This is a genomic window from Pseudoalteromonas sp. APAL1 (assembly GCF_021532475.1).
GTDB lineage: Bacteria > Pseudomonadota > Gammaproteobacteria > Enterobacterales > Alteromonadaceae > Pseudoalteromonas > Pseudoalteromonas lipolytica_C.
On sequence record NZ_JAKGAW010000022.1, the window covers coordinates 1 to 57671 of the forward strand.

The 57671-nt window shown below is 41.6% G+C and carries 50 protein-coding genes and 1 tRNA gene; 27 read left to right on the forward strand and 24 right to left on the reverse strand.

The genetic code is table 11. From position 1 onward, the window contains the following. Window positions 1-263 precede the first annotated feature (263 nt). Both L1264_RS11980 and L1264_RS11985 read right to left on the reverse strand, forming a co-directional pair. Window positions 264-348: transfer RNA gene (locus L1264_RS11980), tRNA-Leu, on the reverse strand. A gap of 176 nt (window positions 349-524) precedes the next feature. Then, window positions 525-2177: an acyl-CoA dehydrogenase family protein gene (locus tag L1264_RS11985; RefSeq protein ID WP_199526117.1), complete on the reverse strand. Its 1653-nt coding sequence runs from the start codon at window positions 2175-2177 to the stop codon at window positions 525-527. A 140-nt stretch (window positions 2178-2317) separates the two neighbouring features. Here L1264_RS11985 and L1264_RS11990 point away from each other — a divergent pair, with 140 nt between their 5' ends. Beyond that, window positions 2318-2818 (forward strand): RDD family protein, encoded by a 501-nt coding sequence (locus tag L1264_RS11990; RefSeq protein ID WP_199526116.1) that lies wholly within the window; start codon window positions 2318-2320, stop codon window positions 2816-2818. A gap of 66 nt (window positions 2819-2884) precedes the next feature. Here the strand turns inward: L1264_RS11990 and lptG are convergent, their stop codons facing one another. Together lptG and lptF are read right to left on the reverse strand one after the other, a co-directional pair. Continuing rightward, window positions 2885-3952: an LPS export ABC transporter permease LptG gene (gene lptG / locus L1264_RS11995; RefSeq protein WP_135923636.1), complete on the reverse strand. Its 1068-nt coding sequence runs from the start codon at window positions 3950-3952 to the stop codon at window positions 2885-2887. Then, window positions 3949-5061: an LPS export ABC transporter permease LptF gene (lptF, locus tag L1264_RS12000; RefSeq protein ID WP_199526113.1), complete on the reverse strand. Its 1113-nt coding sequence runs from the start codon at window positions 5059-5061 to the stop codon at window positions 3949-3951. The genes lptG and lptF overlap by 4 nt, the downstream gene beginning before the upstream one ends. A gap of 322 nt (window positions 5062-5383) precedes the next feature. Here lptF and pepA point away from each other — a divergent pair, with 322 nt between their 5' ends. The 3 genes from pepA to L1264_RS12015 all read left to right on the forward strand — a co-directional run bounded on the left by pepA (window position 5384) and on the right by L1264_RS12015 (window position 10338). After that, on the forward strand, window positions 5384-6898 hold the full coding sequence (gene pepA, locus L1264_RS12005; RefSeq protein ID WP_135923634.1) for a leucyl aminopeptidase: 1515 nt from the start codon (window positions 5384-5386) through the stop codon (window positions 6896-6898). 114 nt (window positions 6899-7012) lie between these two features. Then, window positions 7013-7459, forward strand: coding sequence for a DNA polymerase III subunit chi (locus L1264_RS12010; protein ID WP_199526111.1), 447 nt, complete (start codon window positions 7013-7015; stop codon window positions 7457-7459). 23 nt (window positions 7460-7482) lie between these two features. Continuing rightward, on the forward strand, window positions 7483-10338 hold the full coding sequence (locus L1264_RS12015; RefSeq protein ID WP_235404043.1) for a valine--tRNA ligase: 2856 nt from the start codon (window positions 7483-7485) through the stop codon (window positions 10336-10338). 109 nt (window positions 10339-10447) lie between these two features. On the opposite strand, the gene L1264_RS12020 is transcribed toward L1264_RS12015, so the two are convergent. Further along, entirely contained in the window at window positions 10448-11725 is a 1278-nt protein-coding gene (locus L1264_RS12020) for an outer membrane protein transport protein (RefSeq protein WP_199526107.1), read from the reverse strand. 336 nt (window positions 11726-12061) lie between these two features. On the opposite strand from L1264_RS12020, the gene L1264_RS12025 reads away from it, so the two are divergent. After that, window positions 12062-12385, forward strand: a complete 324-nt coding sequence (locus L1264_RS12025; protein WP_135923630.1) for a hypothetical protein — start codon at window positions 12062-12064, stop codon at window positions 12383-12385. Here the strand turns inward: L1264_RS12025 and L1264_RS12030 are convergent. The 3 genes from L1264_RS12030 to L1264_RS12040 all read right to left on the reverse strand — a co-directional run bounded on the left by L1264_RS12030 (window position 12345) and on the right by L1264_RS12040 (window position 14857). Beyond that, window positions 12345-13562, reverse strand: coding sequence for an HD-GYP domain-containing protein (locus L1264_RS12030; protein WP_199526105.1), 1218 nt, complete (start codon window positions 13560-13562; stop codon window positions 12345-12347). The genes L1264_RS12025 and L1264_RS12030 overlap by 41 nt on opposite strands. Before the next feature lie 246 nt (window positions 13563-13808). Next, complete coding sequence (gene rraB / locus L1264_RS12035) at window positions 13809-14144, reverse strand: ribonuclease E inhibitor RraB (RefSeq protein WP_054552644.1); 336 nt, start codon at window positions 14142-14144, stop codon at window positions 13809-13811. Then, window positions 14144-14857 (reverse strand): 1-acylglycerol-3-phosphate O-acyltransferase, encoded by a 714-nt coding sequence (locus L1264_RS12040; protein WP_171040399.1) that lies wholly within the window; start codon window positions 14855-14857, stop codon window positions 14144-14146. The genes rraB and L1264_RS12040 overlap by 1 nt, the downstream gene beginning before the upstream one ends. Window positions 14858-15121: 264 nt before the next feature. On the opposite strand from L1264_RS12040, the gene L1264_RS12045 reads away from it, so the two are divergent. Beyond that, on the forward strand, window positions 15122-17431 hold the full coding sequence (locus L1264_RS12045; protein ID WP_199526101.1) for a M66 family metalloprotease: 2310 nt from the start codon (window positions 15122-15124) through the stop codon (window positions 17429-17431). Window positions 17432-17467: 36 nt separating this feature from the next. On the opposite strand, the gene parC is transcribed toward L1264_RS12045, so the two are convergent. From parC to L1264_RS12080, 7 genes are read right to left on the reverse strand one after another with little or no spacing between them, the layout of a single operon-like run. Further along, window positions 17468-19765: a DNA topoisomerase IV subunit A gene (parC, locus tag L1264_RS12050; protein WP_135923627.1), complete on the reverse strand. Its 2298-nt coding sequence runs from the start codon at window positions 19763-19765 to the stop codon at window positions 17468-17470. Between the two features lie 10 nt (window positions 19766-19775). Further along, the gene (locus L1264_RS12055) at window positions 19776-20876 is read right to left on the reverse strand and encodes a PQQ-dependent sugar dehydrogenase (RefSeq protein WP_199526099.1); all 1101 of its coding nucleotides are present in this window, start codon (window positions 20874-20876) and stop codon (window positions 19776-19778) included. 34 nt (window positions 20877-20910) lie between these two features. Further along, the gene (gene parE / locus L1264_RS12060) at window positions 20911-22800 is read right to left on the reverse strand and encodes a DNA topoisomerase IV subunit B (protein WP_135923625.1); all 1890 of its coding nucleotides are present in this window, start codon (window positions 22798-22800) and stop codon (window positions 20911-20913) included. 33 nt (window positions 22801-22833) lie between these two features. Further along, window positions 22834-23394 carry a YqiA/YcfP family alpha/beta fold hydrolase gene (locus L1264_RS12065; protein ID WP_138557186.1) on the reverse strand — a complete coding sequence of 187 codons (561 nt, stop codon included), beginning with the start codon at window positions 23392-23394 and terminating at the stop codon, window positions 22834-22836. Continuing rightward, a complete protein-coding gene (locus L1264_RS12070) occupies window positions 23379-24161 on the reverse strand; it encodes a metallophosphoesterase (RefSeq protein WP_199526097.1) in 783 nt (260 codons plus the stop codon). Before L1264_RS12070 ends, L1264_RS12065 begins: the two co-directional genes overlap by 16 nt. Then, window positions 24148-24606 (reverse strand): DUF1249 domain-containing protein, encoded by a 459-nt coding sequence (locus tag L1264_RS12075; RefSeq protein WP_135923622.1) that lies wholly within the window; start codon window positions 24604-24606, stop codon window positions 24148-24150. Before L1264_RS12075 ends, L1264_RS12070 begins: the two co-directional genes overlap by 14 nt. A gap of 9 nt (window positions 24607-24615) precedes the next feature. Continuing rightward, on the reverse strand, window positions 24616-25248 hold the full coding sequence (locus L1264_RS12080; protein ID WP_135923621.1) for an NUDIX domain-containing protein: 633 nt from the start codon (window positions 25246-25248) through the stop codon (window positions 24616-24618). Between the two features lie 150 nt (window positions 25249-25398). Here L1264_RS12080 and tolC point away from each other — a divergent pair, with 150 nt between their 5' ends. The 3 genes from tolC to L1264_RS12095 all read left to right on the forward strand — a co-directional run bounded on the left by tolC (window position 25399) and on the right by L1264_RS12095 (window position 28408). Continuing rightward, complete coding sequence (gene tolC / locus L1264_RS12085; RefSeq protein ID WP_135923620.1) at window positions 25399-26739, forward strand: outer membrane channel protein TolC; 1341 nt, start codon at window positions 25399-25401, stop codon at window positions 26737-26739. A gap of 107 nt (window positions 26740-26846) precedes the next feature. Beyond that, window positions 26847-27773, forward strand: a complete 927-nt coding sequence (gene lpxL / locus L1264_RS12090; RefSeq protein ID WP_235404045.1) for an LpxL/LpxP family Kdo(2)-lipid IV(A) lauroyl/palmitoleoyl acyltransferase — start codon at window positions 26847-26849, stop codon at window positions 27771-27773. A gap of 59 nt (window positions 27774-27832) precedes the next feature. Beyond that, window positions 27833-28408 (forward strand): TcpQ domain-containing protein, encoded by a 576-nt coding sequence (locus L1264_RS12095; protein ID WP_199526094.1) that lies wholly within the window; start codon window positions 27833-27835, stop codon window positions 28406-28408. Window positions 28409-28415: 7 nt separating this feature from the next. Here the strand turns inward: L1264_RS12095 and glnE are convergent, their stop codons facing one another. Beyond that, entirely contained in the window at window positions 28416-31202 is a 2787-nt protein-coding gene (gene glnE, locus L1264_RS12100; RefSeq protein ID WP_199526093.1) for a bifunctional [glutamate--ammonia ligase]-adenylyl-L-tyrosine phosphorylase/[glutamate--ammonia-ligase] adenylyltransferase, read from the reverse strand. Between the two features lie 72 nt (window positions 31203-31274). Between glnE and L1264_RS12105 the strand changes: the two genes are divergently transcribed. The 6 genes from L1264_RS12105 to ruvX all read left to right on the forward strand — a co-directional run bounded on the left by L1264_RS12105 (window position 31275) and on the right by ruvX (window position 35537). After that, window positions 31275-32168, forward strand: a complete 894-nt coding sequence (locus L1264_RS12105; protein WP_199526092.1) for a DUF350 domain-containing protein — start codon at window positions 31275-31277, stop codon at window positions 32166-32168. Window positions 32169-32195: 27 nt separating this feature from the next. After that, the gene (locus L1264_RS12110; RefSeq protein WP_199526091.1) at window positions 32196-32657 is read left to right on the forward strand and encodes a hypothetical protein; all 462 of its coding nucleotides are present in this window, start codon (window positions 32196-32198) and stop codon (window positions 32655-32657) included. Between the two features lie 69 nt (window positions 32658-32726). Continuing rightward, window positions 32727-33461 (forward strand): 16S rRNA (uracil(1498)-N(3))-methyltransferase, encoded by a 735-nt coding sequence (rsmE, locus tag L1264_RS12115; RefSeq protein ID WP_199526090.1) that lies wholly within the window; start codon window positions 32727-32729, stop codon window positions 33459-33461. A gap of 69 nt (window positions 33462-33530) precedes the next feature. Further along, entirely contained in the window at window positions 33531-34484 is a 954-nt protein-coding gene (gene gshB, locus L1264_RS12120; protein ID WP_135923613.1) for a glutathione synthase, read from the forward strand. A gap of 24 nt (window positions 34485-34508) precedes the next feature. Further along, window positions 34509-35066: a YqgE/AlgH family protein gene (locus tag L1264_RS12125; RefSeq protein ID WP_135923612.1), complete on the forward strand. Its 558-nt coding sequence runs from the start codon at window positions 34509-34511 to the stop codon at window positions 35064-35066. 21 nt (window positions 35067-35087) lie between these two features. Further along, window positions 35088-35537, forward strand: coding sequence for a Holliday junction resolvase RuvX (gene ruvX, locus L1264_RS12130; protein ID WP_135923611.1), 450 nt, complete (start codon window positions 35088-35090; stop codon window positions 35535-35537). Here ruvX and L1264_RS12135 read toward each other — a convergent pair. The 3 genes from L1264_RS12135 to L1264_RS12145 are packed head-to-tail and all read right to left on the reverse strand — an operon-like array spanning window position 35534 to window position 38591. After that, window positions 35534-36403: a hypothetical protein gene (locus L1264_RS12135; RefSeq protein ID WP_235404047.1), complete on the reverse strand. Its 870-nt coding sequence runs from the start codon at window positions 36401-36403 to the stop codon at window positions 35534-35536. The genes ruvX and L1264_RS12135 overlap by 4 nt on opposite strands. Next, window positions 36403-37536, reverse strand: a complete 1134-nt coding sequence (locus L1264_RS12140) for a PilT/PilU family type 4a pilus ATPase (protein WP_135923610.1) — start codon at window positions 37534-37536, stop codon at window positions 36403-36405. The genes L1264_RS12135 and L1264_RS12140 overlap by 1 nt, the downstream gene beginning before the upstream one ends. A gap of 14 nt (window positions 37537-37550) precedes the next feature. Next, on the reverse strand, window positions 37551-38591 hold the full coding sequence (locus L1264_RS12145; RefSeq protein ID WP_135923609.1) for a type IV pilus twitching motility protein PilT: 1041 nt from the start codon (window positions 38589-38591) through the stop codon (window positions 37551-37553). Between the two features lie 2 nt (window positions 38592-38593). Here L1264_RS12145 and L1264_RS12150 point away from each other — a divergent pair, with 2 nt between their 5' ends. From L1264_RS12150 to L1264_RS12190, 9 genes are all read left to right on the forward strand, one after another. Then, a complete protein-coding gene (locus tag L1264_RS12150; protein ID WP_135923608.1) occupies window positions 38594-39307 on the forward strand; it encodes a YggS family pyridoxal phosphate-dependent enzyme in 714 nt (237 codons plus the stop codon). 17 nt (window positions 39308-39324) lie between these two features. Beyond that, window positions 39325-40146 carry a pyrroline-5-carboxylate reductase gene (gene proC / locus L1264_RS12155; RefSeq protein ID WP_199526089.1) on the forward strand — a complete coding sequence of 274 codons (822 nt, stop codon included), beginning with the start codon at window positions 39325-39327 and terminating at the stop codon, window positions 40144-40146. A gap of 23 nt (window positions 40147-40169) precedes the next feature. After that, a complete protein-coding gene (locus L1264_RS12160) occupies window positions 40170-40703 on the forward strand; it encodes a YggT family protein (protein WP_135923606.1) in 534 nt (177 codons plus the stop codon). Between the two features lie 57 nt (window positions 40704-40760). Then, a complete protein-coding gene (locus L1264_RS12165) occupies window positions 40761-41201 on the forward strand; it encodes a DUF4426 domain-containing protein (protein WP_135923605.1) in 441 nt (146 codons plus the stop codon). Window positions 41202-41209: 8 nt separating this feature from the next. After that, window positions 41210-41809 (forward strand): XTP/dITP diphosphatase, encoded by a 600-nt coding sequence (locus tag L1264_RS12170; protein ID WP_058586594.1) that lies wholly within the window; start codon window positions 41210-41212, stop codon window positions 41807-41809. After that, window positions 41806-42939, forward strand: coding sequence for a radical SAM family heme chaperone HemW (gene hemW / locus L1264_RS12175; protein ID WP_199526088.1), 1134 nt, complete (start codon window positions 41806-41808; stop codon window positions 42937-42939). Before L1264_RS12170 ends, hemW begins: the two co-directional genes overlap by 4 nt. Before the next feature lie 40 nt (window positions 42940-42979). Then, window positions 42980-44815 (forward strand): DUF885 domain-containing protein, encoded by a 1836-nt coding sequence (locus L1264_RS12180; RefSeq protein WP_199526087.1) that lies wholly within the window; start codon window positions 42980-42982, stop codon window positions 44813-44815. A gap of 99 nt (window positions 44816-44914) precedes the next feature. Next, the gene (locus L1264_RS12185; RefSeq protein WP_199526085.1) at window positions 44915-45592 is read left to right on the forward strand and encodes a hypothetical protein; all 678 of its coding nucleotides are present in this window, start codon (window positions 44915-44917) and stop codon (window positions 45590-45592) included. 4 nt (window positions 45593-45596) lie between these two features. Beyond that, window positions 45597-46853, forward strand: a complete 1257-nt coding sequence (locus L1264_RS12190; protein ID WP_199526083.1) for a lipopolysaccharide biosynthesis protein — start codon at window positions 45597-45599, stop codon at window positions 46851-46853. Here L1264_RS12190 and L1264_RS12195 read toward each other — a convergent pair. Next, window positions 46842-47558, reverse strand: coding sequence for an SIMPL domain-containing protein (locus tag L1264_RS12195; RefSeq protein WP_135923600.1), 717 nt, complete (start codon window positions 47556-47558; stop codon window positions 46842-46844). The genes L1264_RS12190 and L1264_RS12195 overlap by 12 nt on opposite strands. Before the next feature lie 169 nt (window positions 47559-47727). On the opposite strand from L1264_RS12195, the gene L1264_RS12200 reads away from it, so the two are divergent. Both L1264_RS12200 and L1264_RS12205 read left to right on the forward strand, forming a co-directional pair. After that, window positions 47728-50397, forward strand: coding sequence for a bifunctional acetate--CoA ligase family protein/GNAT family N-acetyltransferase (locus tag L1264_RS12200; RefSeq protein ID WP_199526082.1), 2670 nt, complete (start codon window positions 47728-47730; stop codon window positions 50395-50397). A 15-nt stretch (window positions 50398-50412) separates the two neighbouring features. After that, window positions 50413-51360, forward strand: coding sequence for an ion transporter (locus tag L1264_RS12205; RefSeq protein ID WP_235404049.1), 948 nt, complete (start codon window positions 50413-50415; stop codon window positions 51358-51360). A 26-nt stretch (window positions 51361-51386) separates the two neighbouring features. Here the strand turns inward: L1264_RS12205 and L1264_RS12210 are convergent, their stop codons facing one another. Genes L1264_RS12210 through L1264_RS12220 form a run of 3 tightly spaced genes read right to left on the reverse strand, consistent with a single transcriptional unit; the run spans window position 51387 to window position 56535 of the window. Further along, window positions 51387-55892 (reverse strand): EAL domain-containing protein, encoded by a 4506-nt coding sequence (locus L1264_RS12210; protein WP_135923597.1) that lies wholly within the window; start codon window positions 55890-55892, stop codon window positions 51387-51389. A 15-nt stretch (window positions 55893-55907) separates the two neighbouring features. Continuing rightward, window positions 55908-56333, reverse strand: coding sequence for a GNAT family N-acetyltransferase (locus L1264_RS12215; RefSeq protein ID WP_135923596.1), 426 nt, complete (start codon window positions 56331-56333; stop codon window positions 55908-55910). 1 nt (window position 56334) lies between these two features. Then, window positions 56335-56535 (reverse strand): DUF3283 family protein, encoded by a 201-nt coding sequence (locus L1264_RS12220; RefSeq protein WP_135923595.1) that lies wholly within the window; start codon window positions 56533-56535, stop codon window positions 56335-56337. 145 nt (window positions 56536-56680) lie between these two features. On the opposite strand from L1264_RS12220, the gene L1264_RS12225 reads away from it, so the two are divergent. Then, window positions 56681-57382, forward strand: coding sequence for a transporter substrate-binding domain-containing protein (locus tag L1264_RS12225; protein WP_235381770.1), 702 nt, complete (start codon window positions 56681-56683; stop codon window positions 57380-57382). Here the strand turns inward: L1264_RS12225 and L1264_RS12230 are convergent. Next, window positions 57379-57624, reverse strand: a complete 246-nt coding sequence (locus L1264_RS12230) for a DUF1289 domain-containing protein (RefSeq protein WP_135926240.1) — start codon at window positions 57622-57624, stop codon at window positions 57379-57381. The two genes, L1264_RS12225 and L1264_RS12230, sit on opposite strands and share 4 nt — an antisense overlap. Between the last annotated feature and the right edge of the window lie 47 nt (window positions 57625-57671).

Consider the following 57671-nt stretch of genomic DNA (forward strand, 5'->3'; position numbering starts at 1 on the left):
TTTGCCAAGTCGATGCTAATTAGGTTAAATTTTGACATGTATGGATTCCTTATTGGTAAAAGTAATTGTCCAATTTCTTTATACCGTACTCACCCTATTTGGGGGAGGAGTCCATACATCTCCTACAATACCTTTACGAATTGAATTGCTGAGGGTGGTTTCAAAAACCAATAACCGCACCGATCGGCTAAAAACTGATAGCTGATGGCTGATAGCTTTTTCAGGCATAAAAAAACCCTAACCAATTGGCTAGGGTTAAAAAGTGGTACCAGTAGGCGGACTTGAACCGCCACGCCCGAAGGCAACGGATTTTGAATCCGTCATGTCTACCAATTCCATCATACTGGCTTCATTTTTCTTTAACCTTCTAAACACGAGAAGATAAAGAAAAACCACTTTAGAGCAAAAACTTTTTAAACTGCTTTTGTCTCTATGCCAAGCATTATACAAAGAATGGGTAAGGCAGCAAGCCTTTTGTGCGCAGCGGCTACTCAACCGAACAATTATTAAACAAGTTGTTAACTTTAGAGTTTTGGCATCATTCTCGAAACAATCGCCTGACAATCAATATCACAACTAAGGCAACCATATTGACTAAACCCCACACCGGTTAAACGGCTTTTCACAAACGCATCTGCTATAAGCGGTTCGCCAAATTGCAATAGCGTTGCTGCTTGCCAAAGCTGTGCCAGCCTTTCAATTATGCGCCTAGCATGCATTTCGAAGTTTGCGGTATCTGTGAGCATTTCTTTAAGTTCATCGAGTTTTATCGCAAAATCAGGGTGCAAACTGCGCGCTTTTTCTAGCTCATTGATAAGCACCTCAAGTGATTCAGGTTCACGGCTAAACACGCGCAAAAGATCAAGGCACTGCACATTACCAGAGCCTTCCCAAATAGAGTTAACCGGTGCTTCTTTATAAAGTCGGCTGGTAATGTTGTCTTGAACATAACCCACACCACCAATACATTCCATAGCCTCATAAGTGTGCTGCACTGCCCGCTTACAAATCCAATATTTACCGATTGCCGTGGCACTGCGTATCAATGCCACTTCATTGCTATCATCTTGATTATCAAGGGCATGGGCAATACGCATTGAAATGGCAAGTGCAGCTTCTGCTTCAATAGCTAAATCAGCCAGCACATTGAGCATCAGTGGCTGTTGATGCAGATTTTTCCCAAATACACTGCGCCCAGATGTATGCCATATTGTTTCTTTTACTGCTTGTAACATCAACGAACATGAGCCTAGCATGCAGTCGTAACGAGTTAGAGCAACCATTTGAATAATTGTAGCAATACCTCTTCCTGGTTCCCCGAGTAACCAGCCATGCGCACCTCTAAATTCAATTTCAGAACTCGCATTTGATTGATTACCTATCTTATTTTTTAAGCGCTGAATATACATGGCATTTTTCTCGCCAGTTTCGAGCCAGCGAGGCACTAAAAAGCAAGATAATTGCTTGTCATCGGTATTAGCGAGCACTAAGAATGCATCACTCATGGGCGCTGAGCAAAACCATTTGTGGCCGGTTAAAGCATATAATTGCCCTGCACCACTCTCATTGATGGCGTCGGCTTTGGTGGTGTTAGCTCTAACATCAGAGCCACCTTGTTTTTCGGTCATCGCCATACCTATGGTGACACCCTTTTTTTCGTACCAAGGTTTATTATCTGAATCGTAATGATTTGCCAGTATTTTAGGTAGCCACATAGCTGCTACATTTTTTTGACTGGCTATTGCAGGCACACTGGCAAAGGTCATGGTTAATGGGCAGCCGGAGCCCGGATCAGCATGATTGTGGAGCACCGCCATCGCTGCTCTTACAACATGACTACCAGCCTTTTTTTGTTGCCAAGGCAATGCGCAGTGCCCTTGCTCTATGGCATGCTGCATCAGCTGATGATAACTTGGATGATAATCAACTTGGTCTATGCGCTCGCCAAAGCGGCTGTGTGTATTTAGTTCTGGCAAGTGTTTATTTGCTAAGAACCCAGCACGCAATAATGTGCCGCCCACTTGCTCTCCAAACGCCGTTAAATGCGCAGTTCCCCATTGCCCTGCAAAACGGTTTTGCCAATACTGAAGCACGCTGTCAGCCTCATAGGCGTTGTAATTTTCAAGCGGTTTAGGTTGATTAAATACCTGGTGTGTTTCACTTTGAGAAACAGCCATGGTTGTGTACTCATTTTTATTATTTTCTTTACTATAGCAGGTCAGACCTGCTTGTCGACGCGCTAAAGCTTCGCTAAGTATTTCTTGTTTGCTAAGTACTTTGCTAAACTACTGCGCAATTTAATTGGATGAGATAGTTTATGTCAGCTGAGTTTCCACGTGCCGGTTTCTGGCGCCGTTTTGCCTCTTTAATTTACGATACCTTAGTTGTAATTGCTTTTGCGATGCTGACAACTGTACTGTATTTATTAGCTGTTCAGGGGCTAATTTCATTAGACGTACTTAGCATTGGCAACGCCGAAGATGTATCGGCATTCATTCAAAATTCGCCATTACTGTATGGGATTCGTAGTGCGTTATTGGTAGTGGTGAGTATTAGTTTCTTTAGCTATTTTTGGGCTAAAAGTGGCCAAACTATTGGTATGCGTGCATGGCGTTTGAAGGTGCAAACCCTCGATGGTCGCTTAATTAGTTGGCATCAAGGTGCTATCAGAGCGATTACTGCGCTATTAGGTTTAGGGAATCTAGTGGTGTTGGTTGATTTTAAAAATAAGCGCGCTTTGCAAGATTACATCGCAAAAACAGAAGTTATCACCTTAACCAAAGAAGAAAATAAACGTATTTATCGCTCACTTGATTAAGCAACAAATCAAGCACAAAAAAAGCGTGGCTCAAAACCACGCTTTTTTTGTGTCTTAAAACGAGCATTACACCCGTTTATTCAATAAGTAAGTAGCAAAGCCAATAAATAAAACACTTGGCAATACAGCCCCTACCACGGCTGGAATTTGATACACCATAACCACAGGACCAAAAATCTCATTGGTTAGGTGAAAAGTGATACCTGTGATCACGCCCATAATGATGCGTGCGCCCATTGTCACGGTACGAAGTGGTCCAAATATGAATGATAATGCCACTAATAACATCACGGCTATCGATATAGGCTGCATAATCTTACGCCACAATGCTAATTCATAGGTGCTCGTATCTTGCTCATTCTGTTTCAAATAGCTTAAGTAAGACCATAATCCAGTGAACGATAAAGCCTCAGGTTTTACAGATACAACCCCTAGCTTTTCGGCGGTAAGTTGGGAGCTGTAAAACTCTTCACCTTGTTGCTCGGTAGTGATCTGTTCAGGTGTAATCATTACCTTATTAACATCGCGAAGTAACCAGCCATCCTTGCGATTAAGTGCTTCTTCAGCTTTCGTAATTTGTGTTAATTGCAGTGACTTATCAAAATGATACATGTGTACACCGCGAAGTATGCCTTGTTGATCAACATCTTCAATATTTATGAAGTTGTTACCATCTTTTGCCCACACCCCTTGTTTGGCATTAAAAACATCCCCGCCATAAATCGCTTGGTTACGGATATCTTTTGCCTTGAGCTGTGCTTCTGGTGCACCCCACTCACCTAGTGCCATCATACAAATAGCCATAAACATAGCGGTTTTCATTACTGAAACAATAATTTGCAGCCGTGACATCCCCGCCGCTTGCATGACTACCAGCTCACTGTTTGAGGCCAGCGCACCAAGTCCCGTTAAGCCACCAATTAGCGCAGCCATAGGAAAGAAAATAACTAAATCGCCTGGCATACTATACAGTGTGTAAATGAGGGCTGTTGCAATATCATAGCTACCACGACCAACCGATTTTAATTGCTCAATAAACTTTATTAGGGTGCTAATACCCACCAATACCATTAAGGCAAAACCGGTTGTTTGAATTATGCTGCGACCTAAATACCAGTCGAGTGTTTTCATCATGCGCTTAACTCCCGCTTAGTCACTACTGCTTTTAACCACGCACCGAGCGGACGACCTTTAATAATCAAGAACCCACCAATAAACAAGGCTGATAAATGGATCCACCACAAACCAATTGAAGGCGGAATTTTGCCATCTTCAACAGCAAACTTAGCGGCATTCAGTAATATGAAATACCCTAAATATAAGCTGATTGCAGGCACTAATTTAGCAAATTTACCTTGGCGCGGATTTACCACACTTAAAGGCACTGCTAATAAAGTTAATAATGGAATTGAAAGCGGAATAGCTAAACGCCATTGCCACTGCGCAATTGCTTCAGTGGTTTTCATTTTAAACAGATCAAATGTTGGTACAGCTTCTAATTTACGGCGCTGATGCTCAATTTCTTGATCTTGGATTTGCACACTATAGCCATCGAATTCGGTTAAGTTAAGGGCCGCTTTTTCGCCATCGGTTTCGTAACGTTTACCGTCGTTTAAAACAAGTTGTTGCTCACCATTTTCTTGTTCAATCACCACCCCACGCTCAGCATATACTAAACGGGCTAAGTCACCTTTCTCTCGGTCTGGCAACTGGGCAACAAATACTTTGTGAAGCTCTTTGCCGCCATTTTCAATATTATGAATAAACACAACCGCTTTTTCGTTCCCGGTTTGCTGAAAACGTCCGGCACGTAAAGCCGACAAGCCAGCGTCAGCTTTAGCTTGCTCTTTTAATTGATATTCTTGCTCACTGGCCCATGGCGCGATATAGAGTGTAAGCGCCCCTGCTAATACGGCCATCACAGTGCTTGAAATAAGCGTCACTCGAACCACGTACCACTCACTCACACCACACGCTCTGAAAACTGTCATTTCGCTGTCAGCATAAATGCGACTGTACGCCAAGATAATACCCAAGAAGATACTTAAAGGCAGAATAAGTGAAGCAAGTTGAGGTAGTTTTAGTGCAATCATCGAAAGCACAAGCTTAGCAGGAAGCCCCCCTTCAGAGGCGTCTCCTAAAATAACAACAAACTTTTGAGACACGAAAATAGTCATCAAAGTTAAAAATACGGCGACCTGCGACTTTAAGACTTCAGTGGTCAAATAACGAAAAATTAGCAATGCTCGCCCCTGTTAAACATCGAGTTTCACTGGAATAGTAAGGAATTTTGAGTAAACTAGTTATTTTACTCACTTTATTATATGCCATCAAAGTTAAATATCATACCTAGCAAGAACATATAATCTTGCTTAAATGGTACAGATGGCCTCTATTATGTGATATTGATATTCACATTAAGATAAAGTTCAAAAACACATAAATAGAGTCACAGTTTATGTACTAACATTAGTGCTTATAAACTAAAAAATGTAAGAAACAGCTCAAAATGAATTTCTTACCCTTATTTTACGAAGGTATTTAGACTCAACATCAGGAGTAACAATGGAATTTAGCGTAAAAAGTGGTAGTCCAGAAAAACAACGTAGCGCATGTATTGTAGTTGGCGTTTATGAGCCACGTCGTTTATCGCCCATTGGTGAACAGCTAGATAAAATAAGTGACGGTTATATCTCAAACTTACTTCGCCGCGGTGATCTTGAAGGAAAACCTGGTCAAGTATTGTTATTACACCACGTTCCCAATGTACTGAGCGAGCGCGTACTGTTAGTTGGTTGTGGTAAAGAGCGTGAGCTTGATGACAAACAATACAAACAAATCATCTCAAAAACGATTAACACGCTAAACGAAACTGGTTCGATGGAAGCTGTGTGCTTTTTAACTGAGCAACATGTTAAAAGTCGTGACACCTACTGGAAAGTCCGCCAAGCAGTCGAAACGACACAAGACTGTTTATACACATTTAATCAGCTTAAAAGCAAAAAGAGCGATCCACGTCGCCCGCTTCGTAAAATTGTTTTCAACGTACCAACACGTCGCGAGCTAACGATTGGCGAAAGTGCAATTGAGCATGGTTTAGCCATCGCTGCGGGTAGCAAGTTATGTAAAGATGTTGCCAATATGCCACCAAACATCTGTAACCCTGCTTACTTAGGTGAGCAAGCAAAGGAGCTTGCAGAAAACTTTGATAACGTAACTGTTGAAATTATTGGCGAAGAAAAAATGGCTGAGCTGGGCATGAATTCATACCTAGCGGTTGGCCGTGGTAGTGCTAATGAGTCAGTAATGTCTGTGATCAACTATCAAGGTGGCGACAAAGATCAAGCGCCAATCGTCTTGGTTGGTAAAGGTTTGACCTTTGACTCAGGTGGTATTTCAATCAAGCCAGGCGAAGCCATGGATGAAATGAAGTACGACATGGGTGGTGCTGCAGGTGTTATTGGTGCTATGCGCGCCTTGGTACAAATGCAGTTACCTATTAATGTGGTTGGTGTACTTGCCGGATGTGAAAATATGCCAGGCTCAAACGCTTATCGCCCGGGTGATATTTTAACAACCATGTCAGGTCAAACTGTTGAAGTGTTAAATACCGATGCAGAAGGCCGGTTAGTATTGTGTGATGCATTAACGTATGTTGAGCGTTTTGAACCAGATACTGTTGTCGACGTAGCGACACTAACTGGTGCGTGTATCATTGCGCTGGGCTCTCATGCTACGGGTTTACTCTCAAACCATAACCCACTTGCTCATGATTTACTTAAAGCCTCTGAGCAAAGTGGTGACCGCGCATGGCAATTGCCACTGTGGGATGACTACCAAGAGCAACTTGAAAGCCCATTTGCTGATTTCACCAACTTAGGTGGCCGTGCAGCAGGTACGATTACTGCAGCGTGCTTCTTGTCTAAATTTACCAAAAAATATAATTGGGCTCATTTAGATATTGCAGGCACAGCGTGGCGTAGTGGCGGTAAAAATAAAGGCGCTACAGGCCGTCCGGTCCCAATGCTGACACAATATTTACTTAACCGTGCAGGCGTAAACGAAGCCAATCACGACTAACAAGCTAAACATAGCTAAATAAGGCGCCAAATGGCGCCTTATTAATTGAAGCAATACGCGTTCTATGTCAAAATCCCTGCTTTGATCTGTGTATCTGTGGGGACTCCCGTCACAATGAGTATGAACGCACAATTTTACGTTCTAAAACAAGATGATAATGCCCAGCAATCAACTGACGCACGTTTCGATCTCGCGGCAAAAATTGCTGCTGATCAGTATCGTCTTGGTCATCGCGTATTTATTTACGCCGATAACACTGACATGGCCCACACAATCGACGACATCATTTGGTCATTTGAACCAGATAGTTTTGTACCACACAACCTACAAGGTGAAGGCCCTAAAGGTGGCGCACCGGTTGAAATTGGTATGACTCCGCCCGTCGGCAACAGAAAAATATTAATCAACTTAGCTGAACACCTGCCGGATTTTATTCGCCGTTTTCAGCAAGTTTTTGACTTTGTACCCATTGAGCCAAACGCTAAGCAAGCCGCCCGTGAGCGGTTTAAAAAGCTTCGCCAACTGGGCGCTCATATTGCAACGCAAGAAATTGACATTTAAGCATTTATTTAAGGTTCTGTGTAATGGATAAAACCTATAATCCGCAAGATATTGAACAGTCTTTATACCAAGACTGGGAAGAAAATGGCTACTTTAAACCGTCTGGCCAAGGTGACGCATACTCAATTATGATCCCGCCACCAAACGTCACGGGTAGCTTACACATGGGCCACGCGTTCCAAGACACCATCATGGATACGCTAACGCGTTTAAAGCGTATGCAAGGCAATAATACATTATGGCAAGTAGGTACTGACCACGCGGGTATCGCAACACAAATGCTTGTTGAGCGTAAGCTTGCTGCTGAAGAAGGTAAAACACGCCACGACCTAGGCCGTGATGCATTTATCGAAAAAATCTGGGAGTGGAAAAATCACTCTGGCGGCACTATCACTAAACAATTACGTCGTTTAGGTGCTTCTGTAGATTGGGACCGTGAGCGTTTCACTATGGACGAAGGACTTTCTGAGGCGGTTAAAGAAGTATTCGTACGTCTTCACAAAGAAGATCTAATCTACCGTGGTAAGCGCCTAGTAAACTGGGACCCTAAACTACACACAGCTATTTCTGATCTTGAAGTTGAGAACAAAGACAAACAAGGTCACATGTGGAACTTACGTTACCCACTTGCTGATGGCGTAACAACACAAGACGGTAAAGATTATATCGTTGTTGCCACAACGCGTCCTGAAACAATGCTAGGTGATTCAGGTGTTGCGGTTAACCCTGACGATGAGCGTTACCAAGATCTGATCGGTAAAGAAATTTTACTACCTATCGTAAACCGTCGTATTCCAATTGTTGCCGATGAGCATGCAGACATGGAAAAAGGCACTGGTTGTGTAAAAATTACCCCTGCCCACGACTTTAATGATAACGAAGTAGGTAAACGTCACCAACTACCAATGATCAACATCTTCAACAAAGATGCTGCGGTATTAAGCGAAGGCGAAAGCTACACATTCGACGGTAAAGAGCTTGAATTAGATGCGCCAATTCCTGAGCGCCTACACGGCCTTGACCGCTTTGATGCACGTAAAGCGATTGTGAGCGAATTTGAAGAGCTTGGCCTATTAGAAAAAATTGAAGATCACAGCTTAACAGTGCCTTACGGTGATCGTTCTGGCGTAGTGATTGAGCCACTTCTTACTGACCAGTGGTACGTGCGCGTAGCACCTCTAGCTGAACCAGCAAAAGAAGCGGTTAAAAATGGCGATATTAAATTTGTACCTCAGCAATACGAGAACATGTACTTCTCGTGGATGAACGACGTACAAGATTGGTGTATTTCACGTCAGCTTTGGTGGGGTCACCGCATCCCTGCTTGGTACGACAACGAAGGTAACGTATATGTTGGTCGTGACGAAGCTGAAGTACGCTGCGATAACAACCTTGCTGATGATGTTGCACTTAAGCAAGACGAAGACGTTTTAGATACTTGGTTCTCATCTGCGCTTTGGACTTTCTCAACGCAAGGCTGGCCTGCAAACACTGATGATTTAAAAACTTTCCACCCGTCTGACGTATTGGTAACAGGTTTCGACATCATCTTCTTCTGGGTTGCTCGTATGATCATGATGACCATGCACTTCATCAAAGATGAAGACGGCAAGCCACAAGTACCATTTAAAACCGTTTACGTAACAGGCCTTATCCGTGATGAAAACGGCGATAAGATGTCTAAATCGAAAGGTAACGTTCTTGATCCTATCGACATGATTGACGGTATCGACCTTGAAAGCCTAGTTGAAAAGCGCACTGGTAACATGATGCAACCACAACTAGCGAAAAAGATTGAGAAAAATACTCGCAAAACATTCGAAAACGGTATCGAAGCACACGGTACAGACGCGCTACGTTTCACCCTTGCAGCAATGGCTTCAACGGGCCGTGATATCAACTGGGATATGAACCGCCTAGAAGGTTACCGTAACTTCTGTAACAAACTATGGAATGCGAGCCGTTACGTATTAATGAATACAGAAGAGCAAGATTGTGGCTTCGCTACAGATGCTGAAAAACAGTACTCACTTGCTGATCGTTGGATTTTAGGCCAATTTGAAGCAACTGTTAAAACCTATACTGAGCATCTAGAAAACTACCGTTTTGACCTAGCAGCAAACACCATTTATGAGTTCACATGGAACCAATTCTGTGACTGGTACCTAGAACTGACTAAACCAGTATTGTTTAAAGGTAACGAAGCACAGCAACGTGGTACTCGTCATACTTTGATCACGGTATTAGAAAGCCTACTACGCTTAATGCACCCGTTAATGCCTTACATCACAGAAACGATTTGGCAACGTGTTGCACCACTTGCAGGCATTGAAACTGCGGGCACTAGCATCATGGTTCAAGGTTTCCCTGTTTACAATGAAGCAAATGTTGATAGCCAAGCAATGGCTGACCTTGAGTGGGTTAAGCAATTCATTCTTGCTATTCGTAACATCCGTGGTGAAATGGATATCAGCCCAAGCAAACCATTATCGGTATTGCTTGCTAATGCGTCTGACGAAGACAAGCGCCGCTTAACGGATAACGAAGCATTCTTAGCGTCTCTTGCTAAGCTTGAAGAGTTCACGCTTCTTGATAACAAAGACGATGCACCTGCATGTGCAACATCATATGTTGGCAACCTTGAGATCATGATCCCAATGGCTGGCCTAATCGATGTTGAAGCTGAATTAGCCCGTATCGCGAAGCAGCTTGAAAAAGCAGAAAAAGGCTTAGCACAGGTTCAAAACAAGTTAGCTAACGAGAAGTTCGTAAATAATGCACCTGAAGCTGTGCTTGCTAAAGAGCATGCTAAACTGGCTGAATTTACAGATGCGAAAGACAAACTATTAGCGCAAAAAGCGAAAATCGAAAGTCTATAACAGCATATATAAAGCGCGATTTATTCGCGCTTACAAAAAAGCCGCGCTATAACATTGTTATAGCGCGGCTTTTTAATGCTCTGTAGCGCAACTTTACGTCGCGCCAGTATTAAAACGTGTAGTTATACTGAGCACCAACTAGTACTGCGTGACCTTTTGATTCATATTCCCATGAAACATTTTGGCCTAAAGAAGCTGCTAGGCTGTCTTTTTCAGAGAAGTTTTGTGTTTTACCACGAAGGATACTTACACCTAAGTCAACATTTGAGTTTTCGCTGAATGCGTAGTTACCACCAAACGAGAACCAGAAACGATCTGTATCAGGGATAGAGATTGATAAGTGTGATTTATCAGCTGGTGATTCGTCGTATGCAATACCTGCACGAAGTAATAATGCATCGCTGTACTGGTAGTCAGTACCGATAGAGTAACGCATTGAATCAGAGAAGTTCTCTTCTTTAGAGAATACAGGCGTTTCAAGGCTTGGTGTATATGCTTCTAATTTTTGGAAGCTGTCCCAACCTGTCCATAAGATGCTGTAGTGTACGCCTAGCTTCTTATCAACTTGATGTGAACCAGAAAACTCAGCAATTGCTGGTAGTGTTAGTTTTAACTCACCAGGTACTACAGTGCCCGCTAAACCGCCAACAGCAGCTGGAAGTTGGTTTGAGTACTCACCTTCAAAATCGATATCTGTTTCGCTGCGGTAGTTAAAACCAAAACGGCTATTCTCATCTAGTTGATACATTACACCAACGTTCCAACCAAAGCCGTAGTCGTCGCCTTCAAGGTGAGCGATTTGCGTGCTAGCTGGTAAACCAAACGGGTTAGTACCTGCATTACGAATCACTTTCGCATCAGCATAAACATAGTTTAAACCAAGACCTAGGCTGAACTGTTCGTTGATTTTGTATGAAGCGCTTGCATTCATATTTACAGTAACGATTTCAGTTTCACCTGCAATAGAGCCCGCAGCGTAGTCATCATTAAATTCAGTAGAAAGACCAAAGTTTGAGAAAGCACCAAAGCCTAGTGATACTTTGTCGTTTAATGGCATTGTGAAGTAGCCAGCAGGAATAAATGCAGATGGTGCGATGCTGTCATCATCAATAACATTCTCATCTAAACCATATGCCGCACCTTCTCCATTTAGACTTACGTCAGGAATTACAGCAATGCCTGCAACTGAAATTTGCTTGTCTTTGAATAAAGACATAAGTGCAGGGTTGCGAGCAACAACAGAGGCATCATCAGCTACGGCTGCTTCACCAGCGTATGCACGACCTAAACCTGATACGTTTTGCTCTGCTAATTGAAAGGCTGCAGCAAAGCTGTCAGCAGAAACAACAGCAAGTGATGCTGCAATTAGTGTTTTAGTGAACTTCATAAATCTGTGTCCTCTTGCAAACTTGTGCGTTAGCTAATCCAACATCGAGGGCAACCCATTAGTTAAGCATAAAAGATTAGCACTGTATGTTGGTATTAGATGTTTTATTCTAATGATTACAAACTTTCGAACATTACCTTAATTAAGATCAAAAAACTGTAATTTTTCGTTAGAAATAGGTAAAAAACCCGCATTTTAACAACAAGATAACAACTTATTAAAACTCATCAGATCTCTGGTTACAAACCCCACAAACAACAATAGTTATCATTTGCATTGACATGTATTTGTTGTCCCTTTAGACTTAAATAAAGGTTTTTCAGTTAGGATCGGGCCATGGAAATCGCACTTATTGTTGTTGCGCTGATGTTATGCGGTGTGAGTGTTCATTATTTTTGTAAAGCTAACTACTGTGCGTGTACTAAAGCAGGTGATTGCGATAACCCTGTGAATCACTTTTGGTTAAAAGCGATGTTTAGTGCGGTATTGTCACTCATGTTATGTTGCATCGCCTTGCATGTCGAAAAAGGGACGTTGTTGTGGTTGGTTTTAATGACGAGTTGTTTTAGTGGTGCATTTATATCAGCAAAACGCAGCGCTAGAAAACGCTGCGTTAAGTCTAAACAAGCAGATGCTCTTTTAACAAACGAGCCAAATTAAGCTGATAATCTAGCGGTTTTATACTTGCAACAATCTTAAGATCTTGCTCTTCATTCAAATTAACATCTTTCGCAGTAATGTGGTGCTTGTGTTTCGCGTTATAAAATATTTTAACTTTAGGCTTGATTGGGTTTTGATGATTTCCTTCCATTACCAGCGCCAAACGCTCATTGTTTAACTTCACAATCGTGCCAACAGGATGTACACCTAAGCATTTAATAAAGCGTTGCACCAACTCTGAATCAAACATTTGTTTGTTAGCAAGTAAATAGCGCAGTGCCGAAATGGGTTCTTCACCCATTTGGTGAGGTCTGTCCGCCGTCATTGCATCATACACATCAACAATAGCCATAATGCGCGCTGGTCGACTTAACTTTTCTCCGGTGATGCCCCGAGGATAACCGCTGCCATCTAAACGTTCATGATGATTAACTATCATCTCTAACATTAAGGGCGTAATGCCTTTTTCACCTTTCACTAAACCTAAACTTTGTGCCACATGTTTTTTTACTACCTGCATTTCATTATTATTTAATGCGCTTGGCTTAGAAAGAACCCCCTGTGGCATCTTGGCTTGCCCGATATCATGCAGCAATGCACCCATTGCTAATTCTTTAATGGTTTTTTCTTTATAGCCTAAATACTTGGCAAACACACTAACCAAAATGGCGGTGTTGATCATATGTCGCCAATTATAAATATGTTTATCTCTGAGCCGAGTTAAGATAGTCAACGCATTGTGATTACGAAATACCGAGCTGACTATATCAACGGCGATATCATCAAGTACCGACACATTCATTTTTAAACCCGAGGTAATATCAGAGTAGAAGCCTTGCAGTTTTCGACTATGTTGTTCGTAATGCACACTGGCTTTTAGAAACTCTTGTTGAACAGTGATCCCTTGCGGTACTTCGTTAGCCGCAGGCTTTTGTTCTACTTTGGCTTGAGTAGTCTCAGGTTTTGGTTGATATTTTTTAGGAAGTGCAACATCACTTTGGGTGAAGTCGATAAGAAGCTCTTCAACACCTTCAGATATTAAGCGCTGAATAATGGTTTTATCGCGGACCAGGCCACGCGTCTTAATTTTTATGCTATTTACGTGCTCTTGCTGCTTACTGACACTGTCAACAAACATCCCTGGTACTAGTTCGGCAATGGGTAAAGTTATAAGCATAAACGCGCTTGGTGTATAAAAATATTGAGTTTTTAATTATCACCAATTAATCAAAAATGTCTATATATTATTCTTAGAATACGAAATAGGTATGGGTTATAGGATAGTAAGTTTCTAGAGTAAAGTTAGAAAGGGGAAAGTTAAAAAAGGGAAAGTTAGAAAGTAGCAACTCGCTAACTTTACTCTTTCCCCTAGAAGCTCACAAACTATTAAGTTTCAATCTGAGAGCTGACAGCTGATAGCTGTTTACTCCTGAAAGTAAGTGCCCCAGCCGTCGTATTCAACATCAGTTTGCTGAGCAAGCGCTTCTAGCTTGTCTACGTCTTCCATAATCGCTTCTACGTCAAGTTCACACTCAACAACCACATCAAAGCTCCACACTTTCTCGCCGTCTTCTAGCTCAAGTTCAGCAGGCTCTTCAACATCATAACCTAGTTTAAAAGCGGCTAAAGCTGCTTGCTCTAACTTTTCAAAATTTTCGCTAACAAAGTGGTGTTCCACTTCATAAAGTACTTCAGGATCTGAGCCATCTTCAAGTAATGAAGTTACGATGTCTTCAGTAATTTCGCGCCAATTTTCCATTATTTATTTCTCACTTGAGCATCTAATTCAGTTATTTTAGCAGCCATAACCTGATGAACATGGGATGCATGATCACGAGCAGATACGTCTTTATCAAGATAGATTGGCGCTAACATTTCGAGATAAATTGTACCATTATCCCAGCGATTTAGCTTAATAGTTTTATGCGTTGTACTCATACAAACAGGCACTACTGGCACATCGGCACTCATAGCAGTGTGAAAAGCACCAGTTTTAAAAGGCAATAAACCTCGGCCATAGCTACGCGTACCCTCAGGGAACATCCATACCGATAACCCTTTACGCTTAATTTTTTCGGCTGATTTAGAAATTGTACCAGCTGCTTTTGAGCGATTAGCTCGGTCAATTAATATATTGCCTGATAACCAATAAAGCTGGCCAAAAAATGGGATCCACTTAAGGCTTTTTTTACCAAGGCTTACACAGTTCTCAGGCACCATCGCTGGCAAAGTAAATAAATCATAATTATTTTGATGGTTGGCTACATACACTGCAGGACCAATATTTTTAGGATCTTCGTGGTACTTAAGCTCAAGCTTTACACCCAATACTTTAGCAACTTTGCAAAACCACCCAGAGATAATGTGAACGTTATTGGCATGAAACGGCTTCACAATACATAAAAGCAAACCAACAAGGCAGCTAAAAACTATAAATAAAGCCATGAAAATAATGCGAAAAACAGCTAACAAACGAATTCTCCTCGTACTAATCAGCGCGCATTATACCGTGATTAATTGCATTTCCATAGTATTAAGCGAACACATGTAAGCTAAAAATTATTACAAAATCGCTTACCGGCATTACCATTACGGCTATCTGAAATAGCCAATTGCTAACCGTGTTCAGAGTTTTCTCTTGTTCATTTATGAAGCATCTTAAAAGGTGCTAGGCCTATGAATGATAGTATTTTCGATAGCTTTATTCCTACTTATGACGCAATTGGTTGAACGTTTATGAAAAACACATCTTTATCTCTAGCTGTACTATGCGCATTAACGCTAAGTAACTACAGTGTGGCAAATAACACAGATACTCACTACTTTAACCAAAATGCCCTTAATAGTGATACCGAAGGAAACTTTCCTGCAACCGTACTTTTTGCTCAAAATTCAATAACGCCTTCTCTAAATAAGATCGAAGAGGATATTCAACCTCATTTAGTAGCGCAAAGAAAAACCATGTTGATGTTCAAGCCACATCAAGAATTAGCAAATGACTCTCAAATTATCTTAAGTGTGCTTGATAGCAACGATACCATCGTGTATCAAACGTTTATGCGCTCGCCTGATGCCTTTACTAAACCCTTTGGTTATGATGATAATTCTGTTAACTATTCTGATAACACTTTTTCGAGCATTCTGCCGGCATCAGTTATTCAGCCGAACATTCACTTTGCGTTTGAGCTAGGCGATAAGTCAAGTAAACTAAATAACGTCAACGTTGGTGCAAGCACAAGTCTTATAATTAATACTATTGATGTAGGCTTACTTACTCCTTATCGAGACAAGTTCACTTTTCAACACGATGCTGATTTACATCGCCAGTACTTTCAGCAAGTCCCTATTACTAAGCTATCTGTAAATAATTTTGAACCGCTGCATTTAACCGAAGTGATGATGCCTGACGGCCGCCTGTTGACTGATTCAGATCCAAGTAAAGGGGGAATTTACTCTGGCGATATGCGCCATTTAATCGCTAAAAACCTGCTGTCGCATGGTATCAATAATGCTAATTATGGTATCAATGCGTCTGGTATCGGAGGCCCAACAGCACACCCGTATAGTGCAGCACAAGTAACCGCCCATAATGCTATTGGTAAGTACGATAATGGTATCTTTGTTCACGGTTTATCAGGTGGTGCGGGCATGGTGACACTGTATAAATCTGTTGGTAATGAATTTAGTCACGAGTTAGGACATAACTTCGGTTTAGGCCATTACCCTGGCGGCGAAAATGGAGTATTAAATCGCCCCGCCGATGAACGTAATTCAACTTGGGGTTGGGATGGCGACTTAGATAAATTTATACCAAACTTTTCACCTAAGTTATCGTATAAAGACCGCTGTTATAAACAAACCTGTATTGCTGCATTTAATGGTCATCAATATGGTACAGGCTCTATGTCTGGTGGTGGGCCAATGTACAGCGAGTACAACAAATACACGCTACATACTCCATACGAGTTGCAACATATACAACGCTTTTTAGAAAACAAAGCACATTTTGATAGCAGCAGCAAAACTGGGTTTAGTAAATGGGATCCGCTGACTCAATCAATGCAACCTTGGAACAATACAGTCTTAGATACCAATACACTGCGCTTGGTTAATCGCACTCCTTATAAGCAAGATGTTCCAATCACAACAATCATCGGTTTTTACGATCCTGAACAACAGCTACAAAGCTTTATTTACCCTGCACTTCACGGTGCTTCAGGCGCCGTCTATAAAGATAGCTTTTCTTCATCAAGCTGTAAGTTAATCGTCAAAACCCAAAAAGCAGGGAATAAAACCTTCAACCTACCTGCAACACGATTAACAACAGGTAAAATGAATAAGATCCACATCAATCTAGAGGCAGCTTCAGTACCAACTAGCGCTTCTGTGTACTGCGACTCAAACCTACTGGTATGGCAAGAGCTAGAACCTGCAAAACAAAACTTACCAGCCTCAGTTATCACTACTCAAGAGAAGCCAAAAGCCTGTATTGTAAACATAGAAACAAACGAAGAGTTTTGTCTACAGGATGGACAAAAAGCAAGCTCTCTTCCCGCTTTTGTAAGTCGAAAGCCTGTTTATGTGAGAGCACCACAAGGTTTACAGGTTATGTTATCTGACTATGGAAACTTATCTTATAACCGCATTGCGACTTTTAATGGCACCGTTGAAAATAACAAACTGAAAAATGTTTTAGCAAAAAATGGACAATATTTAGATTTCTCTAAGCCACGCTCTATGCGCGTATTTAGCTCTGAGGAGCCTTTAGGTTGCATTGTAAGCTTGCTAGATCAAAGTGAATACTGCTTAAAAGCAAATGAACGCTCAAACTACAGGCTACCTGCTTATATCAATAAACATCCTGTATACGTTAAAGCAGCGCCAGGAGTAGCAGTGACTCTTTCTGATTGGCCGAATCTATCTTATCGCCATACAGCTACATTCACTGAAAATACCAGCCACCAAGATTTGCAAAATGTAAAAGCCGATAACGGTCAATACCTTAACTTTTCTAGGCCGGCTTCAATGAGAGTCGTTGCAAACTAAAGCAACAAAAAGGCCTGCAATTGCAGGCCTTATATTTTACTCTATTACTTCACTTGGCGACTCATCACTATCATCAGTTTGAGTCATCTCAACCACAGCTTCATCAACCCGCTGTAGACCGCGTGGTAATTTGTTACCTCGTCTACCCCGTTCACCATGATAATGCTCAAGATCAGACGGTTTAAGTGTCAGTTTTCGTTTACCTGCATGCAGGGTTACGCTACTGCCCTCTGGCACCACAGCAAGTACTTTTACAAACTCTTCACGAGCTTGTACTTTCGCACTTGGGATAGAAATAATCTTATTCCCTTTACCTTTACTTAACTTAGGTAAGTCACGCAGTGGGAATAACAACATTCGGCCTTCGTTAGAAATTGCCATACAGTAGTCTGTCGCTACATCAGTCACTCTAATTGGCGCGAGTAATTCACCGCCTTTAGGAACACTAACCAGCGCTTTACCGTTTTTGTTCTTACTCACTAAATCTTTAAAGTCGCTAATAAAGCCATAACCTGCATCAGAAGCCATTAACAACACTTGGTTGTCTTCTGCCATCACCACATGCTCAAAGTTGGCACCAGAACTTAGGTTAAAGCGCCCAGTCATTGGTTCACCTTGACTACGAGCTGAAGGTAAACTGTGCGCATCGGTAGCAAAAGCGCGACCACTTGAGTCTAAGAACACTGCCGGCTGATTACTCTTACCTCGCGCCGAGGCTTTATAGCTGTCGCCAGACTTATAACTTAGCCCTTCAACATCTAAATCATGGCCTTTACCAACACGTGCCCAGCCTTTTTCAGATAACACAACTGTAACTGACTCAGAAGGAATAAGATCTTTTTCGCTTAGTGCTTTTGCTTCTACACGTTCAACGACTGGTGAGCGGCGATCATCACCGTACATTTCAGCAGCTTCTTGGATTTCTTTTTTCATCAACGTCGACATACGACGCTCAGAACCCAAAATTTGCTCTAACTTGTCACGTTCAAGCGCAAGCTCATCTTGCTCACCTTTAATCTTAAATTCTTCAAGTTTTGCTAAATGACGTAGTTTTAATTCTAAAATTGCTTCGGCTTGAATATCGGTAATACCAAAGCGCTCCATTAATACGGGCTTTGGTTTATCTTCAGTACGAATAATTTCGATGACTTCGTCGATATTTAAAAAGGCAGTTAATAAACCTTCTAAAATATGCAAGCGTGCTAACACTTTATCTAGGCGGTATTGTAAACGGCGACGAACTGTTTCACGGCGGAACGTTAACCACTCAGTTAAGATACTACGTAAGTCTTTAACTTGCGGACGACCATCAAGGCCAAGCATGTTTAAGTTTACGCGGTAGTTCTTTTCTAAATCGGTGGTTGCAAACAGGTGCGCCATTAATGGCTCAGCCTTGATGCGGTTCGAACGCGGTACAATCACAATACGGGTTGGATTTTCGTGATCTGATTCGTCACGTAAATCGGCAACCATCGGTAACTTTTTAGCGTTCATTTGTGCAGCAATTTGCTCAAGTACTTTTGCACCTGAACACTGATGAGGTAGCGCTGTAATAACAATATCACCGTGCTCTTCAGTGTAAATTGCACGCATCTTGATAGAGCCACGTCCGGTTTGATAAATCTTACGAATATCATCTTTCGGAGTGATTATCTCAGCTTCTGTTGGATAGTCAGGGGCATGCACTAACTCAAGCAGCTCTTCGATTTCAGCTTTTGGTTTATCAAGCAGTAAACAACAGGCACTGGCAACTTCTCGCACGTTGTGTGGTGGAATATCCGTTGCCATACCTACCGCGATACCAGTCACACCATTGAGCAAAATGTGCGGTAAGCGCGCTGGCAATACCATTGGCTCATCCAGTGTGCCATCAAAGTTTGCGGTCCAATCAACAGTACCTTGGCCGAGCTCTTTTAATAAAACTTCAGAGAACTTAGATAAACGCGCTTCGGTATAACGCATCGCCGCAAATGACTTAGGATCGTCCGCGGCACCCCAGTTACCTTGGCCGTCCACCAGCGGGTAACGGTAAGAAAACGGCTGAGCCATCAACACCATGGCTTCATAACAAGCACTATCACCATGGGGATGGTATTTACCAAGTACATCACCAACAGTACGCGCAGATTTTTTATACTTAGCTTGCGCCGATAACCCAAGCTCGCTCATTGCATAAATGATACGACGCTGTACAGGCTTTAGACCATCACCCACATGCGGTAAGGCGCGGTCCATAATGACGTACATTGAGTAGTTTAAGTAGGCGTCTTCAGTAAAACGCCCCATTGTTTGTTGTTCTATGCCCTGCATCAGCAAGGTATCAGTATCACTCATTAACGCTTACCTATTTTTTCTTTGCGCTAACACGATAAATCACGTTAGCAAAGTCGTCTGAGATCAATAAGCTGCCATCTGCAAGTTCTGCAAAGGCAACTGGGCGACCAAATGTTTCTTCATTTTGCATAAACCCTGTAACGAACGGAGTGTATTGAGTAATACGACCTTGTTCAACGTTCGCTAACATCACTCTGTAACCCGATTTTTTACTGCGGTTCCAAGAGCCATGCTCAGCAACAAATAGTTGCTCTTTGTATTTCGCAGGGAACTGTTTGCCGTTATAAAAATGAATACCAAGAGGTGCCACGTGCGCACCAAGTGCAAGCGCAGGTGACTTGTAATCAGCAATGCTTTTACCTTGACCAAACTCAGGATCTAAAATGGCGCCTGCATGTACATAAGGGAAACCATAATGTGCCCCTTCTTCACCTTCACCTACACGGTTGATTTCGCAAGGAGGCATATCATCGCCCATCATGTCACGGCCATTATCACTAAACCAAAATGCATTGGTAGTTGGGTGATAATCAAAACCAACTGAGTTACGAACACCTTTGGCGATTGTTTTAATTTCTTTTGTATCTACATCTAACGAAAAGATACGACCATATTTGTCGTCTTCCGCACAAATGTTACATGGCACACCCACAGGCACAATTAGCTCACCGGTTGGCGCAAAGCTAATGAACTTCCAGCCATGATGACGATCGGTTGGGAATTTATCGTAAACGACTTCAAATTTAGGGTCTTTTAGGTTTTTATCGATATCTTTAAAACGGATGATTCGCGACACTTCTGCCACATATAAATCACCATCTTTAACAGCTAATCCCGAAGGCATTTCAAGGCCTGTGGCGATAACCATTTTTCTATCAGCAACGCCATCACTATTATGATCTATTAATGCATATACATTGCCCGCTTTTCGTGAACCAGCATACACAATGCCTCTTTTTGACACGGCAATCTGACGCGCATTTTCAACGTCATCAGCAAACAAGCTGATAGTAAATCCATCAGCTACAGTGAGTTTATCAAGAATATCTTTGGCCATTACCGGCGCTGACAACAAGCTCAGCGATAATAATGAGGTCAGTATTTTTTTCATTTTTCTTGCCCTTTCATTCGTTCAACTACCTTAACTAAACTTGTGCGCGGTTACCGTGATCTTCTAACCACTGGCGACGGTCTGATGAACGTTTCTTTGCAAGTAACATATCCATCATCTCCATCGTTTGCTCCTCTTCGTCCAACGTTAATTGCACTAGACGACGCGTATTTGGATCCATAGTGGTTTCACGTAATTGTAGTGGGTTCATTTCACCCAACCCTTTAAAGCGTTGAACATTGACCTTACCACGTTTCTTCTCGGCCTCAATGCGCGCTAAAATGCCGTTCTTTTCATCTTCATCAAGGGCATAGTACACCTCTTTACCAATGTCGATACGGAATAATGGCGGCATTGCTACATACACGTGACCTTCTTTAATAAGTGCAGGGAAATGACGTACGAACAAAGCACACAATAGAGTCGCAATGTGTAATCCATCCGAGTCAGCATCGGCCAAGATACAAATTTTGTTATAACGCAAACCAGATAAATCACTCGAATCTGGGTCTATACCTAGTGCCACAGAGATATCATGCACCTCTTGCGACGCTAAAATCTGACCCGACTCCACCTCCCAGGTATTTAAGATTTTACCGCGCAGCGGCATGATTGCTTGGAATTCACGGTCACGCGCTTGTTTTGCTGAACCACCCGCAGAGTCACCCTCTACTAAAAACAGTTCAGTGCGGTCATTATCTTGCGCGCTACAATCGGTTAATTTACCTGGTAATGCAGGGCCTGAAGTAATGCGCTTACGCACAACTTTTTTGGCGGCACGTAAACGGCGCTGTGCATTTGAGATGCATAGCTCAGCTAATAATTCTGCCGTTTCTGTGTGCTCGTTTAGCCATAAGCTAAATGAATCTTTTACTACACCAGAAACAAACGCTGCACATGAACGTGAAGATAGCTTTTCTTTGGTTTGACCAGCGAACTGTGGGTCTTGCATTTTTACCGACAACACATAGCTACAGCGCTCCCAGATATCATCTGGCGTTAGCTTTACGCCACGCGGTAATAGGTTTCTGAATTCACAGAATTCACGCATTGCTTCAAGTAAGCCTTGGCGTAAGCCATTGACGTGTGTACCGCCTTGGGCAGTAGGGATTAAGTTTACATAACTTTCAGCGATTGACTCACCGCCTTCAGGTAACCATACCACAGCCCAATCAGCGCCTTCTGTAGAGCTAGAAAATTCACCTATAAATGGGTCTTTTGGCAGTACTTCAAAACCTTTAACAGCTTCATTTAAGTAATCTTTTAAACCTGTTTCGTAATACCACTCTTGGCTTTCTTTGGTTTGCTTATTGGTAAACTTAATACGCAGGCCTGGGCATAATACTGCTTTGGCTTTTAGCAAATGATTAAGCTTAGTAATAGAGAAGTTAGCTGAGTCAAAATAGCTGGCATCAGGCCAAAAACGCACAGTTGTACCTGTATTACGCTTACCCACTGTACCAATGACGTTAAGGTCTTCAACCTTGTCACCGTTCTCAAAAGCCATACGAAATTGCTGTGCATCACGGCGCACGGTTACTTCAACACGAGTCGATAGCGCATTTACAACCGAAATACCTACCCCGTGTAAACCACCCGAAAACTGATAGTTTTTATTTGAGAACTTACCACCGGCATGTAGCTTGGTAAAAATAAGTTCCACACCCGGAATACCTTCTTCTGGGTGAATATCAATTGGCATACCACGGCCATCATCAATAACTTCAAGTGAGTTATCTTCATGAAGAATAACATCAATTTTTGTTGCATGACCTGCCATTGCTTCGTCGACACTGTTATCGATAACCTCTTGACCTAAGTGGTTAGGACGAACCGTGTCGGTATACATACCTGGGCGGCGTTTTACGGGCTCTAACCCGTTTAAGACTTCAATTGCTTCGGCGTTATAATTTTGCTGACTCATAGTTTTTATATCTTTTATGCGCTTAGCTATGTTTTACGTGATTTTAAGAAAATCTACAATACTTGCAAAGGTTTGTTCGAAGCCGATAAAACTATGATCGCCTCCAAATTCAACGTGTTGCTTACACTGAGAATAATAGTTAACCGCCTGCTGAAAAGGCAGTACTTCATCGCCCGTTTGCTGTAGCAAATAAAGCAATGAAGGAGTGTCTAATTGCGGCAAATATAAACTGCGCAATGCATCCATGTGACGAGTACCAAGTTCGTAATGACTATCTTGATACGGGTTATAATTTGGCCCTAAATAGTTATCGAGTAACTCAAATGGGCGAACCGCAGGGTTAATCACCACCGCAGGTATCGAATAACGTTGCGACAAATAGGTCGCATAAAAACCGCCTAATGAACTACCTAGTAATACAGTATCATCATTTAGCAATTGTTCTAATTGTATAATTGCATGTAATGGCTCATGGGTTAATCGCGGCACCTGATAATCAACATCGAATTGCGCCATATGTTCACCAAAGCGCACGGCTTTGTAAGATTGCTCAGAACTATTAAAGCCATGAATATAAATTACCCGTTTAGCCATAGTACATCCGTGCTTAACTGCAATTTTTGTTGTGCATCAACATTTAAGTTAATGACACGAAATGCGGGGCCTAAATCGTCTTGCTGCCATGCCATCGTGTGCTTGGTAAATTGTATCGAGCTGGCTGGTGTAGCAAACACGCTAAGATCTCGGTAGGTTTGCGTGTATTCATGATGCACATGACCATGAAACACACCAATACACTGCTCACTATTAACGCACATGTTTAAAAACTGTGGGCCATTTTCTAGCATATGTTTATCTAAATAAGCTTGAATTGGCAACGGATTATGATGACAAAACACCACGCTTGGAACTTGCCCTATTGCTTGGCTTAATTCATTCAAATGCGTGTGAGTTACCCAACCTGCTGGCGTCGGACCTTTTGAGTTTGCTAAAAGCAGTTGCCCACCTAAAAACGTAATGCGTTTACTGTTTAAAATTTGCGGGCTTGTAAGCTTTTCATATTCAGCGAGTTCATCATGATTGCCAGGCAACCAAAATACCGGGCAGCTGAGCGCTGAATCTGTAATTAATTTAGCAAAAAGTTGATAAGACTCGCTGCTGTGATCTTGTGTTAAGTCGCCACCAAACACCACACAATCAGCATCTAGCTCAGCAATGGCATGTAAACAGCGCGCAAAATACGCAGCCGTATTCACGTTAAAGTATTCACCCGTTGTATCTTTTGATAAGTGGCAATCAGTGATATGGGCAACTTTCAGTGCTTTTTTATCAAAATGATAGCGGTCACTAAACCAAGCCATTATTTACATCCCAATTTAAAACTGCTCGGCCATTTTCAACACAGGCAACCAACCAGTCATACAAAAAGGCATTAAGCTGATACTTTTCATCTTTTTGGTGCATACTCGGATTCGGGTACGCGTATGAGGGCTTGATACGTTGATGAAAATCATGATGAATGATTTCAGCCACTTTCGCATCATGATACATACGGACCGTTAGATATAGAGGCTGTAATGAGCTCAATTGCCCAGTTTCTTGATTAATAGAGATATCGGTGGTGTATTTAGCCGTATCGTCCACTTTTATCACAAAAGTGCTCTGACCTAACTGAACTTTTCGCTCCTGCCCTACCAAACGCTCACGTGGCAATAATTTTAGTGCACGCGCATAGTTGTGTTCACACAATGTTAAGTACTTGGGTAAACTTTGAATATAGCGCTGTTCGGCAGTGACGTAGGCCAAAATAATCCCCTATTTATTGTTCCAATCAGACAGTATACGTTGCTTATTAAGTGCTAACCACTGTAATGAGATCACAGTTGCAGCGTTATCAATTTCGCCTTGCTCTAAACGTAGCATGGCCTCTTGATATGACATTACATGGGTTTTGATATCTTCATCTTCATTATCTAGACCAAAAAGGCCACCTTGATACCCAGATAAGTCAGTGCGCGCCAAATATAAGTACAAACGCTCAGTCGTACCACCAGGGCTTGAAAGATACGACATCATAAATTCGAGCTCATTAAGTTCAATGCCCGCTTCTTCAAACGCTTCTCGCTTGGCAACTTCTTCGTAGTCAGTACTACCATCAGCCATGCCAGCGATACACTCAAGTAACCAAGGGGACTGCTTTGATGCCATTGCACCAATCCTGATTTGCTCAATAAGCAACACTTGATCAGTAACAGGGTCATAAGGAAGTACAGCTACAGCATGGCCACGCTCTAAAATTTCACGCTTAATCTCCACCGATTTACCACCAGCAAACAGCGCATGATGAAAGCGATACACATTAATTTTAAAAAAACCATCATAAACTCGCTCAATTGGCTTTAACTCTATGTCGTCATGGCTAAATTGTGAGATTGCTGATATTTTCATTCACTATTTCCTGTAAGTATTACGTAAAATTTATCGTCAATTATATTCTGTTACACTTGGACATGTAGATTTACGTAATTTTTTTTTGGTTATTCATTAAAAAAGAGTACCATGTTGGCAGTACGAAATTGTCTAAGGACTGAACAAAAAATGAAAAAAACATTACTCGCTGCGCTGATTGGTTTTTCTAGCGCATTGACTGCAACAGCAAGTAACGCTGAAGACCTACTTCAAGTTTACGAGATCGCAACCGCAAACGATCCTACCGTACTTAAAGCAAAAGCCCAAGCAGATGCGCAAGCCTATGAGAGCGATCGCGCGTTAAGTGCACTATTACCACAAATTGGCTTAAGCCTTGGCTATGAAAAAACCAAGTCGGACCTATACGATGGTAATGATGCTACAGGCTATGCTGGTTATGATTATGACCCTGACGTTTTCAGTCGTGGCCTTAGCTTAAGTCAAACATTGTTCGATTTAGGTGCATGGAACTCACTTGGTATTGCAGAAAAACAAGCATTACAAGCAACTGCACAGTATGACTTTGCACGCCAAGACCTAATCGTTCGTGTTGCTGAAGGTTATTTCAATGTTTTAAGCGCCATTGATAACCTTGAGTTCGTACAAGCAGAAAAACGTGCTATCGAACGTCAGTTACAACAAACTAAAGAGCGTTATGCGGTAGGTTTAACTGCGATCACTGACGTTCATGAAGCACAAGCTCAGTTCGATAACTCTGTAGCACAAGAAATTGTCGCTAAAAATAGTGTTGAAACAGCACGTGAGCAACTTCGTGAAATCACGGGTAAATACCACGCTAAGTTAGATGTATTAAATACAGAAACCTTTTCGACGGTTGCACCTAATAAACAATCAACTGACTTTATAAAAATTGCCGAAGACAACAACTTAAATCTGCAAGTATCGAAAGTAACGGTTGATATTGCAAAAGACCAAATCGATTTAGCAAAAGCAGGTCACTATCCTAAGCTAACTTTGAACGCGTCTTATGGTGACAGCCTGACAGATTTAAACAGTAATTCACATCAACCACGTGAAGACAGTGCAAAAGTGGGTGTTAACTTCAGCTTACCTATTTATTCAGGTGGAGCAACGACAGCAGCAACAGATCAAGCTCGCGCTTACTATGTTGCAGCAAGCGAAGACTTAGAAGCAAGCCTACGTGCAGTAACACGTTCAGTGATCACGTCATACAATCAAGTGGTCTCTGACATCGCAACTTACAAAGCACTTCAACAAGCTGTTGTTTCTGCAGAAAGTGCGCTTAAAGCAACTGAAGCAGGCTTTGAAGTTGGTACACGTACTATCGTTGACGTATTGATTAGCACACAAAACCTGTATAACGCAAAAAGTAACTTAGCGAATGTTCGTTACCGTTATGTTGTTTCTACACTACGCTTGAAGCAAGCTGCCGGTACCCTAACTAGCGAAGACCTTATTGCAATTAATCAGGGTTTAAAAGAAATCTAATCATTTCTTCTAATTGAGTCCTTAAATAAAAGCCAGCCTAGCGCTGGCTTTTTGTATTTTTAAAGACATACAGTTAAACTAGCTTTTTTATTTTTAGAGATTTTTTTGTGGTTAGTTCATCTCCGTTTAAAGCGTCTTTTTTAGGCCCACGTTACTGGTTAACTTGGATTGGCGTGTTCTTTTTATATCTTATCTCTTGGTTACCACACAAATTACAACTTGCACTAGGTAAACTACTTGGCCGTTTAGTGCATCGCTTTATGAAACGCCGTCGCCATATCGCTGAAGTCAACATTCGTTTGTGCTTTCCTGATATGCCAGAACATGAACAGCGCGAATTAGTTCGTAAAAATATGGAAAACACCGGTATTGCCATGATGGAAACTGGCATGGCTTGGTGGTGGCCCGAGTGGCGTGTAAAAAAAGTATATGGCTCCATTAAGGGCCTAGAATACTTTGAGCAAATCCAGCAATCAGGAAAAGGGGTATTGTTACTTGTACCGCATATTCTTCATTTAGAAATGGCAAGCCGTGTCATGGGTTTAAAACACCAAGGCATTGGTTTTTATCGCCCTCATAATAATCCTTTGATGGTATACTTTACGACTAATGGGCGCTTACGCTCAAACGAATACTTAATTGGCAAGCGAGATGTAAAGGGTTTACTAAAAGCACTTAAAAATAAAAAAGTGTGCTATTACCTTCCTGATCAAGATTATGGCCGTAATCGCTGTGAGTTTGCGCCTTTTTATGCAGTAAAAGAGACAGCAACAACAACAGGGACTTTGCTTTTCGCTAATAGCAAAAACTGCGAAACTGTCAGCCTAACCAGCCGACGTGATGAACAAGGTCGCTACCATTTAGAAGTACTGCCTATTTTGCACGATTTCCCAAGTGGCGATGATCTAAAAGATGTAACACGTGTCAATCAACGAATGGAACAAGCCATAGATAATGCCCCAGAGCAATACATGTGGTTACATCGACGTTTTAAAACGCGCCCTGATAAGAACGCACCTTCTTATTACAAGTAGAGTGACAATTTTTAATTAGTATGTTTTTATTAAGGTAATAAACAACAAGAGTATTAGAAATGTGGTTCTGGGTTAAGCATTTATCATTAGCTTTTATTTTAATTGCTGCTGCAATCTACTTTTTATTCGGTAGCGGTCCGGTATTTGATATGAAAGAAACAAAAAATGCCGCTGCTCAGGGGTTGTCTCGCTTTTATTCTGCGTTACGTAACCAAGTAAACAGCAAAGATAACGAACGTGATAAATACGTTCTCAAGTTACCAACACCTGAAACAAGTTTAGATGTTGCACTATTTGAGCGCGAAAAAGTGGTTGAACCATCGTCACCAAACTGGACCGGCGATATTCAACCGCGCCGCTTTGAAAATGGTAATACGTTAAAAGACGTGCTCTCTGATTATGCCCGTAATGAAGACATTGTACTTTATTGGTATTTAAGTAAAGACTATGTCGTTAAAGATCATTTTCGTGTTGATAGTAATTTTGTTTCAACACTGTATCAGGTTGGCCGTGCCATCAATGACGACTTCGAAAATGAGGTTTATACCTTCTTTTGTTTTAAGCAAAGAGCAGCGGTTATCACCGAGCTGCCCTCTGCTTATGTGCGCGAAAACTGCCGTCGCTTAAAAAGCTAGCTAATATCTAAAACACCTCTTGCCACGCCAGACTTACTAAGTCGATGTGCTGAGTTAACTCAGCACGTGGCGCACAACGACCTTGCTGATCTAGACTCATTACATGATAGCGTGAGCGATAGGTAATATATGCCTCGACTAATTCCTGCTGCATTTGCTCTGTGATACAACCTAAACGTGCAGCATCAGCTAAAATGCGCACGTTATCAGACCAAGTGGTTAGCTCTGGATGCTGCATCGCATTATTCAGCACCAGATATTGAGTGATAAACTCAATATCTGTGATACCACCTCTATCTTGTTTTAAATCAAATAGTTCATCATTCCCTTTCGCTAGGTGAGTGCGCATTTTTTCGCGCATCTCGATGACCTCTTTTTTCAGCTTTTCTGTATCACGTGCTTGGCACAACACATCTTTACGGATCGCAGTAAAGCGCTCGTGTAATGAAACTTGCCCATAAATCATGCGTGAACGGACTAAAGCTTGGTGTTCCCACGTCCATGCTTGAGTTTGCTGGTAGTGATAATAACTTTCTAAATTAATAGCCAGTAAGCCCGATGCCCCTTCGGGACGTAAACGGGTATCAAGTTCATACAAAATGCCAGACGCTGTTCGCGTGTTGAATAAGTGCATTAGTCGCTGCGCGAGCTTTAAATAAAACTGACGTGAATCAATTGATTTATCACCGTCGGTATAACTACTGCCATCGTGATTATGCACAAATACCAGATCAAGATCTGAATCGTAGCCAACTTCAAAGCCACCCGTTTTACCATATGCAATAACTGCAAAGCCCTTTTCTTGATCAGAAGTATTGGCTGGCCGACCAAAGCGCTCAACACAAGCATGCCAGGCAATATTGACAGCTTGCTCTACAATAGCCTCAGCAAGCGCAGTAAGGTGATCGCTAACCTTCATCACACTAAGCACACCGGTTGCATCGGCGGCAGCAATGCGTAACTGATGCGTTTGTTTAAACTGACGAAGTGCTTCCATTTGCAGCTCTAAATCGCCATGCTCTATACGCAAGAAATACTGCCTAATTTCATCTTTGTAAGCAGATAAAGGCGTCGGTTTATAGAGCACCTGAGGATCAATCAGCTCATCGAGTAAGATTGGGTAACGCGAAATATGTTCACCAATCCATTTACTATGACAGCAAAGTGCAACTAGTTGATTTAATGCGCCTGGATTTTCATATAACAGCTCAAGGTAAGCGGTTCGAGAAATAATTTTATTCAGCACTTGGCTTATCATGTTAAATGCTTCGCCACTTGCCTTGGCAACAGTAAGCTGTTTAAGCAACAGTGGCATTAATTTGTCGAGAATATCTCTGCCGCGCGTGCCTATTTTCGCCTTCGTTAAGCGCGCTTTAAAGTCTTCAAGCGCCGCTTGCCAGTCAAGGTTAGGCTCGCACATCAAACTAACATCTGTCATCTCCCACGCGCTAATATACTCACTTTCACAGGGATCTGCGCTCTCACTTTCAAAGCCAATGACTTGCTCAAACTCATTATGCACTTCAGCCATCACCTGCTCGATTGCAGCTAAGCAGTGGCTAAAATCAGCCTTATTAAGTAAATAACAAAGGCGCTGCTGATTAAGCTCATCATCAGGTAGTGTCTGAGTTTGTTTATCAGCAAAAATTTGCAAATACTGCTCTACACGGCGTAATTCTAGGTAGTTCTGTTTTAACAATTGCGCTTCCGTGGATGTCATAACTTGATTATTAACCAGCTCTTTTAAAGCCAACAGTAATGACTGCGTTTGCAAGTTTGCTTCTCGACCACCACGCACCATTTGCAGAGCTTGCACTACAAACTCCACTTCACGAATACCACCTGCACCGAGTTTTATGTTATTGGTTAAACGTTTACGACGTACTTCTTGAGCAATCATATGCTTCATTTTTCTAAGTGACTCAATCACTGAAAAATCAATATAACGCCTGTAAACGAACGGTCTTAACAGTTCGTAAAACTCACTCCAATAGCGATTCTCAGTACCAATTAAACGCCCTTTGAGCATGGCATAGCGTTCCCACTCTCGACCTTGTTCTTGATAATAATCTTCCATAGCATGGAAGCTCATCACCAATGGACCACTTTCGCCAAAAGGCCGCAAACGCATATCTACTCGAAAAACCTGGCCGTTCACTGTTGTCTGGTTAAGCGCCATAATTAACTTTTGCGCTACCTTGGTATAAAAAACTTGAGCTTCAACCGAACGACGACCACCTTGTGTGGCAACATCTCGAGGATAAGAAAAAATGAGATCGATATCCGATGAATAGTTAAGCTCTCTTCCTCCTAACTTTCCCATACCAAGAACCAACATAGGGATGGCATTTCCGTCAGCATCGACTGGGGTGCCGCTTACTTTAGCAACTTGCGCAAAAGCCCATTGATTTGCGCTGTCAATAAGCTGGTTTGCCAGCTCAGAGATATAAGCAATGCTGTCAGCAATTGGGTTTGCACAACACAAGTCTAGATACGCGACTTTCAACCAATATTTTTCACGATATAAACGCAATTTTGCCATTGCTGCTGAATCGTCAAGTTCACTTAGGTCACTGTTACTTAATGGCGACTCTACCACGCGGTTAGCACATTCTGTTTCATCAAGTAACCATGTTCTCAAAGCCGGCTGTGATTGTAAGCAGTGCCAAGCAAAATCACTTAATGATAATAACTTAGCGATATTTTCGTCGACATCTTGATCAGGGTATAAGCTAGTAAAGCGGATTTGGCCTAACTGTTGAACTGACGTTGGAAGCGGATACGAATTACTCATTAAATACTCTCTTTTAACTTGCCAATAACCGTACTAGAATGATTATCAAAGATTTATTTAGCAGGGATCTGCATGTCATATTTATCAATATCTAACACTAGTTTAGTCGCGATTGCTATTAGTTTTGCGGTTATTTGTATCACCATAGTACTGCTGCGTATCCTAACGCAAATAAAGGCAAAACAAGCCCTTAAAGAAGAGCTGGCGCAACATGATAATTTTGCTATGGGAATAAGCTTTGCCAGTGAGATCTTAGTTGTCATTGCTACCATTGCTTACATCTTTGATGAAATAAGTCTAAGCGCGGCTCAATCAAACCCTTTGAAAGTATTGATACTCATTTTTTTATTATTTTCTTTCATTAAGATTGGTCATTTAATACACCGAAAATGGATTTTATATCGCTTTAACGAAGAAGCGGCTATTTTAAAACAGAATGTCTGCGCAGCACTGGTTGATTCAGGTATGCTGATAGCTAACTGTATCATTTGTCTTGGTTTATACAATTGGTCGCATACACAAGGCTTTAGTAGTTTACTTATTGCTACCGTTAGCTTTTTTGTTATACAAGGCATGTTTGCTCTTGATACTAAGATCCGCGAGTACCGCTTTGCAAAAGCCAACCAAGGGGCATCGCTGCAAAGTAATTTCAATTTAGAAAACACATCTATCGGCATACGTTATGCCGGGAAATCGATCGGTCTAGCACTTTCTGGTTACGCTGGTCTTTCCAGTGCATCCTTTATTAGTGGTAAGATGGTAGAAAATTTATTCACTTTAGTATCACATTGTGGTGCTATGTGGGTGTTATTGTATGTTTTGAGCTACATTATTAAATATATTTCCTTACCCAATATTGATACATCTCTGGAAGTTGATCACCAAGATAATATTGGAATTGCGTGTATCGAATTTGCCGTTTTTGGTGCTATAGGCTATTTACTAATTAGTATGTTTTCAATTTGATCAGAAGTGTTTGAATCGTGGGGCTTTATGCCAAATAAAATTAATAATTTTTTATTAGTCGATATCGACAATGAGTTTAGTCGAGCATTCGCTGAGCATTATTTTGCTAAAGCTGAAAGCTCTACACTTGTTGTGGCTGGTGCTAATAGCCGACAAATGGTCAAGCTGATGTTCGATGAACTAATTAAAGATTATTGCTACTGCGATTTTAGCAATGAAATAAGCGTTTCTGAGCTAGCCAGCTATTTGCACGAGCATCACACAATACAGGGAGTACTCATTAATCTTACTGATTACCAACTGGCTGATGATGCACAAAAGTTTATTTATAATTCATTACACAAGATAAGGTACTTAGTTCAACAAGACGAGCAAGGTTTTAGCTTTATCCCCTGCCCTGATGCTGCTCATATTAATCACCTTTCTTGCCAATCTGAGATTGCCGAAACTACCGCTCACGTCTTAAGTGCAAAAGACGACCTTAAATAACAAATAAATAATTGCACCTAAACCGCTGTATACTTACCATATTGCTAAAATTATTGATAAGTGACAGCCATGCGAGTACCTCATATTTACCAACCTTCAGCGATTTCTTTAAACACTCCTGTAGCACTTGATGATGATGCAGCAGGTCATGTTGGCCGAGTGTTACGTATGCAAGTCGGAGATAAAGTATCTATTTTTAATGGCGAAGGCGGTGAATACCTCAGCGAAATCATCGAGGTTAGTAAAAAAACAGTCGTTGTTGAACCGCAAGAGTTTATCGATCACGACGTTGAATCACCACTTAAAATTCACTTGGGCCAAGGCATCTCTCGTGGCGATAAAATGGATTTCACCATTCAAAAATCGGTGGAATTAGGTATCACTGAAATCACCCCTATTTTTAGTCAACGCTGTGGTGTAAAACTAAGTGGCGACAGACTGCAGAAAAAACACCAACAATGGCAAAAAATTGCAATTGCTGCAGCTGAGCAATCTGGCCGTAACTTCGTGCCTGTTGTGCATCCACCTGTCGATATAAAAGAGTGGTTAGAACAAGCTAGCGACGCAATTAAACTTACCCTACACCCTCGCGCTGAGCATAGTATTAAAACCATTCAAGTGCCCAGCGAAGGTGTGCGCTTTTTAGTTGGCCCTGAAGGCGGTTTTACTGATGAAGAAATTAACATTGCAAAGCAACAAGCCTTCGTTGATATTCGCTTAGGCCCACGCGTACTTCGAACAGAAACAGCCGCACTGACTGTTTTAAGCGCATTGCAATTACAGTTTGGCGACTTAGCCAATTGAAAATGGTAAAAATACCCATATATCAAAGTTACTAAATACAGTATGGCACTTCGATTCTAAGGCAAAAATATGGCAATTAAGTTAGGCATAATCTCTGATCCAATTAGTGGCTTTAACATAAAAAAAGACACTGGCTTCGCAATGATGATGGAAGCACAAAAACGTGGCTACGAACTTTATTACATGGAAATGGACGACCTGTCACTGCGTCAAGGTCAAGGCTATGCAACAGCTGCCAAAGCCCGTGTATTTGACGATGTAAATCATTGGTACGAATTAGAAGAAAAAGCCACCGTTGCCCTTGCTGATTTAGACGTGATCTTAATGCGTAAAGATCCACCTTTTGATACTGAATATATTTACGCAACCTATATTTTAGAGCGCGCAGAACAAGCTGGCACATTAGTTATTAACAAACCGCAAAGTTTGCGTGATGCAAACGAAAAACTGTTCACCGCTTGGTTCAGTGAACATACACCAGATACATTAGTAACGCGAAGCCAAGCAGATATTCGCGCATTTTTAGCTGAGCATAAAGACATCATACTAAAACCACTTGATGGTATGGGCGGTGCCTCTATCTTTCGTGTTAAAGAAGATGATGCCAATATTGGTGTAATTTGCGAAACATTAACCGAGCATGGTAGCCGCTTTGCAATGGCACAAAACTATATTCCTGAAATCAAACAAGGCGATAAACGTGTCCTTGTCGTTGATGGTGAAGTCATGCCTTACTGCCTAGCACGAATTCCACAAAATGGCGAAACGCGCGGTAATCTAGCAGCAGGTGGCCGTGGTGAAGCTCGCCCTATTAGCGAATCAGATCGCAAAATCGCCGAAGCAGTCGCACCAACGTTAAAAGAAAAAGGCCTTATTTTTGTGGGCTTAGACATCATTGGTGACCGCTTAACTGAAATCAACGTCACTGCGCCGACTTGTGTAAAAGAAATTGAAGCCGCGTACGACATTTCTATCACTGGTAAGTTATTTGATGCCATTGAGAGCAAACTGAGCCATACTTAATCTAAACAACAAAAGGGGCGACCTATGCAGTCATTAGAGAATCATTTCTTAATCGCGATGCCAAGCATGCAAGACCCTTTTTTTAAACGTGCTGTCACTTATATTTGTGAGCACAATCAAGAGGGTGCTATGGGGCTGGTTATTAATCAGCCTATTAATATTACTGTGGGTGAATTACTCGATAAAATCGAGATTGATAACGACAAAAATAAGCAAGCCGCAGGCCTTGCTGTTTATGCTGGCGGCCCCGTAAAAACAGACCGCGGCTTTGTGTTACATTCTCCTAAGCATGGCTATTCATCAAGCCAAAAGCTTAGCAGTGATATTATGATCACCACTTCAAAAGATGTGCTGGCAAGCTTAACCACTAATGAAGCACCTGAACAATTTATTATTACTTTAGGTTATGCAGGTTGGGAGCAGGGTCAACTTGAGCAAGAGCTGCTAGAAAATTCATGGCTTATCATAAAAGCAGATCCAGATATCATCTTCAACACCCCTGTTGAAAAGCGCTGGGAAAAAGCGGTATCCATGTTGGGGTTTGATGTAAGTCAGCTAAGCTCTGAAGCCGGCCATGCCTAACATAAATGAATTATTGAAACTATGACAAAAAGAACATTTAAGCCCGTAGGTGAGCGCACCGTTATGGGCTTTGATTTTGGCACCAAAAGTATTGGTATCGCCATAGGCCAAGAGCTAACCGGTACAGCCTCAAGCCTTCAAGCAGTGAAAGCCAAAGACGGTATTCCTGATTGGCAGCAAATAAAAAAGCAAGTAGATGACTGGCAACCAGATCTAATGGTAGTTGGTTTACCGCTTAATATGGATGGCAGCAATCAAGAAGTCACTTTTAAAGCCAAGAAGTTTGCAAACCGTTTGCATAATCACTTTGCTATCCCGGTTGAAACTCAAGACGAACGACTAACAACCGCAGATGCCAAAGCGCGTTTATTCGAACAAGGTGGTTACCGTAACCTTGGTAAAGGTAACGTCGATAATATGTCTGCGGTGATCATCTTAGAAAGTTTTTTTGAGCAATCTTATGGCGACTAACGCGCTTTGTTAATCACGGTATAGTCGTTTAAATCTGGAATAAAGCCTGCCTCTCGGTAGGCTTTTTCAATAGCGCTGCTATTACGAAGCTGCTGTAAGCCTTTTTGAATTGCTGCAAAGGCGGCTTTTCCGTCTGGATGCTTTTTCGAAATAATAAAGTGACGGCTATCATTTAATTGCAATACCACGTTAGGTACTGCAACCAGTTCAATATTTTCCAAACTGTAACGATTATTGAGACTTGGCATTAAAGGCATCATCATAAAATCAACCCACTGCATCGATACCGTGCGGACTTGCCCAAGCCACTCATCTTCTCTGAGCAGCTCTTTGAGCGGTAGAGCCGATAACGTTTGCCAGTCAGTTTGCCAACGAGGTGTTGAAACCGCAGTTAATTGCTTAAAGTCAGCAAACTGCTTTAATTGCAGTGCTTTTTTATTGTTTGGGGACGTGAATATACCAGCAAAATATTCACCATTACGGATCACGGGATCTGAAATATACACAGACTCAGCAAGCTGCTTTGCATCTACTGACCACACACTATCAAAGCTAAGTAATAACTGGCCATCTTCTAAAAGCTTGGTGTTACGGTAATTAGCATTACCTTTGTGATAGCGAAATGATTTATTGAAACCACCTAAGCTCAACGCTTGTTGAGCAATGATCATATCAACTACATCACGGCGGATGTAAGCTCCACTAAAGTCTTTTACTTCAATAGGTTTAAGACCATTTAAGAAGCGACTGTAATCGTCATAAACATCATCGCGGATAAAAATAACAACATCTTCAACAACATTACTAGACGCCTCAAAGGCAGTTACCAGCAGTATAAAGGCAGCTATAATTATCCGCGAAAACATTATATATCGCTCTTCTCGTCAAGGCCGTCGATGGTAACACCTTGTAAGAAACCAGCACCTTTTTGCTCATTATTTTGCAATTTGATCATCAAGCGCAAGTCGTTTGGTGAGTCGGCATGATGGAGCGCATCAGCGTAATTAATTCGACGCTGTTTATAAAGCTCAAATAACGCTTGGTCAAAGGTTTGCATGCCCATTTCTTTCGATTTCGCCATGGTTTCTTTGATAGAGCCAATATCACCACGTTTGATAAGCTCAGCCACCATCGGTGAGTTAAGCAGAATTTCGATAGCTGCAACACGGCCCTCACCATCGGCTGTAGGTATCAACTGCTGGGCAACAATGGCACGTAAGTTTAGTGCTAAGTCGTACTTTAATTTATCGTGCTTCTCTTTTGGTACTAAGTGCATGATACGGTCAATGGCTTGGTTGGCGTTGTTGGCGTGCAGTGTTGCTACACACAAATGACCGGTTTCGGCAAAGCTTAGGGCATATTCCATGGTTTCTTGGGAGCGTATCTCACCAATCAAGATAACATCGGGTGCTTGACGCAGTGAACTTTTCAGAGCGGATTCAAAGCTTTCTGTATCTAAACCAACTTCACGTTGGGTGATGATACTTTTACGATGTTCATGAACAAATTCAATCGGGTCTTCAATCGTTAAAATATGACCTCGCTGATTGCGGTTACGATAACCCAGAAGCGCTGCTAATGACGTTGATTTACCGGTACCTGTACCACCCACAAACAATACTAAACCACGCTTTGCCATGATCACATCGGTCAGTGTTGACGGCAGACCAAGCTCATTAACGTCCGGTATTTTCGTCACGATACGACGAATAACCATACCGGCACGATCTCGCTGCCAAAAAGCAGAAACACGGAAACGCCCTTCATCTGTCGCTATAGCAAAATTACACTCTTTAGTGTCATGAAATTCTTGGCGCTGCTTATCGCTCATCGCAGACTCAACTAAAGCCAGAGAGCTTTCATCAGAGAGCTTCTCATCAGTAAGATGCACAAGCTCACCATTGATTTTTGCACTCACTGGTAATTGGCTCGAAACAAATAAGTCAGACGCTTTTTTATCGATCATAACTTGTAAAAAGTGATTTAAAGGTAAAGACATCTTAAGTAACTCCGTTAGCCACCAAATTGAGTTTTATCTTGCGCTTTCGCACGTGCATCATTGGTTGTAATGATACCGAAGTTAACTAAGCTTGCTAAACATTGATCCATCGTTTGCATACCATGCGAAGCACCTGTCTGAATCGATGAGTACATTTGCGCAATCTTGTCTTCACGGATCAAGTTACGAATTGCAGGAATACCGATCATAATTTCATGAGCAGCAACTCGACCACCACCGACTTTTTTAAGTAATGTTTGCGAGATTACGGCACGTAATGATTCAGATAGCATTGATCGCACCATGTCTTTTTCTTCACCTGGGAATACGTCGATGATACGGTCGATAGTTTTTGGTGCAGAGGTAGTATGCAAAGTACCAAACACTAAGTGACCGGTTTCTGCTGCAGTCATCGCGAGGCGAATTGTTTCAAGGTCACGCAGCTCACCCACTAAGATAACATCAGGGTCTTCACGCAACGCACTTCTAAGCGCATTCGAAAAGCTATGCGTATCACGATGAACTTCACGCTGGTTAATCAAGCTCAATTTATTCTCATGTACGAATTCGATTGGATCTTCAATCGTCAAAATATGATGGTGCTTGTTCTGATTGATGTAATCGACCATTGCTGCCAGTGTCGTTGATTTACCGGAGCCGGTAGGCCCTGTCACCAACACGAGACCACGAGGGTTATCTGCAATGGTTTTAAAAATATCCGGCGCACCTAAATCATCTAGAGTCAGTACATCACTAGGGATAGTACGAAACACCGCAGCCGGGCCACGGTTTGAGTTGAATGCATTAACACGAAAACGCGCAAGATTAGGTACTTCGAAAGAAAAATCCACTTCGAGATTTTGTTCGTAGTCCTTACGCTGATTATCGTTCATAATATCGTATACCAGACTATTTACATCTTTTTGTTCTAATGCTGGAATATTAATACGACGTACATCGCCATCAACGCGTATCATAGGTGATACGCCTGATGATAAGTGTAAATCCGAGGCTTTGTGTTGCACACTAAAGGCCAATAATTCGGTAATATCCATTTATGACTCCACAACCAACTGATAATTATATGGTTACAATAGCAGAACGACTTACATCCGCCTATGCCAGAATTGCGCAAGCTGCAAAAAATAATCAACGTAATGAGCAATCAATAAACCTATTGGCTGTCTCAAAAACCAAACCAACCGACGATATCATTGCTGCTTATGAACAAGGCCAACGATTGTTTGGCGAATCTTACGTACAAGAAGCAGTAACAAAAGTGGCTGCCCTTGCTGAATACAAAGATATTGTTTGGCATTTTATTGGCCCTATTCAATCGAATAAAAGTGCACTTGTTGCCAGCCATTTCGACTGGGTGCAAAGTGTTGACCGTATAAAAATAGCCAAACGTCTGAACGAACAACGTCCCTCGGATAAATCACCGCTGAATGTATTAATTCAAGTAAATATTAGTTTAGAAGAGGCTAAGTCAGGCTGCCACCCCGACGAGGTAATGACATTGGCAGAATTTATCAGTCAATGTGATAATTTATGTCTCAGAGGTGTGATGGCTATTCCCGCCAAAACGGACGATACGGCGCAACAATTACAATATTTTGAGCAATTAAGCGCTTGCTTTGATAAACTAAAGGCCCAATATCCCCAAGTAGACACCTTGTCGATGGGTATGAGTAATGATGTTGAAGCGGCAATTGCAGCGGGTTCAACCATGGTACGCATTGGCACGGATATATTTGGCCAACGAAATTAAAAGGTGATAACAGACATATGTCAGACAAAAAAATCGCATTTATAGGCACGGGTAACATGAGCTACGCCATTATCGGTGGCATGGTAAAGAACGGTTTTGCAGCTAAAAATATTATTGCAACCAATCGCAACCAAGAAAAATTAGCTAAGGTTGCTGCTGATTTCGGGGTGCAAACTACCGCGGATAACAACGCGGCACTTCGCGATGCAGATGTAATTGTCTTGTCTGTTAAACCACAAATGATGGGTGATCTTTGCCAATCATTCCAAGATTCTGGTGTTGATTTTAGCGACAAGCTATTTATTTCAGTGGCAGCAGGTCTTACCGTAAAACGTTTACGTGAAATGCTAGGTCAAGATGTGAAAATGGTGCGTTGTATGCCAAATACACCATCATTGCTTGGTCGTGGCGTATCTGGATTATTCGGCGCAGATGAAACCGCTGAAGAACATGAGTTTGTTCAACAGGTATTCGAGTGTACAGGTATTGTTAAATGGGTAGAACACGAGTCTCAAATTAACGATATTATCGCTGTGACAGGCTCATCACCTGCTTACTTTTTCTTATTTATGGAAGCCATTGAAGAAAAAGCAAAAGCCCTTGGTTTTAATGATGAAGATGCACGCCGCTTAGTACAGCAAACGGCGCTTGGCGCAGCTGAAATGGCACTTTCACAACCAGATATCAGCATAACTCAGTTACGAGCAAATGTTACATCGAAAGGCGGTACAACTCATGAAGCGGTAGAGCACCTTAAATCACAAGGTTTAGTCGCTACAGTTGCTGATGCAATGGACGCCTGTATCGCTCGCGCTCAGGCAATGGAAAAAGAACTTTAAGCTTACTTTTTGAAGGTAAAACTATGCAAGCCATGCAATTTTTAGTTGGGATTGTTTTCGATCTCTTTTTAATGGTGGTCCTTTTACGCTTTTGGTTACAAACGGCAAAAGCGGACTTTTATAATCCAATTAGCCAATTTGTAGTAAAAGCAACATCATTTGCAGTAAATCCTCTTCGTAAAATTATTCCGGGATTGGGTGGCTTTGATATGGCATCGTTAGTCCTTGCATATCTTGTAGCCGTAGCCAAAATTAGTGTGATTTTACTGATGTTTTACGGTACCTGGTCTCCAGCACCAGTATTTGTTTCTGCATTAATGACTGTAATAAAAGAAGGCTTAAATCTGTTATTTTGGGTCTTAATAATTCGTGCATTATTGAGCTGGGTAAGCCAAGGTTACAATCCTATTGAGGCCGTTTTTCATCAGCTGACTGAACCTATGCTTCGCCCTATTCGTAAAATCATTCCACCACTTGGCGGTCTTGATTTATCGATTTTAGTACTGATCATTGGTCTACAGTTTTTACAAATCTTATTGATGGATTTTATAGGCTAAGTAATAACAACTACATCAAGAGGCCGAAAAGGCCTCTTTTGTTAAGTGAGATATAGCATGAAGCAAGTTATTTATTTTTCTTTGATTTTATTAAGTTTATTTACAACTCTTGCCCAGGCCGATGAACAAGCAGGCGCTCAGTATAAGGTACTTGGCCCTTGGGAAGTTCACTACATTGCATTTCCATCGACCTTTATTCAGCCTAGCATCGCCAAAAACTACGATTTAGACCGCAGCCCTAACAAAGGGATAATCAATATTTCGGTATTAAAAAACAGCGATAAAACAGCGCAGACGGCAACTTTAACAGGCACAGCGCGCAACTTGCTTGGCAATAAAAAGCAGCTTGAATTTAAAGAGGTTGTTGAAGGCGATGCAATTTATTACCTCGCGCAAATCGATTACAGCAACGAAGAAATTTACCGTTTTGATATCGAAATTAATCAAAATGGCAAAGTACAAACGCTGAAGTTTCAGCAAAAATTTTACGTAGATTAATAGACCCTATGAACAACACCTTGGTTTTAGCCACGGGTAATCCTGGCAAAGTAAAAGAGCTGGCAAGTATGCTCAGCCCACTTAATATTAACGTGGTTCCACAAAGTGATTTTCAAGTACCTGACGTACCAGAGACAGGCACCACATTTGTTGAAAACGCCATTATTAAAGCGCGTCATGCGGCAAAGATCACGGGCATGCCTGCGATTGCCGATGACTCAGGTCTGGAAGTAGACGGCCTAAATGGTGCGCCGGGTGTGTACTCTGCACGCTTTGCTGGAGCGGGTGCGAGTGATCAAGATAATATCGACAAGCTATTAAAAGAGCTTGCTGATAACCCTGTTCGTAGTGCGCGTTTTTGGTGTGTTTTAGTATTAATGCGCCACGCCGACGACCCGACACCACTTATTTGTAGTGCCAGTTGGGAAGGCGAAATCACCCATAGCCAAGATGGTCAGGGTGGGTTTGGTTATGATCCTGTTTTTTACGTACCGTCTGAGCAATGCACGAGCGCCCAGTTAACTAAAGAGCAAAAAAATGCCCTTAGCCATCGCGGCCAAGCTTTAAAACAACTACTTGCGCAATTGCAGCAAAAAGGCGGCCTGTGAGTTTACCGCCTTTAAGTTTATATGTGCACGTGCCTTGGTGCGTGCAAAAGTGCCCATACTGTGACTTTAATAGCCATGGCCAAAAAGGCACAATCCCCGAAAAAGAATACGCTCAGCATCTTATTGATGATCTCAAGGCCGATTTGCACCTAGTACAAGGGCGTAAAATCCACAGTATCTTTATTGGTGGCGGTACTCCAAGCTTATTAACTGGTGACGCATATACTCGCCTGCTTGGTGAAGTCGACAGATTAATTGGCCTAAGCGATGACTGTGAAATTACCCTAGAGGCTAACCCTGGTACTGTCGAAACCGGTCGCTTTAAAGAGTATGTTGCTGCTGGCATTAATCGTATTTCGATTGGTGTGCAAAGCATGCAAAACGACAAGCTAAAAGCCCTTGGCCGCATCCATGGTGCAGATGAAGCAAGCTATGCGGCTAAACAGGCGCACCAAGCGGGGCTAAACAGCTTTAACCTCGATTTAATGCATGGCTTACCCGGACAATCTGTTGAAGATGCCTTGGGCGACCTTGAAAAAATCATCGCCCTTAATCCTCCCCATATTTCTTGGTATCAGCTAACAATTGAGCCAAACACTCAGTTCGCGTCAAAGCCACCGACCTTGCCTCATGATGACATCCTTTGGGATATTCAAGAGCAAGGACAAGCCTTACTAGCTGCAGCAGGTTATGAGCAATATGAGATCTCAGGTTACGCAAAGCCAGGTTACCAATGCCGTCATAACCTGAATTATTGGCGATTTGGCGATTATCTCGGTATCGGCTGTGGCGCTCATGGTAAAATTACTGATGAAAATAAAGTCATCACCCGTACGGTAAAAGTTAAACACCCGCGCGGTTATATGGATCTAGCTAAACCGTATTTATATGAGCAATGGCAAGTAACCAAAGACGACTTAGCCTTTGAATTCTTTATGAATCGTTTTCGCTTAGTCGAACCGTGTCCGAAAGCTGATTTACCTTTGCTTACAAGTTTGTCACTGCAAAGTCAGGAACAAGCCTTGACTGAAGCGATTGCAAAAGGCCTACTAATTGATGATAAAGATAACTGGCAGGTAAGCCCTAAAGGCCAACGTTTTTTGAATGACCTGCTAGAATTATTCGTTTAAGAATTATAATTAAATTTCTAACAACTACAAAGGAACGATAATGCGTAAACTGACCTTCATCGCTGCGGCGGTAAGTGTTGCATTACTTGGCGGCTGCCAACAAATGCAAGAGCAACCAACGCCTGCACCAAGTGTACAAAGCCAACCTGTACAAAGTGAAATCGATAAAGCTAATGCCTTCTTCGAAGATACTTTTAACCGTGACGTAATGAAAAGCCCTATTTATCAAACATACATGGGCATCAAAAAAGATTACGACAAATGGGACGATGGCAGTGAAGAGCGCGTTTTAGAAGACTTTGAACAAACTAAAGCTGACCTAGTTGCGCTTAACGCAATTAACCGCGACCTATTAGATGACGCAACAAAAGTAAGTTACGACCTTAAAAAGCAAGATCTTGAAAACGAAATTGCTGATTTCAAATGGCGTCATTACAACTACCCGGTGAACCAAATGTTTGGTGTTCACTCAATGATCCCTGCGTTTTTAATCAACCAACATCAAATTGCCGATGTCTCTGATGCAAAAGCGTATATCTCACGTTTAAATGGTGTTACAACGGTTATTGATCAACTAATCAAAGACCTTGAAGTACGTGCAGATAAAGGCATTATCGCGCCTAAGTTTGTTTTCCCACACGTGATTGATTCAAGCCAAAATATCTTACGCGGCGCACCATTCCACGACGGTGAAGACTCAACATTACTTGCTGACTTTAAACGTAAAGTTAACGCATTAGAGATTGCCGATAGCGAAAAATCAGTACTTATCAGCGATGCTGAAAAAGCCTTAAAAGCAGCAGTAAAACCTTCTTATACTAAGTTAATTAATTTCTTAGCTCAGCTAGAAAAACGCGCTGATGACCGTGATGGTGCTTGGAAATTCCCTGACGGCGAAGCGTTCTACAATAACGCCTTAGCACGTACAACAACCACTGATTTAACTGCGAAAGAAATTCACACAATCGGTTTAGCTGAAGTCGCGCGTATTCACGACGAAATGCGTGCAATCAAAGACAAAGTAGGCTTTGAAGGTGACCTTAAAGCATTCATGCAATTCATGAAAACTGATAAGCAGTTCTACTACCCTAACACGGCAGAAGGTAAACAACGTTACCTTGATGAAGCAACGGCGCTTATCGATAACATGAAATCTCGTTTAGACGAGCTATTCATTGTTAAGCCAAAAGCTGACCTTAAAGTTAAAGCTGTAGAAGCATTCCGTGAAAAAGCAGCAGGTAAAGCGTTCTACCAACAACCTGCGCCAGATGGTTCACGCCCGGGTATTTATTACGCAAACCTTTACGACATGGAAGCAATGCCAACATACCAAATGGAAGCACTTGCATACCACGAAGGTATTCCAGGCCACCACATGCAAATTGCTATCGCGCAAGAGCTTGAAGGTGTACCTAAGTTCCGTAAGTTTGGCGGCTACACAGCGTATGTTGAAGGTTGGGGTTTATACTCTGAACTAGTACCAAAAGAAATGGGCTTATATGAAGACCCATATTCAGATTTTGGTCGTCTTGCTATGGAACTATGGCGTGCATGTCGACTAGTAGTAGATACAGGTATCCATGCTATGAAGTGGACACGTCAAGAAGGTATCGACTACTACGTAAATAACACACCAAATGCAACCTCTGATGGCGTTAAAATGGTTGAGCGTCACATTGTAATGCCTTCACAAGCAACGGCATACAAAGTGGGCATGCTGAAAATTTTAGAGCTTCGTGAAGGGGCTAAAGAAAAACTTGGCGATAAATTCGATATTCGTGAATTCCACGATGTAGTACTTAAAAATGGTGCAGTACCATTAAATGTACTAGAGAAGTTTGTTGACCAATGGGTTGCTAAGAAACAAGCAGCTTAAGCAATAAAAACTTGAAAAAGGCCGCTCAGCGGCCTTTTTTATTTATTTAAACAAGTAGTTGAGCTATAAATGTATAAATAATAAAAAACGGGTAATTCCATGCAAAGCGCGATAGAGCAACTGAACAGCCGACTTCAACATCATCAGTTAAAAGAACTTATTGCCGATTATCAAAGCTTGTCGGGGGTTTTACAAGCGGCACAGTTACAGCACATCTATCAATTAGCTTGCAGTAGTGAAGTTAAATACCTTTTTTTACAAAATGTTGCAGCGCATTTACTTGAAGCAAGCCCACTGCCAAGCGAAGCTGTTGCCTTGATTGATGATATTGATAAGCTGAGCTTTTTCACGCCTGGCCTTAAGTTTCAAAATGCTTTTTGTGTTACAGACAACCAAGGTAACACCCTACTACATCATTTATTTACGCTGTGTCAGGCAGATAAACTCCCCTTTAACTATTTGCGTTCGTTAATGTTATTTGAAAGCAACGAAAGCTTAGGCGTTGCTTTAAAAACATTGAATAAACAGCAGCTCACTCCTATTGGTTGCTTTATAGCGCAAAACAGTACGACTCAAATGCTAGCAAAGCATGAGTTCTCCGCATTATTAGCCATGATGGAAGTCGACCAAAGCCCTAGCGCAGTCAGTGCCTTAATAAACACCCTAAAGCAATTTTATGGTGCCAATCAACCAACGAGTGCCGACAGTAAAGTTTTACTGTGTGCGGCCTATTTGCAAGTGCCAACGGCGCAGTTATTAAACGCCCTTAATCAATAATTTCATGAATAAGGATGTTGTTAAAGCGTTTTTATCGCTCAGCAGTTTTACCGCCCTTAACCATGGTAGCCGTATTGTTCTTACCTTGTGCCTTGCAAGGTTATTAAGTAATGATGAGTTTGGCACTTTCGCCGCGTTACTCGCACTTTGTGAAATTCTTTTGTTACCAGCGAGCATGGGCTTTGCATCGTCGTTAATGCGTATTAGCTATCCGCTCTACAAAGCTCAACAACATGATTTACTGCGTGGCTTAAAGCATGTTTATTTAGCTGCATCTTGTTTATTCGGGGTGATTTTTGTTGCAGCTGTGGTGATCAGCTTTCAGGCCATTTCGCCGCATCAAAGTGCCAAAGAACATGTAATTTATTTACTGTTACTGGTGCCGATTGGCGCCATTATGCAAAGCCAATCTGCTTTTTTAGTGGCTTTAAACAAACCCAAAATAGGCCTGATAACGCAGCAATGTATCTTTGAATTATTAACCGCGGGCTTTTGTTTCTTAGTTTATTTGATACGTGGCGACTTATCTTTAGTCGAGATTTGTATCTTGTTGTTTTGTAGCATGTTGTGTGTAGTCAGTTATCAATATTGGTTAATCAAGAAAATGATCGTCGCAAGTACTGCCCGCTACCAAACCAAGCAATGGTGTAAAGACTCATTGATCATGCTCGCCAGTGGTGCAGGTACTGTATTAGTCGCAAAACTCGATGTATTACTGGTGCATCACTGGTTTGGTGCACAAGGCGTAAGTATCTTCTTTCCTGCGGTGGTGATTGCCGGCTTACTGACTATTTTAGGCAATGCCGCCAACCAATATTTAAAACCCATTTTAATGGCCGATGAGACAACCGTTCAGCAACTTAGTGAGTTAATGAAAGTACTGTGGCGCTTTAACTTTGCCTCTATCTTGCTACTTGCCCTGCTCGCAAAACCGCTACTTAATTTATATGGTGAAAGCCAATTAGAAGAAGGGTTTTGGATTTTAATGCTGCTGTTACTCGGGCAGTTGTTACTACCAGCGAGAATTTTAGCCAGTAGTATGATCAAGTTAAAAGGGAACCCGCTGATCAACTTGTATGTATTACTGGGTGCAACCAGCATCACGGTTTTGATGGCGATGCTGTTAAAAGATCAGTTTGGCTTATTGGGGGTGGCTGTGGCGTTTAGTGGTGGTTTTATGCTTGGTGCGCTTTGCCGCATGGTGATTGTATGTACACGCATGCGGCTGCCTTTATCTGTGGTATTGGGTTTAGTCAGATAAATAATATTCTACACTGGTAACAACACGCACTTTTTTCAGCTGAGGCGTGTTTGAATCTCTATCAGAAATTGAAAACTGGCCTTGGTGGGCGGTTTTAATTTTACCCAACTTAGACTGAGAATCTTTGGCAAATTTCATTGCCACTTCACGGGCTTTTTCGGTTGCCTCTTGAATCATATTAGGCTTGATTTCATTTAAGCCATTAAATAAATATTGAATACGCGTTTCGTAATTGTCTTGTACTATCGCAATGCCTTGCTTAGCTAATTGGCTTACTTCGCCTAGCGCATGCTGTACTTTTTCAATATCATTTGAATAAACAATAACATTATTACGGGCAATATAACGAAACTGCTGATTTTCGCCGCCATATTCACGAGCTTGTTTATCAATAATTGATTGGCTGCCGAGGCTTATTTCTTCATCGCTAAAACCATGTAGCTTTAAAAAAGCCACAACCGCATCGCTTTTCTCTTCAACCCGACCAACTAGTTTTTCGAGGTTGTTATCGGCATCAGAAAACTGCAATGGCCAAATAACGGTGTCGGCTGGCACTTCCATTTCCGCTAAACCTTTAACGTGGACGGTGCGCTCCATGCCTTTTACATCAAGGGCTGCACTTTTCAATATAAAACCTAATCCAAGCAAACCAACCGCCAATGCGCACGCTGCAATAACGATATTAAATGGTTGCGTCTTATTCATGCTTTTCTCCTTGATGTAGGTCACTGTTTTTGACTCGAAAAGTAGTTATAAACAGGTTATCTTATGAGTATAACTATTAATACTTTAGAAGCGTGTCGGTTCTAGTTTGGGTGTATTAAACTTAACAGACCCTGAAGTTTTAACAAACAGCGCAAGCAAAGGAAACAGCATGAGCGTTAAACGTATTAGCCAATTTTTTAACCCTAAATCGGTCGCTGTAATTGGCGCCTCTAACTCTCCAAATCGTGCTGGCTTTGTGGTGATGCGCAATCTGCTGCAAGGGGGTTTTAAAGGCCCTATCATGCCTGTTAGTTTAAATCACAGTGCTGTACATGGTGTATTAGCTTATCCAAGTATAGCAGTGTTACCAAAAGTACCCGACCTTGCGGTTATTTGTACTAACAAGAATACCTTAATTAACATCATTAATGAGCTAGGTGAGCTTGGCTGCAAACATGCAGTGGTAATTGCTGCGGGATTAAACGTAGAACAAAAACAAGCACTGAAAGAAGCTGCCCTTGCAGCTAATGTATCTTTGCTTGGGCCAAATTGCTTGGGCTTACTCATTCCTCATATTGGCTTAAATGCCAGTTTTTCACATACAGTTGCAAGCCCTGGAAAGCTCGCCTTTGTATCGCAATCAGCTGCTGTTTGCTCAACCATTCTTGATTGGGCGAAAAACAAAGAGATTGGTTTTTCATATTTTGTGTCTGTGGGTGATTGCCTAGATATCGACTTTGATGAGTTACTCGACTTTTTAGGCCGAGATGCTAAAACCAAGGCCATCTTGTTGTATATCGATAATATTGAAGATATTCGCAGCTTTATTTCTGCAGCGCGAGCCGCTGCGTTTAGTAAACCCGTAATTGCTATTAAAACCGGTAAAACCAGTGCCGGAGCGCTTGCCGCAGAGATCCATACCGGTGGCAAACAAAGCTCAGATGCGGTCTATGATGCGCTATTTCAACGAGCAGGTATGTTAAGAGTAAACGACTTACGAGAGCTTTTTGCTGCGACACAAACGCTAGCAATGCACCCCAAATTACTAAAAGTCGAACAACTGACTATTTTAACCAATGGCGGCGGCCCAGGTGTCATGGCCGTTGATACGCTATTACAAAGCTCAGGGAAACTGGCAGAGCTCAGCGACGAGACCAGAGCTGCTCTTAATAAGGTTATCCCGCAATCGGAGATGACTTCAAATCCGGTGGATATTTTTGGCGACTCAGCGCCAAGACGCTATCAACAAGCGTTAGAAATCTTATTGCAAGCTAAAGAAGTTAAAAACCTGCTGATCATTCATACCCCTTCAGCGCTTGCACCGAGTGAAGATTATGCTGAGATCATTGTCGAAACCTTAGAGAAAATCCCGAAGATGGCTCGCCCTTATGTTATGACTAATTTTATGGGTGAAGATGCCGCGTATGCTGCGCGAAAAGTCTGTGCTAATAATGCCATTCCGACCTACCGTACACCTGAAGGTGCAGTTGGTGCCTTTATGCACTTAGTAAGTTATCGTCGTAACCAAAAGCATTTAACGCAAACGCCAGAATCAAACACCGATGATGCAAAAATAAATAAAGACGCAGCACGCAATGTCGTAAATGAGTTTTTAGCCGAAGAGCAAAGCTATTTATCAACCCATGAAGCAAGCCAAATACTCACTCATTATGGTATTGATTGTATTCAAACTGAGGTTGCTTACACACCAACAGAAGCCAAAGAGCAAGCCATAGAGCTAGGTTTTCCGGTAGCGTTGAAACTTATTAGCCCAAGTATTCCTTCAAAATCTGAAGTCGGTGGTGTGGTACTTAATTTAAATGATGCGCAAGAAGTTGAGCAAACAGCCTTTGCCATGCTGCTACGAATCAAAAACACCTACCCTGATGCCCATATTGAAGGCTTTTCATTACAAAAAATGGCGCCGCGAGCTGGTGCTAATGAACTGCGCATCGCTATTAAAACAGAGCCGAACTTTGGCCCGGTGATCTTACTGGGTGAAGCAGGCACCGGACTTGAGTTCGCTCAAGCCGCAGTGGCATTACCACCACTAAATATGAACTTGGCAAAATACCTGATTGCTGCGGCGCACGATAAAGGGGTTCTTAAAGACCGCGTACTACCAGAAAAAGTCGATAAATACCGTTTATGCGCCCTACTTACTCGTATCTCACAGCTTGTTATCGACCAACCTGATATTACCAGTGTTGAGCTAAATCCTATTTTAGCCAGCAACGGGCAGTTTTTGGTACTTGATGCGACCATTGGCCTTAGCCGTTATAAAGCAAAAGCGAACCGTAAACGTTTGTGCATTCGCCCCTACCCGATTGAATTAGTTAAAGAAGTAACCCTTAAAAACAATACCCAAGCACAGCTAAGGCCCATTAAACCGGAAGATGAGCAAGCACACTTAGAGTTTGATCAATCATTAAGTAAAGAAGACAGATATAAGCGTTTCTTCGGTGAATTACCGCAATTTAATCATGATCAACTCGCAAAAATGACACAAATCGATTACGACCGAGAAATGGCGTTTATTGTTAGCCAAGAACAAAATGGCTCAGCCTGCACATTAGGTGTATCTCGTGTATTGATGGATCCTGACAAGCTCGATGCTGAGTTTGCAATTGTGGTGCGCTCTGATTGCCAAGGTTTAGGGCTTGGTACAATATTAATGAATGCGGCGATTGAGCATTGTAAAAACCAAGGCGTTAAACAAATTGCAGGCATTACTTTGCCGGAAAACACCGGCATGATTGAACTGGCACGAAAGCTCGGGTTTAAGATCACCCGCGACTTTGAAGAAGGCAGCATAAATATGGTGCTAAAACTTAACTAAAACTGGATCACTATTTTGCATCGTTTAAGAAATTACACTGCACGAGTTTTTGAAGGTAACGGTAAATATCGACGTATAGGACGCGCACTCGACGTATTTTTGATGTCGCTGATCATGGTCAATGTGGTGGCAATTGTGCTGGAGTCGGTTGCTCCTTTAGCAAAGCAATATCATCATGAATTTTTAATGATTGAACTGGTTTCTGTCGGTATCTTCACCTTAGAATATGTGCTCAGGCTTTGGTCTTGTGTAGATAAAAGCGTGCATAAAGAAAGCACGCTGACAAACTCAAAGATTCGCATTAGATATTTCTTTTCGCCGTTGGCGCTGATTGACCTTATCGCAATTTTACCCACCATTCTGATGGTCTTTGTGAGTGTTGATTTACGCTTCTTACGGGTGCTTAGGTTAATGCGTATCTTTAAGCTCACACGCTATTCAAGGGCGATGCAACTACTCTTAAACTCATTCAAAGAAGAAAGTAGTTCACTACTTGCGGCTTTTTTTATTATGGCCGTGGTGCTAATAATTGCCTCATGCGGTATTTATTTAATTGAACACGATGTACAGCCCGATAAATTTGGCTCTATCCCTGCTGCAATGTGGTGGGCAATGGTGACACTAACAACCGTTGGTTATGGCGATGTCGTGCCTGTGACTCCCCTTGGTCGCTTATTTGGTGGTGCCATTACATTAGTGAGTATGGGAATGGTGGCTATTCCAACCGGTTTGCTAGCTTCAAGCTTTTCTGAGCAGTTACGTAAACGTAGACAAGTATTTACCGATGCAGTACACGAAGCCGTTGAAGATGGGCACTTGTCACCCATTGAAGAAGAACACTTAGAAAACCTACGTTATAAGCTGGGTTTAAGTCAGCAAGAGGCAAATAAAGCGATTCATAACGAACTTAAAAACCGCAATCGCAACCTGTATTGCCGTCACTGCGGTAAACGCCAAGATTAATAATTAAAGGGATAAAGTCAGTAACTTTATCCCTGAAACTCTTGATGCCAACTCTTATCTAAAAGCGGCCCTATTGCATCACCAGGTACCGGTTTACTAAATAAATAACCTTGAAAATACTCACAATCTTTTGCCTGTAAAAAACGCAGCTGTTGGATTGTTTCTACGCCCTCTGCGACGCACTCTTTTCCTAAACTTTTTGCCAAGGTTAGAGTTGAGTTGATAATTGCCTCATCACCTTTATCAACACCAATATCATTAACGAAACTTTTATCAATTTTCAGCACATCAACCGGGAAACGCTTTAAATAGGTTAACGAGGCATAACCTGTACCAAAGTCATCCATATAAATACGACAGCCTAGCTGCTTTAATTTCTCCATGCTTTGTTGAGCTTTTTCTGAATCTCGCATCATCACCGACTCGGTAATTTCAAACACGACAGCACTAGCCGGTACTTTTATGGCATTGAGAGTGTGTTCAATGTTGGCAACTAAGTTCACACTTTCAAAATCAAGGGCCGATAAATTAATTGAGATATACAGTTCAGGATGAGTTATGTGCCACTGACGCAACTCAATAAGAGCTCGCGATAAGGTTTGCAACATTATTTTGGTGATCAGTCCTGAACTTTCTGCCGCATTAGCAAAATCTTCAGGGCTATATACATCGTTACTAGGCCAGCGAAGTAACACTTCTAAACCAGCGACTTGATGGGTTTTTGCACTGACTATTGGTTGGTAATAATTGCAAAACTCATGCTCTAGGTAAGCTTTACTCAATTGCGATTCAAGATGCAATGTACGCTGAACCTGTAAATTCATCTCTTGTTTATAAAATTGATAACACCCCTCTACATGACGCTTAGCATGATATAAAGCAACGTTTGCCGCTTTTAACAACGCTTTAGTCCCGCTTGCATCATCTGGGTATACGGCCACCCCAACACTCAGATTAACCTTAACGGCTTGCTGACTTAGCTCTATGTGTTTTTCTACTGAGTCCATCACCTTGGCACACAGTAACAATAACTCATCTATTTGTTTGTAATCTTCAGCTAGAATCACAAACTCATCGCCATCAAATCGCGCAATACTATCTTGAGGTCGAAGCACATTTTTTAACCGCTGAGCTACTCGTTTAATTAATTCATCAGATTCTTCGCGCCCAAGTGAGTCATTAAAGTATTTAAAGCGCTTGATATTAACATTTAATAAGGCAACTTTGGTTTTATGATAATCAGCTTGCTCAATCGCATGATTCACACGGTCATTAAATAATGTTTTATTTGGTAAACCAGTAAGCGCATCATAGTTTGCTAAAATATGTAGTTCACTTTCTGCTAGTTTTTGTGCACTGATGTCAGTAACAATGATCACATAACTATCGAGCTGACGATTGCTGCCTGCTACAGCACTAATTTTAATCAATACTTGTCGTTTCTCACCGTTTGCCACAACCACAACATCTTCGGCGGAATAATGCTCACCCGATTGTAGGTTTTGCATAACTCGTAAGTAATTGATCCGAGCCGATACAGGTAATCCCAGCGTTAAAGAGCGGCTTGAGCGCGGCTCTGCGGGAAAATCAAAGGCATCTTGAAGTGATTTATTTGTGGCGCGGATACGCAGGTTTTTATCTATGATAAATACCCAGTCTCTCGTTTGTTCAAAAGCTGCACCAAAGAGACGAGCATTCTCTTCAAACACTAACTCACGCGTCATATTCGTGTACGTGCCCGCTACTTTTTCAGGGGCTGTGCCTTGCCATTCGACCACTTTGCCAAAATCTTTGTACCATCGCCATTGACCATCGGCATGACGTAATCGGTAAGTACAATTAAAGTAACCTTTTTGAGTGGATAAAAACTCCAGCCATTCCAATCGGAAAGTTTGCTTATCATGCGGATGAATTTTTGCTAAATAGTCATCTAAATTAACACTGTCGGTATCATAGCCCAGCTCGTTCCTAAGACGAGGTTGATAAATAATAGGGCTTTGTGACGACCAATCCCACACCCCTGAATGACTTCCCTCTAAAGCAAGCTTTAACCGTGCTTCACTTTCTTGGCTTTCTTTATGAGCGGCCAGCAAAATTTTCTGCATGCGATTACGTCTAAATACCCATGCAGCAATAATTAAAACTATCAAAATTAAGTACAATACAATGACATGTGGGGCTCGCCAAGGTGGGTACTTTACTTCAATATTTAAAATAGCAGGCGGAGTCAGGTCCCCCGTAACTGGGTCTTTTGCCCATACCTTAAGATGGTACTTTCCTGCACTTAGTTTTGGAAAAAGAACACGATTGTTATTGCGCGTATATGTTTTTTGTCCATCACCTAGTTGGTACTCATAAATGATACGTTCTTGATAATTAAATGCCATCGCCGAAAAAGCCACCTCAAGACCAATATCATCATGCTCAAGGACAACACTGTCGATAGGCTGTTTTAACTCAGCAGGCAAATCGCGAGACATTAGATCAAGGTTAGTAATATTGACATGATCAATCAGCGCTTGCTGGTAGTGGTTATCCATCGGGTAAAAATAGGTAAACCCTTTTAAAGTACCATAAACTATCTGCCCAGATTTTAGCTTGGTAAATGCGCCACTATTAAACTCTGTTGAAAACAACCCTTCTGCACCGGTAAACTGCTGAAAATGCAAGTTTTCTGGATTTAATCGCCACAACCCTTTGTGACTACTCATCCAGATCATACCGGCCTCATCGAGCACCATGTCGTAGAGCAATGTACCCAGTTTGTTTTTTTCTAGGTCAATCGTGTAAATATGCTCATAAGTATCAGCATCTAAGCCAATCAAACCGAAATTAGATAACGACAACCACAGTACATTGTTGTTATCTATGATGTACGACATCACATTAACAGCAACATTCTCATGTTGTTCTGGAACTGTATAAATAGTGGTTAGCTCGTATGTATCAGGATCAACTTGATACAGAATGCCGGCATTATAAAATAGTGGCGAATCAGGCTTACTTGTTAAAGCAGGTAAGAATCCATAGGCTAGGAAAGGCTCAAATTCATCAAACTGCCCTGCCAAACGGGTAATTACTTGAGTTTCAATATTATAAACAAACATGCCGTAGTCAGGGTGAACGTAAAATAGCTCCCCAGATGGCATCAATAATACACCGTGAACCCAATCGTTTATTAATTTTTGTTGCTCTGGATCTGCGGTTTTCACCGGGGTCGCTTGGCCTGTTTTTGGATCAAAACTCATGATCCCACGATTACTGTGTAACCACAGCTTATCTTTGTAAGGCATCACCTGATAGATGGTAAACTCTGTGGTGATAAGATCCACTTGGTAATCTTTTAAAAACACCTCGCTTTCGTAGGTATCCAAATTAATGGCTGTTAAACCATTATGGGTAGCAAGCCAAACTCTGTCCTGAAACTCAGTAATTCCCCATATAGAATGATGAGATAACCCATCTCCCTTTATTGAGTTTGCTACTACATTGCTAAAATTATAATTATCATAAGGTAAGTAAAAGGCTCCATCATTTTTAGTCGCCAACCACATACCGCCTGATTTGTCCTCAACTAAATCAATAATACTCGTATCAGCGAGTGTGTATCCGCTATCTTTTAAACGCGTACTTTTTACAAGCTCATTATTCGATGGAGTAAATTCGAATAACCCTTTATCAGTGCCTAAAGTTATTGATGTTTCCTTCGGAGTTATCGTCCAAATATTTAAATCATCAATTAAGGTTTTACTGCTAAAAGCAAGCTCGGGAGAGGCAAACATTTCATCTAAATGACTTATATCAATCTGATACAAGCCCCTAACAGCACCAACCAATAATGTTTGCTCGTCAACAACTGCGAATGACTTTACATAGTTTTGATAAATATGAGTTGGTTCTTGTTGTAGATGGTCAAGTTTTCGATATTTACCTGACGCAATTTCATACACAAACGCCCCATTGCTGGTACCTATAAAAATGAAGCCTTTGTACGGGTACAAATCGCGAATGACACTACTTCTAACTCGATCTGGTATTTCAAAAATTGTTGTTACTTGTTTAGTTTCTAAGTCTAGTTTTGCAAAATCCCAACCACGTCCAAGCCAAAGCGTCTTATCATCAAGAGCGACCATGCTAAACACAGACTCGCTGAAAATCTGTTCTTCGGTAGTTGGTTTTGCAATAAATTGTTGATAACTATCGGTGTTAGGATCGTAACGAAATAAACCCGCTTGCAATGATGCAATCCAAATATAACCCTGGGGATCTTGGTAGATGCGGTCGATAATAGCGTCTTCTAGCTCGCCATTAGGGCCTTTAATATGCACAACTTGATAGCCATCGTAACGGTTTAGGCCACCTTCGGTCGATAGCCATAGGTAACCACTATCATCGATTAGCATAGTATTGACATAGCTTTGCGATAAGCCTTCGCTGGTAGATAAACGCTTTACCTGTGCAAATGCTGGCTGACTAAACAAGCCACAGATAAAAAATACAAACAGCACGATGATGGAAAAGAACTGTGTCATTGACGTTCCAAATTGCTAACTTGGCACTGTGTGTCGTGTACAGTGCATCGCAACTATATTTCGATGCGCATATAACTCAAACAACGATTGCAAAGAATTGGGTAATGTTAACGTACAGTTAAACCCATTTTGTACATAAAAATCAATCAGATTTTGGTATGCAAAAGTAAATATAGGCGCGTTTTGTGCTGTAATTAACGTCGTAAGTAATTGAGAAGCAATCTTTTGACCTCGCCATGCATCATCAACATAAAGTGTTGATAAAAACAAAGACCCCGATTGATTTTGTATTCGACATGCTGCAATAATCTCAAGACCAGAATAGCAAACCCATACTTGGTCTGCTTTGCAGGCTCGCCCTCGAGCACCATGTTTATCATAAAACTTATTAACTAACGGTGTTTTTATTGGTTCAAGAAGACAAAACTTTAGCGCAGTCATATCAGCTCATAAGTGCAAGATAATGCTCAAACTGCTGCTTCAAAAATGCTTGTTCTGACATTGGGCGACTGTTAATTGTTGTATATACCCCCTCCCGCGTATTTTTACCTCGCTTTATTTGGTAAGCCCAAAAAGAGGCTTCATAGTCCAGTTGTATTTGATACTTTTGCTCTCGTGGCAACTTACATAAATTAAAACTCATATATTCACAACAACTAAAAAATAATAGTGACCAGTATAGCATTTTTTATTGGTCTGTTTAGCCTAATGCCATACGATTAACCTTGATTTTGGTAGCTCATACCAGTAAATTAACGGCGGTTTTTTAAACACGCAAGGAATGCACATTGTCAAAATATCTGCTTCTCAGATTTGCGCTAGTCTTATTGCTTTTTTGCCTTCCTGCTAGTGCTAGCTCGAACCTATTAATTTTCAATCGACCAGCAGATACCCCACAAGCACGTTATGTTATTGATTTACTGAAAATGGCCTACAAAGAAATAGGTTATGAAGTACATATCATTGATTTTAACCACCAAAGTGCCCTGATAGCAGCCAATAATGGTATTTTAGATGGTCAACTAGGTCGTATTGCAGATGTAAAAGATGACTACCCAAACCTACTAAAAGTTGATTTCCCGCTTTTTGATTTTAATCTTGTGCTATTAAAAAATTGCCAACACTGTCGCTATAAAGAATTAAAATCATTAGCAATTCAATCAAGTTATCCTGCTGCCCAAAGTTACATCGATAAACACCCATTCGGCGGAGATGTTATTAAAGTACGAAATATTACCGCACAATTAAATTTACTAACCCAAAAGCGTGTTGAAGGCACTATATTGCTAGATTTTATGCTCAAAACAAAGCACCCAGATTTTAATCAAGCAGCTTTTCATAAAGAAGTTTTAATGCCAATGCAGAGCTTCCATTTCGTTCATAAACGCCATGAGGCACTAATTCCTAAGCTCACTCGCGCCCTTCAGAAATTGCAGGAAGAGGGTAAAGTGCATTTTCTAAAATCCAAATATAACTTAACTGAATTTTAAAAATCAAAACCACCTTGCGAGGGAGAAGACGGTGGGTTTTCTGCTTGTTGTTTTTTTTGTAGGTAACGCTTATATCGCTGTTGGCACAAGCTAATTACTTTACGCTTTTCGGCATTAGTAAACTTATTCCAATAGAAGCGTTCATCCCTGCTTCGATAACAGCCTTTACAATACCCTCGATTGTTAACCTGACAAATCCCTTTGCAAGGGCTTGGAATCTCAAAGATTTCAATTTGTTGCATCATATTTGCCAGTGACGAGTTCATAACTAAAGTATAGCCTGAAAAAT

What these genes read in the sequence shown, in the direction of transcription:
- L1264_RS11985 (WP_199526117.1), bottom strand. Translation starts at nt 2,177, where the DNA reads ATGGCTGTTTCTCAAAGTGAAACACACCAGGTATTTAATCAACCTAAA.
- L1264_RS11990 (WP_199526116.1), top strand. Translation starts at nt 2,318, where the DNA reads ATGTCAGCTGAGTTTCCACGTGCCGGTTTCTGGCGCCGTTTTGCCTCT.
- lptG (WP_135923636.1), bottom strand. Translation starts at nt 3,952, where the DNA reads ATGATGAAAACACTCGACTGGTATTTAGGTCGCAGCATAATTCAAACA.
- pepA (WP_135923634.1), top strand. Translation starts at nt 5,384, where the DNA reads ATGGAATTTAGCGTAAAAAGTGGTAGTCCAGAAAAACAACGTAGCGCA.
- L1264_RS12010 (WP_199526111.1), top strand. Translation starts at nt 7,013, where the DNA reads ATGAGTATGAACGCACAATTTTACGTTCTAAAACAAGATGATAATGCC.
- L1264_RS12015 (WP_235404043.1), top strand. Translation starts at nt 7,483, where the DNA reads ATGGATAAAACCTATAATCCGCAAGATATTGAACAGTCTTTATACCAA.
- L1264_RS12020 (WP_199526107.1), bottom strand. Translation starts at nt 11,725, where the DNA reads ATGAAGTTCACTAAAACACTAATTGCAGCATCACTTGCTGTTGTTTCT.
- L1264_RS12025 (WP_135923630.1), top strand. Translation starts at nt 12,062, where the DNA reads ATGGAAATCGCACTTATTGTTGTTGCGCTGATGTTATGCGGTGTGAGT.
- L1264_RS12030 (WP_199526105.1), bottom strand. Translation starts at nt 13,562, where the DNA reads ATGCTTATAACTTTACCCATTGCCGAACTAGTACCAGGGATGTTTGTT.
- rraB (WP_054552644.1), bottom strand. Translation starts at nt 14,144, where the DNA reads ATGGAAAATTGGCGCGAAATTACTGAAGACATCGTAACTTCATTACTT.
- L1264_RS12045 (WP_199526101.1), top strand. Translation starts at nt 15,122, where the DNA reads ATGAAAAACACATCTTTATCTCTAGCTGTACTATGCGCATTAACGCTA.
- parC (WP_135923627.1), bottom strand. Translation starts at nt 19,765, where the DNA reads ATGAGTGATACTGATACCTTGCTGATGCAGGGCATAGAACAACAAACA.
- L1264_RS12055 (WP_199526099.1), bottom strand. Translation starts at nt 20,876, where the DNA reads ATGAAAAAAATACTGACCTCATTATTATCGCTGAGCTTGTTGTCAGCG.
- parE (WP_135923625.1), bottom strand. Translation starts at nt 22,800, where the DNA reads ATGAGTCAGCAAAATTATAACGCCGAAGCAATTGAAGTCTTAAACGGG.
- L1264_RS12065 (WP_138557186.1), bottom strand. Translation starts at nt 23,394, where the DNA reads ATGGCTAAACGGGTAATTTATATTCATGGCTTTAATAGTTCTGAGCAA.
- L1264_RS12070 (WP_199526097.1), bottom strand. Translation starts at nt 24,161, where the DNA reads ATGGCTTGGTTTAGTGACCGCTATCATTTTGATAAAAAAGCACTGAAA.
- L1264_RS12080 (WP_135923621.1), bottom strand. Translation starts at nt 25,248, where the DNA reads ATGAAAATATCAGCAATCTCACAATTTAGCCATGACGACATAGAGTTA.
- tolC (WP_135923620.1), top strand. Translation starts at nt 25,399, where the DNA reads ATGAAAAAAACATTACTCGCTGCGCTGATTGGTTTTTCTAGCGCATTG.
- L1264_RS12095 (WP_199526094.1), top strand. Translation starts at nt 27,833, where the DNA reads ATGTGGTTCTGGGTTAAGCATTTATCATTAGCTTTTATTTTAATTGCT.
- glnE (WP_199526093.1), bottom strand. Translation starts at nt 31,202, where the DNA reads ATGAGTAATTCGTATCCGCTTCCAACGTCAGTTCAACAGTTAGGCCAA.
- L1264_RS12105 (WP_199526092.1), top strand. Translation starts at nt 31,275, where the DNA reads ATGTCATATTTATCAATATCTAACACTAGTTTAGTCGCGATTGCTATT.
- L1264_RS12110 (WP_199526091.1), top strand. Translation starts at nt 32,196, where the DNA reads ATGCCAAATAAAATTAATAATTTTTTATTAGTCGATATCGACAATGAG.
- rsmE (WP_199526090.1), top strand. Translation starts at nt 32,727, where the DNA reads ATGCGAGTACCTCATATTTACCAACCTTCAGCGATTTCTTTAAACACT.
- gshB (WP_135923613.1), top strand. Translation starts at nt 33,531, where the DNA reads ATGGCAATTAAGTTAGGCATAATCTCTGATCCAATTAGTGGCTTTAAC.
- L1264_RS12125 (WP_135923612.1), top strand. Translation starts at nt 34,509, where the DNA reads ATGCAGTCATTAGAGAATCATTTCTTAATCGCGATGCCAAGCATGCAA.
- ruvX (WP_135923611.1), top strand. Translation starts at nt 35,088, where the DNA reads ATGACAAAAAGAACATTTAAGCCCGTAGGTGAGCGCACCGTTATGGGC.
- L1264_RS12135 (WP_235404047.1), bottom strand. Translation starts at nt 36,403, where the DNA reads ATGTTTTCGCGGATAATTATAGCTGCCTTTATACTGCTGGTAACTGCC.
- L1264_RS12140 (WP_135923610.1), bottom strand. Translation starts at nt 37,536, where the DNA reads ATGTCTTTACCTTTAAATCACTTTTTACAAGTTATGATCGATAAAAAA.
- L1264_RS12145 (WP_135923609.1), bottom strand. Translation starts at nt 38,591, where the DNA reads ATGGATATTACCGAATTATTGGCCTTTAGTGTGCAACACAAAGCCTCG.
- L1264_RS12150 (WP_135923608.1), top strand. Translation starts at nt 38,594, where the DNA reads ATGACTCCACAACCAACTGATAATTATATGGTTACAATAGCAGAACGA.
- proC (WP_199526089.1), top strand. Translation starts at nt 39,325, where the DNA reads ATGTCAGACAAAAAAATCGCATTTATAGGCACGGGTAACATGAGCTAC.
- L1264_RS12160 (WP_135923606.1), top strand. Translation starts at nt 40,170, where the DNA reads ATGCAAGCCATGCAATTTTTAGTTGGGATTGTTTTCGATCTCTTTTTA.
- L1264_RS12165 (WP_135923605.1), top strand. Translation starts at nt 40,761, where the DNA reads ATGAAGCAAGTTATTTATTTTTCTTTGATTTTATTAAGTTTATTTACA.
- L1264_RS12170 (WP_058586594.1), top strand. Translation starts at nt 41,210, where the DNA reads ATGAACAACACCTTGGTTTTAGCCACGGGTAATCCTGGCAAAGTAAAA.
- L1264_RS12180 (WP_199526087.1), top strand. Translation starts at nt 42,980, where the DNA reads ATGCGTAAACTGACCTTCATCGCTGCGGCGGTAAGTGTTGCATTACTT.
- L1264_RS12185 (WP_199526085.1), top strand. Translation starts at nt 44,915, where the DNA reads ATGCAAAGCGCGATAGAGCAACTGAACAGCCGACTTCAACATCATCAG.
- L1264_RS12190 (WP_199526083.1), top strand. Translation starts at nt 45,597, where the DNA reads ATGAATAAGGATGTTGTTAAAGCGTTTTTATCGCTCAGCAGTTTTACC.
- L1264_RS12195 (WP_135923600.1), bottom strand. Translation starts at nt 47,558, where the DNA reads ATGAATAAGACGCAACCATTTAATATCGTTATTGCAGCGTGCGCATTG.
- L1264_RS12200 (WP_199526082.1), top strand. Translation starts at nt 47,728, where the DNA reads ATGAGCGTTAAACGTATTAGCCAATTTTTTAACCCTAAATCGGTCGCT.
- L1264_RS12210 (WP_135923597.1), bottom strand. Translation starts at nt 55,892, where the DNA reads ATGACACAGTTCTTTTCCATCATCGTGCTGTTTGTATTTTTTATCTGT.
- L1264_RS12215 (WP_135923596.1), bottom strand. Translation starts at nt 56,333, where the DNA reads ATGACTGCGCTAAAGTTTTGTCTTCTTGAACCAATAAAAACACCGTTA.
- L1264_RS12220 (WP_135923595.1), bottom strand. Translation starts at nt 56,535, where the DNA reads ATGAGTTTTAATTTATGTAAGTTGCCACGAGAGCAAAAGTATCAAATA.
- L1264_RS12230 (WP_135926240.1), bottom strand. Translation starts at nt 57,624, where the DNA reads ATGCAACAAATTGAAATCTTTGAGATTCCAAGCCCTTGCAAAGGGATT.